We start from the raw sequence: 56484 nt of genomic DNA on the forward strand, positions 1-56484 counted from the left end.
TTGCACCGATAAATAAACTCGCCGTAATGAAGATAATGACAGTTCCGTCCAATTCAAATTTTGAAGCATTCTGTGCTACAGAAAGGTAGTCTAAAGCGTTGGTCTGAGAAGCGATCATGAAGATACCGATCAGTAACGCAAGGTCACCGATTCTGTTCATGATGAAAGCTTTTCTTGCCGCTTTACCATATTCTTCGTTGGTATACCAGAATCCGATCAGTAAATAAGAACAAAGTCCTACACCTTCCCATCCGATGAACAGGATAAGGTAATTGCTTCCCATTACCAAAAGTAACATGGAGAAGATAAATAGATTCAGATAAGTAAAAAACTTATAGAAACCTTTATCGTGGCTCATATATCCGATAGAGTACAGGTGGATCAAAGAACCGATCCCTGTAATGATCATAATCATCATTAATGAAAGCTGATCGATCTGGAATCCGAAATTGATCTGAACCCCGTTTACTCTGAACCATTCAAAAGCTTTTACGATTACCGGCTGGCTTTCTGAATCGAAATCCATGAAAAGGCTGACAGAGATACAGAAAGAAGCAAAAACAACTAATGTTCCTAAAACCCCAACTACTATTTTTGGAAGACTTTTCCCGAATAAACCGTTAATAAGAAACCCTAAAAGTGGTAAAAGTATTATTGCATACACTAAATTTTCCATTCCTTATCCTCTTAATTTATTAAATATACTTACATCTACAGAACGGGTATTTCTATATAGCATAGCAATAATTGCCAGACCAACGGCTACCTCCGCAGCAGCTACCACCATAATGAAGAAAACCAAAAGTTGTCCGTCACCATTTCCTTTATACGCTGAAAAAGCAGCCAATAAAAGGTTTACGGAATTAAGCATAAGCTCTACACAACCTAAAATCACAATAGCATTTTTTCTCAACAATACTCCCAATACTCCCAGACAGAATAATACTGACGAAAGAATAATGAAATATTCCAAAGGGATGCTTTGTATGAATGTATTTACTTCTCCCATAATTTATAAATCTTTTTTACCGATTAATACCGCACCTACAATACCTGCCAAAATAAGGATGGATGCAAGTTCAAACGGTAAAACATATTCATTAAACAAAAGTCTTCCCAGATTTTTAGTAAGACCCACTCCTCTGTCTACATTATCCAGAACAACATGCTTGTCTTTCACTCCTCTGAAAACACCTAAAACACCTGTTAATAAAAGACCGGCTGTAAAAACTCCAACAAATTTTAAAGTATTGTTCTTCTTACTTTCGTCTTCTTTATTAAGGTTAAGCATCATCAAGATGTAAAGGAATAATACCATGATAGCTCCGGCGTAAACGATAATCTGAATGATTGCCAAAAACTGGGCATTCAAAAGAATGTACATGCCTGCAATAGAGAACATGGTAACAATTAATGACAAAATAGCATATAAAGGATTTCTTGCAAATACGAAGTATACTGCACTTGCCACTGCTAAAAACGCCACCAAGAAAAATAAAAACTGATCCATTATTTTACCGCATTTCTTTGTTTCTCGGATTGTCTTGTCGTGATGTCAATCCTTTCATTTATTTTTTCAACTAATTTATCTTTCCCATAGATAAAAGAACCTCTGTTGGTTTCCACATCCACCAATCTGTCTGTTAAATAGATAGCAGATTTTGGACAGGCTTCCTCACACATACCGCAGAAAATACATCTTAACATATTGATTTCATATACGGATGCGTATTTTTCTTCTCTGTAAAGGTGTTTTTCTTCCTTGGTTCTTTCCGCAGCAGTCATTGTAATAGCTTCTGCCGGACATGCAACAGCACAAAGTCCGCAAGCTGTACATCTTTCTCTGCCTTCCTCATCTCTTTTCAAAACGTGTTGGCCTCTCCAGATAGTCGTTCTCGGCTTTTGTACTTCCGGATACGAATATACCGCAGGAGCACCTTTTATCACGGTTCTTACAGCATGCTTTAAAGTAATCCCCATTCCTTTGAAGATCGCAGGTAAGTAGATTTTTTCAGCAAGGGTCATTTCTTTATTGGAAACAACTTTTGATCTGTTGGTAAGTTTCATTTTTTATTATATTAAATGTTAGAAGATGGAAACCGGGAGATGGAAATCATCAGGACCATGTCACATCAACTCATTTTTCAAATTTCAATTATTTTAATTTCCGAATGCTAAAATTACAGCTCCGGTAATAATCAGGTTTACTAATGCCATTGGAATCAATGTTTTCCATCCCAAGTGCATCAACTGATCATATCTGAATCTCGGAAGCGTCCATCTGATCCACATAAAGATCAGAATTCCGATAACGGTTTTAGTTAAAAATGCCACGATACTTAAGATTCCCGCAGTATTTTCTCCCCAGTTCTGAGTTACCCATTCAATTCCCGGATAATTGTACCCTCCGAAGAAAAGAACCACCATGAAAGCGTTGGAAATAAACATGTTCACATATTCCCCGAACATATATAATCCTAATTTCATAGATGAATATTCTGTAGAATATCCTGTTACCAATTCAGATTCACACTCAGGTAAATCGAAAGGGTGTCTATTGGTTTCAGCCAAAGCAGCAACGAAGAAAACAAGGAATGCAATTGGCTGGTATAAAATATTCCAGTTCATCCCGTCAAGAGCAAAAAGCCCCCATATTTTTCCTGTTGTCTGGCTAGCCGTAATTTCTTTTAAATCTAAACTTCCTGTCATCATGATGATAGAAAGCAAAGCTAATCCCATAGCCAATTCATAGGAGATCATCTGAGAAGAGGCACGGATAGCACCTAATAAAGAATATTTATTGTTCGATGCCCAACCTCCGATCATAATTCCGTAAACTCCAATAGAAGCCATTCCAATGATGAAAAGAACTCCTACATCAATGTTGGCAACCTGAAGATCAAAAGAAGTACCTGCAATATTTAAACTTTTACCCCAAGGGATAACAGCTCCTGTGATCAATGAAATAAACATAACCAGGGCTGGTCCTAATACGAAAAGAAATTTTTCTGCATTGGCAGGTGTAAAATCTTCTTTAAAGAAAAACTTTCCACCATCTGCAAGAGGTTGCAGTAATCCGAAAGGGCCTGCTCTGTTGGGACCAATTCTATCCTGCATGATAGATGCCACTTTTCTTTCCGCCCAGGTAGAGTAGGCTGCTATCGTTAATGATAACAGGAAAAGTGCCAGTACAAGTATAAGTTTAAATGTTAGTAAATCCATTCTGAATTTTAGATTTTAGATTTTAGATTATAGATTCAAGTCATTTAAAATCTATAATTTAAAATTTATAATTTGTTACAATTGTTCGTCTTTTTCGCTAATTTCTTTGGCCATCGGATTATCCAATACCCTTAGTTCATCTTTAGGCTTTTCGTAATGGTTCAAGGAAATTACCGAATGCCTGTCGATATGTCTAGGACCTTCAATATTCCAGAATTTTAATTCTTTTCTGTGGAAGCGGCATGTATCACAGATAAATTCTTCCACTTCTCCCCATTGGTCTTTTCTTGCCGTAACTCTTACAATTTCATCACCTTTCATCCAAAGAACAGCTTTTCCGGAACACTTATCACATTTGCATGTTGCATTCATAGGGTTGGTGAACCAAACTCTGCTTGCAAAACGGGCTGTTCTGTCCGTTAATGCTCCTACCGGGCAAACATCAATAATGTTCCCGATGAAGTCATTATCCAAAGCTTTGTTCAAATACGTTGAAATTTCAGCATGGTCTCCTCTGAAAAGAATTCCGTGCTCTCTGGTGTCTGTTAGCTGATTTGCCGTAAGAACGCATCTTGCACACAGAATACAACGGTTCATATTCAATTTGATGTTCGGCCCCAGGTCATCGGCATCGTATGTATTTCTTTCGAACTCAGTTCTTGTATTTTCAACACCATGCTCATATCCTAGATCCTGAAGATGACATTCACCGGCCTGATCACAGATAGGGCAGTCTAACGGGTGGTTAACCAATAAAAACTCGGTAACGGCTTTTCTTCCTTCCTGAGCTTTTTCAGAAGTAAGGTTTTTTACTTCCATACCATCCATTACATTGGTTCTGCAGCTTGCAACCAATTTCGGCATAGGACGGGGATCTGCTTCAGACCCTTTAGAAACTTCCACAAGGCAAGTTCTGCATCTCCCTCCACTGGTTTCCAATTTGCTGTAGTAGCACATTGCAGGAGGTACAGATTTCCCACCGATTTGTCTTGCGGCTTCCAAAATAGAAGTACCCGGCAAAACTTCAGTAGTCTGTCCGTCTATAGTTATTTTGAATTTTTTAACCTCTTCGCTCATATTCTATGCTTTTCGCTTATGTTTATCAGACACTAAGCTCTATTTTAATTATGCTTTTTCGTATTAAATGTATATCCAATCCCAAATACCAGTTCACAAAAGGCAAAATCCTGAGTTGCTTTATCAACTTTTACATTTTCCAGGGTTGTTCTCACACTTGGTAAATTGATATACCCGTATTTTAAATCAGCCTTTGCAACAAAATGGTTCCATAATACCACGTTGATGCCAGTTCTTGCATCCAGGCCAAATCCCGCCAAATGGAAATGATCACTTTCTTCTTTTCCCATTAATGTGGCATCGGTTTTAGGTATTAAAACCCCTGCTCCCAATCCATAGGTCCAAAATACATCAAATTTATTTTTATTAAGAATCTGTTTGTATTTCTGAACACCAAGATTAAGATAATTTAAACCGTTGGTATGCTCATATTTCAAAAATTTTGCATCTGAAAGATCAACTTTTCCATTATTTACCATGGCTGCATATTTCGGATCATTGATATACCCTTCAAATTCAACAGTCTGGTCCTGATCCATTACATATTTCATGTGATCCAACCCCAAAGTAATTCCTACATTATCTTTTACAAAATAGGTAATATGATAATTTACCTGCGGAATAAAAATTTCTGTAGGATCGATATAATGGCTGAAATTTTTTATAGAGGACGGCCTGTCATGTGCAGACACATTTTTCAGGGTAAAGTTATAATCCTGACCATAAAAATGGATGTCAGAATCAGAGAACCAACCCCTGTTCCATCCCCAAAATATCATTACTGAACCTTTTTTGAACGCTTCTCTTTGAGCTTTCACGCTCATAGTCACTGTTAGCAATAACAGCAACAATAATCTATTTTTCAATTGTTTTTTCTTTGTATTTAGGAATTAAACTGAAGGTGCCGGAATAGGATCTGCATAATGGGCCAGTCCATAGTTTTGTGTTAAACACAATTCCGGATTTTTCACATGCCATTCAAATTCATCCCTAAAATGACGGATTGCTGCTGCTACAGGCCAAGCTGCGGCATCACCTAATGGGCAAATGGTATTTCCTTCGATTTTTCTCTGGATATCCCAAAGAAGATCGATATCTTCCATTTTTCCCTGTCCGTTCTCTATCTTCTTTAAAATCTTGTACATCCACCCTGTCCCTTCACGACAAGGAGTACATTGCCCACAACTTTCATGATTATAAAATCTGGCTAAAGTCATAGTATGCTCTACGATACATTGATCCTCATCTAAAACAATGAATCCTCCCGAACCCATCATCGTTCCGGTAGCAAATCCACCATCCGCCAATGATTCATAATTCATGTATCTAGGTTCTCCGTTTACGGTTTTTAACAATAGATTAGCAGGAACAATCGGTACTGAGCTTCCTCCAGGAATACAAGCCTTTAGCTTCTTTCCATTCGGAATACCTCCACAATATTCATCAGAATAAATGAATTCTTCAACGGTAATCGTCATATCGATTTCATATACTCCGGGTTTATTAATGTTTCCGCATGCGGAAATCAATTTTGTTCCTGTAGATCTTCCTACTCCGATTTTAGCATATTCAGCTCCCGTAATATCAATAATGGGAACTACTGCCGCAATAGATTCAACGTTATTTACTACTGTTGGTCTTTCCCAAAGTCCTTTTACAGCCGGGAATGGTGGTTTTAATCTTGGATTTCCTCTTTTTCCTTCAAGGGATTCAAGCAATGCGGTTTCTTCCCCACAGATATAAGCTCCACCTCCTCTCTGAACATAGATTTCGCAATCAAAACCGGTTCCTAAAATATTTTTACCTAAGAATCCTGCTGCTTTTGCTTCTTCAATAGCTTCTTCCAAAATATCAGGAATCCACGAATACTCTCCACGGATATAGATATAAGAAACGTTTGATCCTAAACAATAAGAAGAGATCAACATTCCTTCGATCAATAAATGAGGAAGGAATTCCATTAAATATCTGTCTTTGAAAGTTCCCGGTTCAGATTCGTCAGCATTCACCACCAAGTGTCTTGGAACACCCTCTGGTTTTGCCAGGAAGCTCCATTTCATCCCTGTCGGGAATCCTGCTCCACCACGTCCCCGAAGTCCTGAAGCTTTTACTTCTTCAAGAATTTCGTCAGGAGTCATCTTCAAGGCTTTTTCTGCAGCTGTGTAACCTCCCTGTTTACGGTATGTTTCAAAATAGCGGATGCCTTCTATATGTGCGTCTTTAAGTAAAAGTTTTTTACTCATTGTATATTTTAATTAATCCAAAGCAATTTGCCCCTGTCTGCAAAGATCAAGGATTTCATCTACTTTTTCTATCGTTAAATTTTCGTGATAAAATTTCCCCAACTGCATCATCGGAGCATACCCACATGCGCCAAGACATTCAGCAGGTTTTAAGGTAAACATGCCATCTTCGGTAGTTTCTCCGTCCTTAATGTTCAGTTTGGTTCTGATGTGGTTTAAGATTTTCTCACTTCCACATACCATACAAGGTCCTGTTCTACATACCTCTAAAACATATTTCCCAACAGGTTTCATATTGAACATCGTATAGAAAGTGGCTACTTCATATACTTCAATGGGTTGTATGCTTAACAATTCAGCAACATAATCCATCACAGGAACATCTAACCAGCCTCCAAATTCTTTCTGTGCCAAATGCAGTACAGGAAGTAATGCCGATTTTTGTCTCCCTTCAGGATATCTTGCGATAATTTTATGTACCTGTTCTAAACTTTCCGGTTTAAAAGCTATTGTTTCGCTCATTTTTGAAATTTTAGATTTTAGATTTTAGATTTTAGATGAATCTTGCAGTCTAAAAATCAATTTATAATTTATAATTCAAAATTTATAATCCAAATTATGCGTCTAATTCTCCCGCAATTACATTCAGGCTACACATCGTTACGATCGCATCTGAAATTACAGAACCTGTAATCATTTCCGGATACGCCTGATAATAGATAAAGCATGGTCTTCTAAAGTGAAGTCTGTACGGGCTTCTTCCTCCGTCACTTACCAAATAGAAACCTAATTCTCCGTTTCCTCCTTCCACAGCATGGTAAACTTCTCCTTTCGGTACATCTGTTTCTCCCATTACGATTTTGAAATGGTAAATTAATGCTTCCATTTTCTGATAGACATCTGCCTTTTCAGGAAGGTAAAAATCAGGAACATCTGCGTGGAAGTCCCCTTCAGGAAGGTTTTCGTATGCTTGTTTAATGATTTTGATTGATTCCCAGATTTCCTGCTGACGAACCATGAAACGGTCGTAAGTATCTCCTGAAGTTCCTACAGGAATAATGAAGTCGAAATCCTGGTATGAAGAATAAGGTTCTGCAACTCTTACATCATAATCTACCCCTGTTGCACGTAAGTTCGGACCTGTGAAACCATAGCTTAAAGCTCTTTCCGCGGAAATAGTTCCGGCCCCTATGGTTCTGTCCATGAAAATTCTGTTTCTTTCTAACAGGTTACAGAATTCCTGGAATCTTGGTGGGAAAGTTTTTAAGAAATCTTTGATCAGTTCGTGGAACTTGGGAGTAAAGTCTCTTTCAAATCCACCGATTCTTCCCATATTGGTTGTCATTCTGGCTCCGCAGATCTGCTCATACATGTCATAAATACGCTCTCTTTCGATGAACATATAGGTAAGACCTGTAATTGCTCCGGAATCCATTCCTGTTACACCGTTACAAATTAAGTGATCCCCAATCCTTGCTAATTCCATCAGGATGACACGCATATAATCTACACGCTTAGGAACTTCCACTCCAATCAGCTTTTCTACAGTCATATGCCAACCTAAATTATTGATTGGCGCAGAACAATAGTTCATACGGTCGGTAAGAGTGGTAATCTGGGTGTAATTTCTTCTTTCAGAAATTTTTTCAAATGCCCTGTGGATATATCCTACGGTTTGCTCGGCGTGAAGAATTCTCTCTCCGTCCATCGTTAAGACATTCTGGAAAATCCCGTGAGTAGCAGGGTGAGTAGGTCCTAAATTGAGGGTGTATAATTGCCCGTCAATTTGTTCTTTACTTTCGTATTGGTTAAGTATATTAGATAATGAGTTATCTTTCATAATTTAAATGCTTTAGGCTCTAGGCTTTAGGCTTTAAGCGTATTGCTTATAACTTTAAGCTTATTGCATTATTTTTATCTTCCGAACATACTATCGTCCTTATCGGTTCTGGTACCGTCTTCCAGGCGATATTCCTTCAACATTGGGTGATATCCAAGATCTTCCATATTTAAAATAGGTCTCAGATCCGGATGTCCCTTGAATTTAATTCCGTAGAAATCATAGGTCTCTCTTTCCATCCAGTTAGCGCCTGCATATAGATCGACAAGAGAATCTATTTCCGTATTTTCTCTGGTCATAAAAGCTTTCAGACGGATTCTGAAGTTAGTCATCATATTATGTAAATGATAAATAACACCTATTTCTTTCTCCGGGTATTCAGGATAATGGATTCCACAAACATCTGTAAGGAAATTGATTTCCAAAGACGAATCTTTCAGATAATGAATTACTTTTTTGATATCATCTTTTTTAATTTCCACGGTTAACATCCCATAAGGTTCTGAACTGGAAATTACAGATTCCGGAAATTCTCTTGTGATTGCTTCTAATACAAATTCGTTTGTCATTTCCGTTAGTTGCTTATATTGTAAGAATCTAATAATTTTTGATATTCAGGCATGTCTCTTCTTCTGATGCTTTCACTTTCGGCAAGAGCCTGAACCTGCATTACTCCTTCAATGATCTGCTCCGGTCTTGGAGGACATCCGGGAACGTATACGTCAACCGGAATAATTTTATCAATTCCCTGTAATACAGAATATGAATCAAAAATACCACCGCTGGAAGCACAAGCTCCTACTGCAACCACCCATTTCGGCTCAGCCATCTGGGTGTACACTTCTTTTAGGACAGGTCCTAATTTCTTTGATATAGTTCCGCAAACCATCAACATATCGGCTTGTCTTGGTGAGAAAGAGTTTCTTTCCATCCCAAATCTTGAAGCATCATATGTCGGGTTCAGGGTAGCCATAAACTCGATACCACAACAAGAGGTTGCGAATGGCAACGGCCAAAGAGAAAATTTTCTGGCCATTCCGATTACACTGCTCAGTTTCGTTGCGAAAAATCCTTCTCCTTCATATCCTTCGGGAGCAGGTGCATCTGTTCTTATTACTGGTTTTTTATCTGACATCTTGTTTTATAAAATTTAAAGATTGAAGTATTTAAAAATTTAAAATCATACTAATTTTTTAATCATTAAATCTTTAATCTTTTAATGTTAAGGTTTATTTATCCCAATCCAATGCGCCACGTTTCCAAACGTAAAAGAATGCCACAAAGAAAATGGCTACGAATGTAAGCACCGCAAGGAATCCTTCAAATCCGAATTCTCTGAAGTTTACCGCATATGGATAAAAAAATACGATTTCAATATCGAATAGTACAAACAATACAGCCGTTAGGAAATATTTAATGGAAAACGGCGTTCTTGCATTTCCTTCCACAGCAACTCCACATTCCCAGCTCTGGTTTTTTACAGAATTTCCTTTTTTCTGGCGTGGACCTAAAAAATGTGCTCCAAGCAATGAAACGGCTACAAAAGCAACAGCAACACCTGCTTGTATAAGAATTGGAATATAACTTTCAGGTAAATTCATTTTTGCATTATTATCTCAATTTGCAAATTTAGCGAATAAACAAGAAAGCATAAAATTTATCAGCTTAAAAGTAGGATCAAAATAAGAAAAACAGGTAATTTAGAATTAATAAAAATTAGCTATTGATAATTATCTTTTTGGTGTAGGTTTTTCCTGTTTTTGTGCTTAATGTTAATACATAGATTCCTTTTGATATTCCTGAAACATCTAATCTTTCCATTTGATTCTGATTGGAAAAATCTTTTATCAGCCTGCCTGAATTATCAAACAGCCGTATAGAGATGATTTCACGTCTATCTATATTGGTATGACAGATAATAGTATTTTTTACGGGATTAATTACATTAAAATAGATACCGGATGTATCGGTTTCCCGAACAGCTAAAGGAGTTGGTGTGCATGCAGCTTCAGTGGAAGTGAGGTCATATATTGCTGCGGCACCATTAATTTTGTGGGCATATGTGTTAATGGCAGGTCCTATTTGTTTATTGATCATATCCAGCTCAGATAACTCGGAAGTTGCAAATAAAGTACGTATAACATACACTTTGGAATGAGTCCCATAATTGATGGAGAATGCGGCGTAGATATTTGAAGATCCCAAAGTCATAAACGGACAGCTTTGTGAAGGATTCGCCATATTGATTTCAAGGATCCCCGTTAGCGTACATATAAAAAGTCTTCCTTCGTAAAAAAAGAGATCACCGGCGCTAACTTGACCCGAAGGGAGATTGCCCATGTCTGTAAAAATGCCGGAGCTGATATCATACCTGTATAATTTGTTTGGAGATCCTGTTCCATACAAGTATTTCCCGGAATCAGAAATTAGTGAGGTGATTGAAGCGTTTGTTACCGTGAAATCTCCAAGAAAATCACAAGTGGAATTGGAACTGTTTTTTCTGTATAGCCTTCCTGTACTGGTTACGTAATAAATATTGTTTGAACCGTCAATGGCAATATCTGTGTATGTTTCAGGGTAAGTACCCATTGTAGGCGGACAGAATGGTTCGTCTATCTGGCTGGGGTTTGAAACATCAAGTTTGTATACTTTATTTGTATTATTATCAATAATAGAGTTTACATAAAATTGCTGTGAACATAATTTTATTGAAATAAGAAAAACTCCGAAAAAAATATTCTTTAATAGTAGGTTCATGGCGAAAAAATATTAATTTATTATAAAAATAGGGAATAAATTAATAACTCTTCGTAATCCTTTGCTATTTTCTCATTTTTTTAAGTAAAGAATAGGCCATAAAAGAAATGTACGCAAAAAGTATACTTGTATACATAATGTTAATCACAGTATTGGTTCTGTCATCTTTTATTTGAAAAAAAAGGTTGTAAACAATAAATCCTGCGATTAAAATACCGAAAATGATCAGTTGTGATTTCATGAGGTAAACTTACGAATATGTCTCTGAACTTTTGGTGAGAAAAATCATTTACACGTCTAAAGAATAAGTTCTTCTTCTTTTGTGATTTACAGGATTATAGTCCTGCCACAACAGCTGAATATTTTTGTTTTCTTCCAGCTCAGGATTGGTTTCTAAATATTTCACGCCTTTCTTCCTGAAAATTTTCCAGATTTCTTTAAAAATAATGGAAGTAACCCCCCTTCTCTGATATTCGGGGTGAATGCCGATTAAATAGAAATTGGCGCGGTCGTTTTTCTTTCCGGCCTGTAAAAAATGCCACCAACCGAAAGGAAGCAGTTTTCCTTTTGATTTTTGCAATGCTTTGGAATAAGAAGGCATTGTGATAGCAAACGAGATCAGATTGTTATTGGCATCGGCTATGCAAACGATAAAATCTTTATCAATAAGTTTAAAATACTTTTCCTTGTATGTTTTACGCTGTTCCTCTGAAATAGGAGTGTAGGTTGAAAGGTGTTTATACGTTTCATCCAGTAAATCAAACATAGGATCTACATACTGTATGATTTCTTCTTTTGAATTGAATTTTAGAACCTTAAGTTGGTACTTTTGGGAGATCAGCTCATTGAATTTATGGATTTTTTCCGGTAAAACCTCAGGAAACATCAATTCAAATTCCACCCATTCTTTTTCCTTGATAAGTCCTAAATTTTCAAGGTGTCTTGGGTAATATTCGTGATTATAGATCCCGATCATGGTTGCCAATTTGTCAAAACCTAATGTCAGCATTCCGGCTTTATCCAGATTGGTAAAGCCCATGGGGCCTTCGATTTTATGAATATCTTTCTCCTTGGCGTAATCTATGGCTTTTTGAATCAGGGCTTGCGAAACTTCAGGGTCATCAATAAAGTCGATCCATCCGAACCGTACTTTTCGGATACCTAATTCTTTTTCTTCCTTATGGTTGATAATGACAGCAATTCTTCCTACCAGTTTTTGATCTTTAAAAGCGAGATATTGTTTTGATTCAGAGTATTGTAATGCGGGGTTTTCACTGGGACTCCATATGTTGATTTCATCATTGATAAAGGATGGAACATAATAAGGATTCCCTTTATAAAGATCCATTGGAAACTTCACAAATTGTTTTAATTCGTCACGTGTTTTTACTTCAACTACTGAAACTTTCGACATAGCTTTCTAAGAGGTAATTAGAGAACAAATATAAATAATAATATGTAATACTTTGGCACAGTTTTTACATCTTAAAAGATTAAAAGTATTTAAATAAAAAATGACAGGCTATTATATTATTATTGGGATTTCGATGCTGGTGAGCTGGTTTGTTTCGTCCAGATTGAAATCTAAATTTGAACATTATTCTAAGGTACATCTCCGAAACGGGCTTTCAGGAAAGGAAGTAGCGGAAAAAATGTTGAGAGATAATGGAATCACAGACGTTCAGGTGATTTCTGTTCCGGGGCAATTGACAGACCACTATAACCCTGTAGATAAGACCGTAAACCTTTCGGAAGGTGTTTATATGCAGAGGAATGCCGCGGCTGCAGCTGTAGCTGCCCACGAATGTGGACATGCCGTACAACATGCTGTAGGATACTCTATGCTTCAATTGCGTTCAAAACTGGTTCCGATTGTTAATATAAGTTCTAATCTGATGCAGTTTATTCTTATCGCAGGGATCGGTATTATGGCCGCTACGAGAACTATTGATGATCCAAACGGAAATACAACGGTTCTGGCTATTGGAGTGGCTATGTTTGCATTCACTACCATTTTTGCTTTTGTAACACTCCCTGTAGAATATGACGCAAGCAACAGGGCGATGAAATGGCTGAAAGATACAGGAACCGTAACTTCAGAAGAATTTGTAGGAGTTCAGGATAGCCTGAAATGGGCTGCAAGGACGTATGTTGTAGCTGCTATAGGATCTTTGGCACAACTTCTTTACTGGGCATCTTTATTGATGGGAGGAAGAAGAGATTAATATTCACATTCAAAAAAAAATATAGCATCTCAGACAATTGGTCTGAGATGCTTTTTTATTGTGCTATTATTTAATTTGATATTTTTGATAAATATTATCCCAAGATTTTAATGTACAAGAGAAACATATTGGCTTCAGAAAAACAACAAGTGACCTATTTAATTAAAGCAGTTGCTTTTTTTTGGTTGATCACTAAAATATGGAGTTATAAAACCTGGATTACGGACAGGATGTACCCGGTCATTCCGCCATTAGAGTTTTTACAATATATTCCCGGTTTTTTACACGAATTCTTATTTGGGTTTTCTCTTTTGGCTTTACTGATGGTCTTGTTTCTTAAAACCAGTCGGTGGCTTCTTATTTCTCTGTTTTTATCAGAATTAGTAAGCTGTTCACTAGATACTGTAAGGTGGCAACCTTGGGAATATATGTATATGTGTATTCTTTTAGTCACCATCATCAATTTTCATAAACCTAAAAGCATTGTATTGTTGATGCACATGTTTTTGGTATCGGTCTATCTTTTCAGTGGTTTGCATAAGCTCAATCGTAGTTTTCTTTCTTTGGCGTGGATGAATATGATCCTTATCGATTTTTTAGGACTGTCAATGGACATTATCCTGAAGTATAAACTCTTTTTCGTTGGATTGATAATTCCTATAGTTGAGTTGTTTTTAGCTATTTTACTTTTACTGTCAAAATCAAAAAAGAAAATAAGCTATCTATTAATAATTACCCATCTGGTTATTTTAATTGTCATTGGTCCTTTTGGATTGCAGCATAATTCTGTAGTTTGGTTCTGGAATTTAACTATGATATTTATTTTGCTAATCATTTATGCTAAACCTATTGAACCTGTTACTAAAAACTTTTGTGCTTTAAATTTCTACTGGCTTATACTTTGGTTTGTACTGCCAATTTTGAGTTTTTTTGGAAGCTGGTATCAATATTTTTCCTTCAATCTGTATTCTGGGAAAGGAGATCAAATGTATATCTGTTTTTCTGAAAAAGAAGAGGAATTAAAGCCTTATTTTGAACCTGAAACCAATATAGTTTGTAAAGGAGGGAAATGTATCAATTTACAAAACTGGGCTTTAAGTGAAATTAAATCTGTACCCTTGCCTGAAAATGAAATATATACAAAGATTGCCGCTTACATGAAACAAAAATATGCCCATACTAAATTGAAAATAATACTGTATAATCCACAGACACAGAAAAGAGTGGGGTTGTAGCAGATTGTTAATCTAAAAATTTACATTCCACAAATTGTAATTGCGTTAAAGATTCCAGAATATCATCTTTATGTTTTGTTTTTACTTTGGCCACAATAACAGCTCTTTCCTGTGAATCGAAGGTGACTATTTTAGCATCAAATTTCGAAAGCAGGGTAAAGATGGTATTCTGCTGATTAAAGTTGAATTGAATTTCCATCTCAACTTCCAATTCTCTGGCGATGATATGGGCTACTTCCAAAGTCATTTTTGCAGATTCTTTGTAAGCTTTTACCAATCCTGAAACCCCCAGTTTCGTTCCTCCATAATATCGAACTACAATGACGATGACATTGGTGATATCATGGGCTAAAAGTTGATTGTAAATGGGTAAACCAGCGCTCCCGGAGGGTTCTCCATCATCATTGGCACGGTAATTTTCACCATTTAAACCGATTCTGAAAGCGTAGCAATGATGGGTTGCTTTCGGATGTTCTGTTCGTATTTTTTCTAAAGCATTTTTCAGTTCTTCTTCATTGCTTACAGGATAGGCAAATCCTATGAATTTGCTGCCTTTTTCTTTTAATAAGATATTTTCTATAGGCTTTTCTATGGTTTTGTATTCGAACATCATTGATTTCATGCTTTAACTCTGTAAAAGTAATTAAATATACTTTTATAAAAAAAATCCTCAAGATTGAGGATTAACAGGTTTAATTTTGAATTAGTCAGGGCAACCATTAATTAAAAGTGGATTAGGGTCATAGCAGCAATTTAATGACACGCAAACTACCCATCCTGAAGGGCATTCCTGTGATGAATTCCAAGGTGGTGTATTCTGGCTTGACCATGAGCATAAAATTTTAGCATTTCGGTCACCCCCATTGATTTTTGATTGCTCTTTTCTTGAAAGTTTTTTTAGATTTTTCATAGTAATAGGATTTAAATAGTAATCATTATTCGAACCTAAATTACTTATTTTATTTAAATCAAACAATAGAGAATTTGTTTATTGATAATTTTTATTTGAAAAATAGTTAATGAACGTATTTTTTAATGGTATTATCTCTTAAAGTCAAGATCTCATTGGGAATATGACTGAATTCAGGGGCTTTTGTTCCGCGTTCCAGTTTCAAATTTTCATTTTTAATAACGATGGCTTCATCCCAAAGATTGGCGTTGATGAATTGTTGCAGGGTAAAACGGCCTCCTTCAATAATAACAGACTGTATCTGTTCTTTATATAATGCATCCATTAAATCGGGTAAGAAGTTTTCTTTTCCAATTTTTACAAACCGGATGTTGTCTGCAGTTTCTTCTTTATGGGTATTGAAAACGATAGTACGGGATTCCTTATTATAGATTTTGAAATCTTGTGGAACCTTTAAATCAAAATCAATTAAAATTCTCACAGGGTTTATTCCTTCCACATTTCTCACCGTTAAGCTTGGGTTATCATTGAGAGCAGTTTGTGTTCCAACCAATATAGCATGTTCATCGGCTCTTAATTGATGCACGAATTGATTAACAAGGGTATTTGAAACCGGAGTTGGCTTAAAATCTTTGTCCAAAAATCCGTCACCGGATTCTGCCCATTTCAAAATAACGTAGGGTCTTTTCTTTTCGTGGTACGTAAAAAATCTTTTATTCAGTTCAATGCATTCTTTTTCCAAAACTCCGGAAATGACTTCAATTCCGGCATCCTGAATGATCTTTTTCCCTTTTCCGTTTACTTTATCATGGGAATCCATTGCTCCGATAACTACCTTTTTAAAGCCAAGTTCCTTGATTTTTAATGCACAAGGAGGTGTTTTCCCATAATGGGCACAAGGTTCTAAAGAAACATAGATGGTGGAGTCGGGAAGAAGTTCTTTATTCTCAACAGAATTTATGGCATTGATTTCAGCGTGGTTCTCTCCTGCCTTATGGTGATAGCCTTCTCCGATTATTCTATTCCCATGAACAATCACACTTCCCACCAAAGGGTTGGGGTAGGTTCTGCCCAATGCTTTTCGGGCCAGCTCAATACATCTTTTTATATATAGTTCGTCCTGCATCATATGAAAAAAGCGAAGACAAATTGCTTTGCTTCGCCTTTTTGTATTTTAAGTTTACCTTTAAATTATTTTGTTTTTTCTTTAATGGTTTTTAGCTCTTCTTTGAGGCTTTTATTTTCTTCCTTCAGCAGATTGATGTAATCCTGCAGATTTTCCAATATAGAATTTGGAATGTTGTAAGAATTACTATAGAGAAGGCTATAATGGCTTGAATTTTCGCCTGTAGAATGATTCTCATTATTAATAACAATTTTGCTGTCTTCTTCTTCATAGATATCTTCCAGTGAAACATCTAAGAATTTGGCTATTTTTTCCCATTCTTCTCTTATAATCTTCACATCGCCACTCTCTTTTCTGCTATAGTTAGACACATCTGTTGCGATGATATCTGCAATCTGTTGTTGAGTATACCCCTTCTTTTTTCTTATGGCGCGAAGTTTTTCTTTTTGCATATTGGTTTTTTTTACAAAAATGTGAATTTAGTTTTTAACTGTCTCCTGAAATAATATTGTGGAGATTTTGTTTTAAGGTTTCCAAATGGGCCTTCTTGTCATCAATAGTATTGAAAGTATCCATTAAAAGAGGATTTTCTCTTGACGGATTGTTGAAGAACGATAAATTGTTTTCCAGCTTTACGATTTCAGCTTCTAGATCAGAAATCTGGCTTTTGATTTTTCTGGCTTTATCGGTAAGCTGGTTTTCAGATAGCCCTTCTTCTTTAAGCTCAAGCTCATTGATCTTGTTTAATTTCAGCTTTTCTCTCAACGTTTTGTTGAACTCTGAATTGATAGAGATTTTATCCCTCGGAACTTTTCCTATATTGTTCCATGCTGTTTTTATCGCTTCAATTCTTTCAATGCTTCCTTCTTCATTGGTCACTGTTTTCAGTTCATCAAGAAGCTCTTTTTTATGCTTGTAATTTTCTTTCCAGTTATCCGTAGAAGCATTGCTTTTTTCTCTGTAGTTATTGAAAAATGCGTTACAGGCATCACGGAACTCATCCCAGATCTTATTGGTCATGCTTTTAGGAACGTGACCGATTTTTTTCCAGTCGTCCTGAAGCTTTTTGAATAAAGGAACTGCGATGTCCCAATCTTCATTGTTCACATTGTCTTTGGCGGTCTGGATCAATTTTAATTTTTCCTCCAGATTAGCTTGCTGAGAACCTTTTAAAGATTTGTAGTAGCTGTTTTTATTGGTATTGAAACCTCTTAAGGTTGTTTTGAAATCATTCCAGTTTTGGTTCGATAATTTTCTTGGAACACTTCCGGTTTTTAAAAACTCGGAGCGAAGGTCTTCCACTTTTTTGATAGCGTTTTGCCAATAATTATGGTTAGGAGTTTCAGAAGGTTCAGAGAGTTTTTTGATCTCCTCAATAATCTGGTTTTTCTTTTCAAGATTATTATTTTGTTCCGATTCAATAGCTGCAGAAAGCTCTGATTTCCTTTCATGGATTTTATTGGAGATTTCTTTGAATTCTTCCCAGGTCTTTTCACGGAATTCTTCAGCTACAGGCTCTGCTTCTTCTTTCCAAAGTTTATGAAGATATTGTAATTCGTTTAATGCTTTTTGAATTACAGGCTCGTTTTCCAATTCTTTAGCACGGGCGATGATGTGCTGTCTTTTTTCAAGATTATGACTGTATTCCTGCTCTAAAAATTCTTTATTCAGATCCAGCATCTGATAAAACTGGTTCAGGTGATGGAAGTAATTGTTATTAAGGATCTTGAATTCCGATTTGGCTACCTGTCCGGCATTAGCCCAGTCTTCTTTGATCTCACGGATCGATTTGAACAGGTTGGTACCCGGTTCTGAATTGGTATAAAGGTTTTTAAGCCTTTCAATGATACTTTGGCGGTGATCCAGGTTTTTCTTTTGTTCTTCTTCCTGCTTCTTTTGAAAATTGTCCTGCTTTTCTCTGAAGATATTTACCAGCGCTGAAAACCTTGCTTGTAAAGGATGTTCATAACTGAAATTTTCAGGAGCGTTTCCTGCTTCTTCAAACTCATGTTTTTTATCTTCCACTTCATCATGGATGTAATGACTTGCTTTTTCTTTTAAAAGATTGAATGTTTTGAAATTTTCACCAGCATTGGGAGCGTTGATGATTTTTTCCATTTCTTTTAAAGCATCAGATAAAGAAATGTCCGTATGCACTTGCTCTTCCATATGTTCTGCATCATCTTCATGCAGATTTTCATCATGAGAAGCGGTGTTTTCCGATGTTTCTTCTTGCGGTACTTCGTTAGAATTCTTCTTTTCTTCGTTTTCAGAAAGATTGTTTTCTGTAATCATAGCAAATCTTTTATGAGTGGGCGTGTTATCTTGCAGCTAAAAGCCAATTAATGCACTAATTTATGTTATTTTTTTTGAAAATTCCAAATTTCCCAAGCTTTTTCTGCTTGCTGTTCAAGCATATAGTAACCGTTCACAGTTTTTGCTCCTTTTCCGGATGCATTAATGATGAATTGCGTATAGCTGGGGTTGTAGATTAAATCTATTACCAAGTGTTTGTCAGACAGCCCTTCAAAAGGGAATTTCAGGCAATCATCCACATTAGGAAAAGTACCTACAGGCGTACATTGTACAATAATAGGATGCTTTTGTACTGTTGCGGCATCCAAGTTTTCAAAATTAATTTCTGAATTTCTTGCAACCGTTTGGGAAGGAATTCCGTTTTTATCCATAATATATTGTACTGCTTTTGCAGCCCCGCCGTTTCCAAGGATTAAAGCGGATGTATGGTGGTTTTTTTTATGGAGCAGCAATGTCTTTTCAAATCCGAAGGCATCCGTATTGTATCCGGTTTTTTTGCCTTCCTGGATAACGACACAGTTTACGGCACCTATCTTTTCCGCTTCATCGCTTAACTCATCCAGATAATCAATTATTTTTTCTTTATAGGGAATGGTGACATTAAATCCTAACAGTTGCGGATCAGAAAAGAGACCTTCCACTTCATTGATCTCTTTTAAATCAAAAATATCATAGGAAATATCTTTCAGCATAAGCTTCTGAAATTTGTCCCGGAAAAATTTTTTAGAAAAAGAATAAGAAATGTTTCTTCCTATTAAGCCTAGTTTTTTATTGGAATCCATAGATCAAAAATAAAAAAAAGACCGAAGAAATCGGTCTTTAGATTGATGTTTTTTCTATTATTCTACTATAAATTTTGTAGCGGTTTTATCTGTTTTAAGAATGTAATTTCCTTTTGTGATATTTCTGAGGATAATTTTGTTGGAATTCTTGAAAGGATTTACCATCACCTGAATTAATGCTCCTGACAGGTCATAAATTTCTGCTCGGGATATTGTACTAATATCCTTTCCTTTTACAAACAATTCATTATTTGTTACAGGGTTTGGATAAATACTGAATTGAGGAGCTTTTTCAGTTTCATGAGTGCCTAATACAGAATTTGGATTGATGATTCCTAAATTATCACACGTATTTTGAGGGAAAGAATTCCATTGAGAAAGAGAAAACGTTGTAGAAGGATTACTTACGTTTCTTCTTAAAGTAACATCGGCTGCAAAATTAGCTGTTCCTCCGTTAAACGTACCTACAATATCAATAAGAACTCCATTTTTAAATAAACCGACAGGATCATTACCGTTAAAGTCTAGCGGAGATCCTCCTAAGCTTAAATTACTGGTGAATGTACAAGTAAAAGCAGCTCCAGAATTGGTGATTACAAAAGCGGCTCCGGGTTGAAGAGTTCCGGATAATACTGTTTCATTTAGCCATGCCCCGCTTCCGTTAGCCTGCTTTTTAATGGAATAATTACTAAGGTCTATAAGGTCTGGGGTAGCATTGGATAATTCAATAGCTTTATTATTTGACGAACCTTCTACATATTCGGAAATATATAATTCATTGGAAGAACCCGTTGATGGAGTGTTATTGGTAGTGAAGCTAAGCGGAGCAGAGGTAGGGGACACATTTCCTGCAGCATCTGTAGCTACCACGGTAACCTGATAAGTTGTATTTGGATTTAAGCCAATGATATTGATGGAATTAGTTCCGGAACTTCCGTAAAGAACCCCATTGATATAAACGTTGTATCCTGTAACGGCTATGTTATCCGTAGAGGCAGTCCATGTTATGGTAGCAGAACCTCCTGTGATATTGGACGCTGCCAGATTAAGCGGAGTAGTGGGTGGAGTGGTATCCGGAGTTGTGTTTACATATCCCCACACATCATGCACCCATTCCGGATGATCAATATATGGGTTTCTGTTCCCTTGGAATGCATAAGCGTTATTATTTCTGTCAATTTCTCTTTGAGAAACAGGATCTGCATCATGCCAGGCTAAAAGAATTTCCAATTCCCATTGTGTTAAACTTCTTGTTGTTGTTCCGTCCAGCATGTTACCGCTCGTAAAGCCGGGAACCTGGTTTTGATATCTGGTTACGAAATAAAAAATCATTCTGGCAATATCACCTTTGAACGCGTTGATCGGCTCAAAGGCCGTCCCGGAATAACCAGGTGTTGTATTAGGGCCTAATTTAGAGCCGTTTTGAGAAGTCCATGTAGGGTTGGTGACAACTCCGTAAGGATAATCACTTCGCATTCCATTCACTTTTCCATCGGTAGGTGGAATGAAATGAATATCGTTTTTCATCGGACTTGCCGAATTAAAGAGACTTTGCGGAACAGTATGCTCTCTGTTGTAGCAAGCTCCTTCTGCAGAATAATTACCGCATTGGTCTGAGATAATAGTATATTCATAAGGATCGGCTCCGGCAGGATTTTCAGAGTACATATCCAATACTTTCCCATTATTTTCATAATAATAGTCACGGTCTGTGGTCTGATATCCAATCCAGAGCCCGTTATATCCCTGGTCACTATGACCGGCCGTAATAATCTCGTTAAGCTTTGTTTTTAATGCGTAACCCGTTAATCCTGTAGTGCCGTTATAATAACCTGCAGGGATTTGTGCATGGGTATTAATGCATACGAAGCATATCAAAAAAGAAAATAAAATTCGTTTCATTTGTAAAAATTGGGCGGTAAAGGTACAAAAAAATGAATACTTAATGTATTAATTTTTAGTAATATACTCTTTACTGATCTTTGAAAAGAACCAGGAAATGGTAAACCCAAATGTGGCAGCGGTTAGTGCGACGATAAGATAATTTTGACCCACTATTTTTACAGGGAAAGGCAGCGTTTCATTGGCTCTGAAGAATTCTGTATAAAGTTGGAAATAGCATAATGCCGTTCCTAAAATTAAGCCGGTAATAATTCCTGAAACAACAATCAGAATGCCGGTGTAGAAATAGGTTTTTCTCAGATGGCTAAGCGGGAAGCCTAATGAAATCAGGGATCTTGCCTGCTCTTTTTTATCAAGCTGCAAAATGATGATTGCCCCTGCCAAATTGAAGGTGGTAATAAAAATTACCAAAGCAAAGATCAGATAGATAAAAAGCTTTTCTGTATTGATCATTTTCCAGAAAGCTGCATTTTCTTCCTCCTTGGTTTTAATCTCGATATTTTTGCCGAAAGAGGAAAGTAATTTTGCTTTTACAATATCTGTATTTTCAGCATTTTTTAACTTGATGACAATCTGATAGGCTGATTTTTTAGGCAGATCCAAAAGCTCTTCAGCCAGTTCAATGGGAGAAATGATATAATTGTTTAATTGGTCTTTCCCGGGAAAAACTCCCGTTACAAGTATATCTTTTTTGTTATAGATGTCTTCTTCTTTGCTGATAATGCCGGTTCCGGGCTTAGGCATGAAAACAGTTGCATAGTTCCCTGAAGAAGCAACGGGTAAAGACAGTCTGTTGTCCAGCGAATTCTCCATTAAGACTTCGTTCGAATATTCAAAGCTGGGATATGTTCCGTAGAAAACATCCTTGTGGATGGGATTTACTTTTATATAAGCCGAATCTACACCCCTCAGATAAGCAATGTCACCTTTTCCGTTATAGCTGATGTATATTTTTTCTTCAATGACACGGGAAAAACTGCTGACTTCAGGATTGCTTTTTAAGGCCTCGCTTATTTTGTCAAGGTTTTTGATGGTTTTACCGGTGCTGCTTTTTATCGTAAGATCAGCATGAAGATTGGAAATAAGTTCTTTGTTGAGCTCTTCCAGCCCGGAAAAAACAGAAATGATTACGAACATAGCAGCCACAGCCACAGTCATAGCCCCTACGGCCAGCCACGTAATAAACGTAACCGCAGTGCTGCCTTTTTTTGCCAAAAGGTATCGTGATGCTATGTAAAATGCAATGTTCTTCAAAATTATAACACAGGATTGTCGCCTTCGCCTCTTAATTCTTTTTCAAGTTTTTCAACGTCATCAAGAGAAGTATCCAGGTAAAAGTTAAGCTGAGGAATTACACGTACCTGTTTCGCCATTTTCTGACCGATAAAATTTCTGTATTGAGGTTTGTTCTCCTCAATTTCTTTCATAATGGCAGAACGGAATTCCTGCGGGAATATGCTTAAATAAATTTTAGCAATACCCAGATCTGCAGTTACTTTTACGTCTGAAACTGTTACTAAAATGCCTTGTTTGCTGTCTGCAGCCTGTTTTCGGAAAAGTTCTGCGAAATCTTCCTGTATAATTTGTGCTACTTTTCTTTGTCTGTTGCTCTCCATAAGTTATGCAAATTTAGTACTTTTGTTTGAATTGATGCGTTGAAGTTTCGTTCTCCGTATGAAATTTATGATTTAATTATATTATACTATGAAGTTAGAGCATATTGGTATTGCCGTAAAATCTTTAGGCGTTTCTGATGAACTTTTTGAAAAATTACTGGGAAAAAAATCGTACAAAAAAGAAAGTGTGGAAAGAGAAGGAGTAGTAACCTCTTTCTACGAAACCGGAGAAAGTAAAGTGGAACTTTTGGAGGCCAGTAATCCTGAAAGCCCGATCTCAAAATTTATTGATAAGAAGGGAGAAGGCATCCATCATTTGGCCTTTGGCGTTGAAAATATAACGAAAGAGGTTGAAAGGCTTAAAAAAGAAGGATTTCAGTTTATTTCCGAAGAGCCTAAAGAAGGTGCTGATAATAAATTAGTTGTCTTCCTGCATCCGAAATTCACCAACGGTGTACTGGTAGAACTTTGTCAAGAAAAGGGATAAAAAATTTTGTAGTGAAAGAAATTTTGCTATTTTTGCAGTCACAAAATTTACCCAATTTTGAGGCCCTATAACTCAGTTGGTTAGAGTAGCTGACTCATAATCAGCAAGTCCTTGGTTCGAGCCCAAGTGGGGCCACAATAAAAAACCGTAATACTTTATATTAAAGTTTTACGGTTTTTTTTATTGCTGGTAAATAAAAGTTGTCCGATTATGATAATACTGTTTAATTAAATGAGCTTATCCTTAAAAGCTCTATTTTTGAGTATGAGTAAGACAAATTTATTTGAAAACTACATTCCTTTATTTTCTGAGAAATGGAAAGATAAATACAGCTCAGTGTTAGCTGAAGAACACCTTCAAAATATCGAAAAAAATATTCTGAAATTCAAAAATGGAACTTTAGATTGGGATCTTCCATATTTTAATGAAGAAATACCAGTAAACAGAGAGGATGGTTTTACTACTTTTATCAAGATTCTTGAAAGCTCTGATCCTAATGAAAGAATAGTTCAACAACTTGAAAATATTTCTTTTGAACATTGGCTGAATATCATGGGACAAAGAATAACCCCGGCCAGCGTCCGTGATGAAACGGCAATTCCGCCTCTGAAAAATACTTTAATTGAAAGTTGTACAAAACTTTTCAATGATGAAATGACCATCGCCCAGAGAGCTTGGGAAAAGCATGTGGGAAGAATGGATGATCCTTTTTGGGGTGAAGTAAAAGGTAACAACCGGCAGAAGCAGGAAAAGGTAATGGAAAGAATCAACTATATTATTGATCATAAAACCTGGTGGAATGTTTTCTTTCATTATAAGCACGAACTGGTCTTTGAGATAAGAGAGAAAGAAGGTCATGGAATCCGCTGGAGCCATGGTGGCACACAACTTATAGGTTTTCTTGAGACCTTTATCAATGAATAAATCTCTTCTGCGTAAATAGATTACGTATAGAGTTATAAACTTTGCCAATTAAATTTAAAAAAATGAATAACTACATTGATATTGGCATTAATCTGACCAATAAGCAGTTCTACAATGAACAAGACGAAATTATCAACAGAGCTCTGGATAACGGAGTAGAGCAAATGATCCTCACCGGAACGAGTGTAAGAGGAAGTAAAGAATCAGCCGAAATAGCTGAAGATTACCCTGGAATTCTATTTTCAACCGCAGGAATTCATCCTCATGATGCAAAATCTTTCAACGATCAAAGGATCAACGAGCTCAGAAAACTCTTAAAATACTCCCATGTAGTTTCCATAGGAGAGTGCGGGTTGGATTTTGACCGGGATTTTTCACCAAGGCCTGTTCAGGAAAAATGTTACCGTGCCCACCTTGAGTTGGCAATTGAAGTCAATAAACCTCTCTTCCTTCATGAAAGAGCTGCGTTTACAAGATTTAATGAAATCACAGATGAATATCTTCCCTCACTTCCTGAAGCAGTCGTTCATTGCTTCACAGGGACTTTAGAAGAAGCGAAAATTTACCTTGACAAAGGATTCTACTTGGGATTTACGGGAGCCATCAGTGATGAAAAGAGATTTAAGCATTTAGAAGACGTCATCAAATATGTTCCTCTTGGCAGGATGATGATTGAAACCGATGCTCCTTTTATGTTACCTAAAAATATGCCCCGGATTCAAAACAGGCGCAATGAACCTTCATTTTTACCGTATGTGGCCCAAACCATCGCTCACTTAAAGAAAATCAGCATTTCTGAAGTAGCAGATGAAACAACACGGGTCGCCGGAAAATTTTTCAGATTATAAAAAAGAGCTCTACTGATTTAGTAAAGCTCTTTTTTTATAGTTACATAAAAGGGATATTGCTTAAATGCTCTTCCATGCCGATTCCAAAGCCAGCTCGATCATAGGTTTCAAAGCCTTTTCCCTGTCGTCAGCAGAAATGTTCTCATGGGTAGGAATAATATCAGATACGGTAAGAATTGTCGCTGCATTTTTTCCTAAATGTTTTGCGTTGGCAAACAAACCAAAAGCCTCCATCTCTACGGCTAAACAATTATACTTTGTTGCAATAGCCGGGATATTCGGGTCTTTTCTGTAAAAAATATCACTACTGTGAATATTGGTTGCCTTGGCTTGTAAAGACATTTCCTTGGCAGTTTCATTGATGATATTGAAAATATTTCCTTGCGGTGCAATGATCTCCTCCTCAATTCCCCAGGCATATTTTGCATACGTGCTTTCACTCGCTGCATTTTCTACGATCAATACATCAAAAAGATTTAAATCCGTAGTATAAGCACCACAGGTCCCAATTCTGATGATCGTCTCTACATCATATTCCGTAAATAACTCATACGAATAGATACCGATACTCGGAAAGCCCATTCCACTGGCTCCAACAGTAATTTCTTTACCCTTATACATACCGGTATAATAAAACATTCCCCTGGTTTTGCTTACCAATTTTGCATTTTCTAAAAAATTCTCGGCAATGTATTGTGCACGAAGCGGATCTCCCGGCTGCAACACAACTTTAGCAATTTCTCCTTTTTTTGCACTGATGTGAATACTCATAATCATTTTTTAACATCACAAATATATCAACTTTAAAGGAAAAAATAAGTTGGGAATAGAGCATCATAAGCACTGAAAAATAAAAAAGATTATCTTTGCGACATAAAATTTATGAAACTACAAAGAGCACATATCAATGTAAATCTATGCAAAAGCCCTTCAATAGAAGGATTGTTTGGATATGATGAGATGATATGGAACGAGGCGAAATGTGCTTACTTTGAAAAATTATTTACTGTAAACCTGTAAAAATTAATCAAAATATAACAAAAAACGCCTCGATTTTCGGGGCGTTTTTTGTGTTTTAGGGAAGAAATTATTTAGAATGAAAAAAAATAACCATAAAAGTGAAAATTTTTTAATTAGCAATGAAACTTTAATACGATAAAATAGAGTGATAAGCAACCCGATGAGAGACAGTCATTTAGGTAAAAACAATATCTGCAAAACATTGCGGACAGGAATTTCTTATTTTAAAAATTGACAACAACTGCTTGATTTTCAGTGTTTTGCAATTTAAATTTATTTGTGAGTTTAAAAAATTCATATTTACTTTGCAACCGAAAATTAAAAGGAACAACATTTTCACTCATCAAAAAATAACTTGATTAAAAACAAGAAAAATAAAATGAAACAATTACACAACATATTCAATCCTTATTCAAGATTACACGGGCAGGAACCGATGGAGCTTGTATGTATTCTTGATAGTGAATTTGTGGATAAAAGGTGCTTATATACGTAGGTTTCTCATGACCTGATACGTTAAAATAGTATAGCACCTCCTGAAAAGAGGTGCTTTTTTTATGGTTTCTCTAGCTTATTTGGTAAAGCGTCGGTTTGTGGCACCGAAGAACAGGGTTCGATTCCCGGAGATACCCCAATTATAAAATCCCATAGCTCAATTGGTTGGAGCGTCGACCTGATACGTCGAAGGTTGAAGGTTCGAATCCTTCTGGGATTACCAATAAAAGTGAATGATCAATGGTTGATTTTTAAAAAATTGACAAGTAAAGCGGATTGACAGTTGACCATTTACATTTTAAAAACAATCTCATAGCTCAAATGGTTAGAGCACCGGTCTTTTAAACCGGGGAGTAGAGGTTCGAATCCTCTCGGGATCACAAAAAGGAGAGCAGGCAAATATTGGTTTGTTGCGGCTTACTGCTAATGAGTTCTACAACAGTAGTGAAGGTTCGATTCCTTTGCTCTCCGCAAAAAGGTCTATTGAGGTAATGGCAACCTGCCCGATTGTCTCTCGGGCACCGCGAGTTCGATTCTCGCATAGACCGCAAAGGTTCACGGAAAATTTCGGCTCCGACTGTCTCTCGGAAAAGAAATTGGAACTGAACCTCAAAAACTGGAAAGATAACGGTGGTTGTTTACCCGCCTTGGACGCGGGAGGTCATAGGTTCGAATCCTATTTTCCAGACAAAATTTGCTCCATTCGTCTAATGGTTCAGGACGCCTGCCTTTCGAGCAGTAAATGAGGGTTCGATTCCCTTATGGAGTACAAAAGATTTCGTAGCTCAAATGGCTAGAGTATCGGTTTCATACGCCGCAGGTTGAAGGTTCGAATCCTTCCGAAATTACAATGATTTTGTAGCTCAATGGCAGAGCAACGGCCTGTTAAGCCGAAGGTTGAAAGTTCGAATCTTTCCGAAATCGCAAATAACTGAATAGTAATTGTTTCAAAGGAGAAAGTGAAAGTTTGTCAAGCGCAGAAGCTCTTTACATCAAAAATACAAACAGACAAGCTTTTCTTGCTCCAAAATGATGGTTCGCCGAAGTGGAAGAGTCGGGACGGTCTGCAAAACCGTTGCAAAGCTGAGTGGGTTTTGAAATGTGAAACATTCGCGAATTCAAATAAAAAACAATGGTTATGAGCAATCCCATAACCATCTCTAGTAACAAAATGAGATAAGTTCAGAAGAAAAATTAAAGTTTGTCGGGCGCAGAAGTTCTTATATCAAACAAAAAATACAGACAGGCTTTAAATTTTCTTCAAAGTAAATCAGAGAATTACTTATTACTTATTATTCATTTAAAAAGGAAGTGCGCCGGAGCTGGAGAGCCGGGGCAGACTGTAAATCTGCTGCTTTATTGCTGAGTAGGTTCGAATCCTACCACTTCCACCATGCAACTGATAATGTAATGGCAGCATGCAGGAAATATACTCTTGTTGTTCAGGTTCGACTCCTGGTCAGTTGATTTTTTAATAACACAAGTCAAAATAAAATAAAAAGGAGAAGGGATGGTTTGTCAAGCGCAGAAGATCTTTACAAATATTACTAACAGGCATATTTTTATAAACAGGCTTTCTCTAACCTTATCATGAATAATGAGTAATAGGCAATACGCAAGTATTTCAATTTTAATATTACTAATCTATTACTCATTACTCAAAAAAATGCAGGAATGGCGGAACTGGCAGACGCACTTGATTTAGGCTCAAGGTATTGGGGGTTCAAATCCCTCTTCCTGTACAAAACACCTCTCTATTCCAACTGGCAGAGAAAACGGTCTTAAACTCCGTATAGTCCCGGTTCGAATCCGGGGAGAGGTACAAAAAGGATCAGTGGTGTACAAGGTGTGCATGTTTGTCTGAAAAACAAAAGGGAGCCGTTCGATTCGTTTCTGATCCACAAAAAATAATGATTCGTAGTGTAATGGGTCAGCACACAAGACTTTGACTCTTGTAGTTTAGGTTCGAGTCCTAATGAATCAACAAAAATACTCTGATAGTATAAAGGTAGCACGTCAGTCTCCAAAACTGATGGTATAGGTTCGAATCCTGTTCGGAGTGCAAAAAGAGAAATAACAATTTACTATTCAATTATCAGCGATCATTTATCAATTATAAAAAATATGTAGAATTTAAAATGTAAAACAATGGAAACGCAACAAGAAACATGGCAAAACTTACATGGAAAATTATTCCATCAACCTATCACACAGCTGGTAGAAGAAGCCATCATCCGCGAACAAGCCAATGGACACCGACTGAAAGTTTGTGTGGGTTCAGACTCACACGTATATGGTGATGCTATTAATTACGCTACTGCAGTAGTATTTATTCGTGAGGGAAAAGGAGCGTTTACCTTTATCAGAAAAGAAAGAGAGATACAAAGTATCAGTATCAAAGAACGAATGCTGAATGAAGTCAACAAATCTGTAGAAATTGCTTATGCCATCTGTTCTATTCTTGACATGTATGGCGTGGAAATGGAGGTGCACGCAGACATCAATACCGATCCGGAATTCAAATCAAACTCAGCATTGAAAGATGCCATGGGATATATTCTGGGAATGGGATATGTGTTCAAGGCTAAACCTTATGCTTTCGCAAGTTCCAATTGTGCAGATATGGTGGTTTAATCCTTTTAAATAAATAACAATCTTAAAATAAAAAATTATGAGACGAGAAGTATTACAAAGATTCCTTACGAATACCGATGAAACCGGAAGATTCATTGTAAAATCTTCCGTCACAGGAATTACCTATTTCGTAGAACCTCTATACAAAGGAAAAACTGCATCTTGGGGAGACATTAATCCCGCCACAAAGCAGTTGGAAGGAAATTACGGAAGTAAAAACACCGGAGCTGTCAAAGAAAGAGAATCCCTGTTAACAGAAGAAAACGGATTTATGAATGTCGGTTACTTCAAAGGAAGTCCTTTCGGGGAAATTGACAGACGTGATAAGGAGCATGAAGAAAGAATGAACTTGAATTAAATAATAAACAATGGAAATGACAAAAAGATTATTGTTTTTAGATGATGTAAGATATCCTATTGAGGTATATCATTACACAAAACAGGATATTTTTCTCAGAAAAGACTGGCATATTGTTCGGAATTATGATCAATTCGTTAACAGGATCTTAGAAAAAGGGATTCCTGAAATAATTTCTTTTGATCATGACCTTGCAGATGAACATTATCTGAAACAGGATTCTAATGAGTATATTGAAAAAACGGGCTACGATTGTGCGAAATGGCTGGTAGAATATTGTTTGGATCATCAAACAGAATTACCGCAATTCTATTGTCATTCCATGAATCCTATAGGAAAAGAGAACATTCTTCATCTTCTAAAAAATTTTAAAAAATTGTAATCAATAGGAAACAATTAAAATATCAAAACAATGAAACCCAATATATTTTTTACGGCGGACCATCATTTTGGCCACGCCAATATTATAAAATTTTCAGAGAGGCCCTTCGAGTCTCCGGAACACATGAATGAAGAGCTCATTAAAAGATGGAATGAGAAAATAAAGGAAAATGATATCGTTTATCACTTGGGAGATGTCAGTTTAGGGAAACCGGATTTTACCAAAGAAGTCCTGGATCAGCTGAACGGCAAAATCCACCTGATAAAAGGCAATCATGAATATTCCGCCCTTCGTGTTCCGGGTCGGTTCGAATGGATAAAAGATTACGATGAAATATACATCGAAGACGAAGAGGCAAAAACCGGAAAACAGAAGATTACACTTTTGCATTACTCCATGCGCACCTGGAACGGTTCACATCGTGGAACATGGCAATTATATGGCCATTCACACGGAACTTTACCTGATGATGAGATGAGCTTAAGTCTTGATGTAGGAGTAGATTGTCATAATTTCTATCCCATCTCTTACGAAGAAGTGAAGGAATTAATGAAGAAAAAGAGATGGGAGCCGCCTTTTGCTCCCAGAAATTAAATTTTTTACGATGAAAAGCTCCCTTGATGGGAGTTTTTTATTTGTTTTTGCTAATCATGGGTGTCAAAATTGAGACTGGTCCTTAAAACTTTTATCTAGTTCTTTGTTTTAAGAACCCATTCTTCATAAGATATTACACCGAGCTCAGGCTTTCCTTCACCCTCCAGAATTGAAATGAATTCCAGTTGATTCCCGTCCGGATCTTTAAAGTAAATGGCTAAAGCAGGCATCCAGGCAAAAACCATCGGCTTTTCAATACCGTCTTTCAGAAAATTATAAGGTTTTAAATTCCGGTTTTTCAGAAAATCTACAGAGTATTGCAGAATATCATTTTCATCTGCGGAAAAAGCAAAATGTCTTGGCTGCAGATTCTCTTTCTGTTCCCATAATCCAAGCATAGCTTGCTTTTCTTTTCCGATCCATAAAAAAGCAATCGGGCGTGTCTCGTCCCTGTGGGCGAGCTTCAATCCTAATATTTCTGTATAAAATGCAATAGCACTTTCCAAATCGCTTACCTGAATATGAGTTTCATATAATCCTGTGATCATGATCTTACTTTTAATACAAAGCTAGAAAACGGATTATCAAAAATGAAAAAACTCCCATTTCTTTAATGAAAATAAAAGATAGACACTTTATATCTCATCTTAACTCCCTTTTTAACAGGAAATTACTAAAAAATTATTTTTTTTTTAATTAAAATTTTACTACGCAAATACACTGCGTAATTCTATTTTTACTTTGCATCAGAAATCAGAGAGGAGGTGATGATCTTCCGTTTGTTTAACATTAAAAACAGTAACTCATGAAATTTAATTTTTTAAGAAAAGAGAAAAATGTAGTGGCGAACTACGAAGGTGCAAAAGCGTTTACAATGACGCCTGCTGAAGAATTGTATAGTGCTGTTGTTACAACAGGATTATCAAACACAACTTATGAAAAAGGAAATGACAGACTGCAAAGAATCCAGTCTCTGATTAAGAAAAATGATCCTGAATTCGTAGCCAAGCTGGCTGTATACGCAAGAAACGATATGTATCTGCGTTCCATTCCTTTGGTTTTGGCAACCGAATTGGCAAAACAAACTTCAGGTACCGACCTGGTAAGCAAAACTATTGATGGTGTTGTTAAAAGAGCCGATGAAATTACGGAATTATTAGCTTACTATCAATTGGCGAACGAAAGAACGGAAACCAAAAAGTTGAATAAGCTTTCAAAGCAGATTCAGAAAGGTCTGGTAAAGTCATTCAATAAGTTTGATGAATACCAGTTTGCCAAATACAACAGAAAAGCTGAAGTTACGCTGAAAGACGCTTTGTTTCTGGTACACCCGAAAGCAAAAGATGAAGATCAGCAAGCTATTTTCAATAAGATCGTAAATGATACGTTGGATACCCCTTATACATGGGAAGTTGAACTTTCAGTTCTGGGTCAGACAAAATTTGCTGATGAAGCAGAAAGAAAATCAGCTTTCAAAAACAAATGGGAAGAACTGATTTTTAGTAATAAGCTTGGTTATATGGCTACTTTACGTAACCTTAGAAATATTCTGGAAGCGGAAGTTTCTTCTGAAGCCATGGAAAAAGTATGCAGATACTTATCGGATGAAAAAGCGGTTAAAAGCTCAAAACAATTGCCATTCAGATTTTTGGCTGCGTATAGAGAATTGAAAACAATCCATTCAAAATACCTGTCATCAGTATTAGAAGCATTGGAAAATGCGGTAATGGTGAGTGCTCAGAACATTAAAGGTTTCGGTTTCGATACTTCGGTGGTAATTGCAGCTGACGTATCCGGTTCTATGCAACAGCCGGTTTCTGCGAAAAGTAAAGTTTTACTATACGATATCGGTTTGTTGATGTCGATGATCTTGCAGTCACAATGTAAAAATGTGGTTACAGGTATCTTTGGTGACACCTGGAAGAGAGTTCCGATGCCTAAAAATGGTATTTTAAGAAACGTCAATGAATTCTATAAGCGTGAAGGTGAAGTAGGGTATTCCACCAACGGTTATCTGGTAATCGAAGATCTGATCAGAAAAAGAGAAAAAGCTGATAAAATTATGATCTTCACCGATACCCAACTGTGGAACAGCAGCGGAACCCGTAATTCTTTTGAAGATTCATGGAACCGTTACAAAGCCATTGCGCCCAACGCGAAATTGTATATTTTTGATTTGGCAGGTTATGGCAGACAACCTTTAGATATCAAACAAAATGATGTATATCTGATTGCTGGCTGGTCCGACAAAATCTTCGATGTACTGAATGCTTTGGAAGACAGAAAATCTGCCGTAGCAATGATTAAAAAAGTAGTGCTGTAAAAGGCACTGCTTTTAAATAAAAACTAATAACCATTAACTATAAACTGGCATAACCGATGCCGTAAGAAAAGAAATCCTTCGACTTCGAATTGAAAATGAGTCTTTTCGCTGTATCGCTCGGTTTATATAACCAATGTCGTAAATAAGAGTTCCATCGTCAAACTTTCACTTTGAAAAAACTCTTATTGACTGTTACTTGGTTTTTTTTAATATTACTACGTAAAAACAGTGCGTAGTTACAATATAAATTTGTAATCAGAAAAACACTAACCATTATATATAAATATCAAGTGTCGTTTTAGAATCATACTTCGATTGGTTAATCATTGGGTCGCAGGTTCGATTCCTGCCTTTTCCCTCGAAAAGGAGAAGTAGCTCAGCAGGTAGAGCAAATGGAAAGATAAGATTCTATGATTATTACCTTGATTTAAAAAATAAAGAGTGCCGTAGAGAAGGCTTACTTCGATAGGAAATTAGATGTAAATCTAAAAAATGTGTATTTTCCCGAATAACAGTAAGGAATGGATACATGTCTGTCTTTTCGCCTTTTGCCTCTTTTCAAAGAAACTATCAATACAATCAGGTGCCGTAGTACAGAAATACTTCGTTCCAGACCGGCAATACAGGTTCGATTCCTGTTTGTTGAAAAACAATCGTCTAAATGGAAGGACTCCGGAGAAAAGGTTCTGTGTGAAAATTGCCCTGATGTTGATAAAAGAGTGCCGTAGAGAAAACTTACTTCGGTTCATTTGGTTCGACTCCAGAAATAAACCTGAAAAGGTTTGTACAATTAGTTTTCTCGTTTTTTGCCTCTTTAATTTTAAAAGCTTTAGCAAATAAGTGTCGTAGAGAAAAGTTCCTTCGTACTAACGGTCCTAAGGTAGCGTAATTCGGGCGACCGAACGAGTGAAGTTGGGTTGAAAGCCAACCGGGTAAAAGTTTTCATAAGAAAATGCAAGTCTCTTGAAGATGTAGAATTACCGGTTCACTGCCCATTATCGGTAAGAACGACGCTTTTGAAAAAAAAGCAAACTTTTTTCGCCTGTTTCCTTATTTGCATTAAAAAATAAACAAGTGCCGTAGAATAGTGTTACTTCGCTCATCACGACGGGGTCGCGGGTTCGAGTCCCGCCTCTTCCACACTAAAACAGGAAGAGTAGCTCAGATGGTTAGAGCACGACATTACGCTTTTTGATAATTGCCTTGTTTAAAAAATTAAAAGTGTCGTAAAGAAAAGTTTCATCGTTCGTCACTATTGGGGAGGAATAACGAAGTCGGTAACGCCGGCAAGGTTAACCGGTTCGATTCCGGCGTTGACAGCGCCCCGCTTAAAGATCTTTTCTTGCCTATTACCTTTTTTAAAACTCTGATAAAATTATTTTATCAGAGTTTTTTTATCTGGAAATAAAAAACCGGTAAATTATTTACCGGCTATGCTATATACTTTGAATTTCTTCTTCAAACATTCTCCTCCATTTGGTGATGGTAGTTCTGCTTATCTTGTATTTTTTAGACATATAACTTGTGGAAAAACCATGTTTGTCCTGGTAATGTAAAAGCTTAAGTATGGTTTGTTTATCATAGGTTCTGAGCTTCTGATTGTTTTGCTGCTTTTCTTTAGACTGCTTGAAAATTTTTTCATTAAGCTTCAGCACATCTTCAGTCGTATTAAGTTTGCTAAGCAATCTTTTGATACTTGGATCTTTTAATTTCTCAGGATGTTCTTTTTTAAGAATATCATGAAAAATTTTTTTATAATTAGGACGCATTAGATGTTTGTGTGTTATTTATTGTTATTCCTTATTTTCTGTAACCAGCGGTGCAAAGTACTTTTAGGAATAGAATATTCCTGTATGATTTCATTGTGGGTCATCTCGCCGGAAAGGATTTTACCGATGATAAAGTCCTTAATCTCCTGAGTATAGATATTTTTTCTGAAATAAGGAATCTTATCAGATTTTGGAGTGTCGTTTTTATTTACCGCTGCCGGAGGAGCATATAAGATAAGATGTGAGCTGTACAGCCTGAAAAAATCATATTCCAGTAACTTGCTCCATCTTAATAGTAAATCGGTATCTATTGATTTGCTGTGGTAAACCTTTTCAATAAACTCTTCATCCCTGTTAAGAAAATTACAGATTCTCTCCATTGTAATTTCCTTTTCCTCCACTCTTTCTTTAATAAAGTGACCTATATGTATATCTTTATATAACATTTAACGATTAAATATTTTTGATTAACAGTGAAAAAATAAATAGGGATTATAATTACTCAGACTAGGTGAAAATGTGCCATATCATACCCATGTGTTATACATTATTTAGCTATAATCATCATACACATACTTCTTATTGTATTCTCTCAACTTCATTCCAATTTTCATCCTATAGAGAGGAATAACACCCCTATTAAAGCTTTTTCATGCACATCCTTTTTAATTATTGATTATTATGGAAATTTTCTTAATTGTCTTGTAATTCTAGAAAATAATCAATGTGTTGTGTTCAAATATAAAAAAAATAGAAATTAAATAAAAAAAATAATTAAAAAAATAATGTTAAAAACTTCAATAATAAATCCATAAAAGGTGATATAATGAGGGTGTTTTCTATTATTCAGGGGAAAAAATTAAACGAATACGATGTTAAAGTATTCTTAATAAAAAGAACAAAAAATTAAAAACTTAATAGCAATCAAGTTATATATAAATGATGTAAAAGCGACAATTCCCTCCAACAAATAAATGGAATAATAGTAATTGCAGAAGTAATTTGAAGTGAATACCTTTGCCACTCTATGAATACCTATTTATTTGATTTTTCAAAAAAAATAAATTATAAAAACGAATTACTGGCAGGGTTTACAGTAGCCATGACCATGATTCCGGAGTCCCTGTCTTTTGCTATTCTGGCTGGTCTTTCACCACTGACAGGTTTGTATGCTGCTTTTATGATGGGACTGGTTACCGCAATATTGGGTGGGCGTCCCGGCATGGTTTCCGGCGGAGCCGGAGCTACCATCGTAGTTTTGATAGCATTGATACAGTCTCATGGCGTGCAATATCTTTTGGCAACGGTAATTCTTGCCGGGGTTTTCCAAATGACAGTTGGGGTATGTAAACTCGGAAAATTTGTAAGATTAATTCCTCAACCGGTAATGTATGGTTTCCTCAACGGATTGGCGGTGATTATTTTCATGGCCCAGATTGAACAATTTAAAATAACGGATAATGGCGCTTCCCGATGGATCCAAGGAACTAATTTATATATAATGGGAGGTTTAACTGCTCTCACCATTGCCATTGTTTACTTTTTTCCAAAGATCACGAAGGCCGTTCCTGCGTCATTAGTAGCTATTGTATTGGTCTTTGCTGTTGTTTTCGGATTTAATATACATACTAAAACGGTAGCGGATATAGCACATATCAGTGGAAAGCTTCCGGCTTTTCAGATTCCTCAGATTCCCTTCTCTTTGGAAACACTAAAGATTATTTTTCCCTATGCTCTGGTAATGGCCGGCGTAGGCTTAATAGAATCTCTGCTTACTTTATCCATGGTAGATGAAATTACAGGGACTAAGGGAAGTGCTAATAAAGAATCAGTTGCGCAGGGAATTGCCAATGTTACCAATGGTTTTTTCGGAGGAATGGGCGGGTGTGCAATGGTAGCCCAGACGCTGGTCAATCTTAATGCAGGCTCGAGGGCAAGGCTTTCAGGAATTATTGCTTCCATCACTATTTTGATTATTATTCTGGTAGGAGCCCCACTTATTGAAAAAATTCCGATGGCGGCTTTGGTAGGGGTGATGATGATGGTGGCAATCAGCACATTTCAATGGGTTTCCATCCGGATTGTCAATAAAATGCCTAAATCGGACATATTCGTTGGAGTTACCGTAGCGCTCATAACAATCGTTTTGCATAATCTTGCATTGGCTGTTTTGATTGGGGTCATCATTTCAGCACTGGTTTTTGCATGGGATAATGCCAAAAGGATCAGAGCCAGAAAATACATGGATGAAAAAGGAATAAAGCATTACGAAATTTTCGGACCTTTATTTTTTGGTTCTGTAACAGCATTTGCTGATAAGTTTGATCCCGTGAATGATCCGGATGAGGTAATTATAGACTTTAAAGAGAGCCGGATTGTGGATATGAGTGCTATTGATGCTTTAGATAAGCTGTCGAAGCGCTATGCTCAACAGAATAAAACGGCTCGTCTACGTCATTTAAGTGAAGACTGTAGGAAAATGCTTAAAAATGCCGAAGCAGTCATTGAAGTAAATATTGAAGAAGATCCTACTTATAAAGTAATGCCCGAGAAATAAAGAAAAAATTTTAAAGAAATGATAATAACCAACAAGGACTGTAATTATTTTTACAGCCCTTGTTTTTTAGGTTACTAATGCATTGATAACGAAATCAGGCACTAAGGCATAATGCGATAATTTCATGCTGATGGAAGCCCTGCCGCTTGTTAATGTTCTCAAATCGGAAATATATCCGAAAGTGGAAGCTAGAGGAACTTCTGCGGTGAAAATTTTTCTCCCTGATCTTTCATCAATGGAAGTGATGATTCCTCTTCTCTTATTGATGTCAGCGGTTATCACGCCAGTATATTCCTCGATACTTTGAATTTCGACCTGCATGATCGGTTCTAAAAATTTCGGCTTACATTCTTTGGCTGCTGCTCTGAAACCGTCTCTTGCCGCCATTTCAAAATCATAAGCTGAAGAATCCTGAACATGAGTAGATCCGTCAAAAAGGGTGATCTTCATGCTCTCTAACGGATAGCCCTTCAATGGACCATTTTCCATGGCTTCCCTGAACCCTTTTTCAATATAAGGAATAAATTCACCCGGAATCACACCTCCTTTAATCCGGTTAATGAATTCAAGCCCTGCATCATTATTTTCTTTCGGTCCTATTTCAAAAGTGATGTCGGCAAAATGTCCGCTTCCTCCACCTTGCTTTACCAGCTTTTCACGATGAATTCTGGTCTCCGTTAAAATTTCCTTATAAGAAACTTTAGGTTCTCCCTGATTAACTTCAATTCCATAATTCAGACGTATTTTTTCCAAAGTTACTTCGAGATGCAATTCACCTAAACCGCTCAATAAAGTTTCCCCGGTTTGAGAATCTCTTTCAACAACTAATGAAGGATCTTCTTCCTGAATTTTAGACAAAACCAAACCGAAAGATTTCTCATCCTGATTGGTTTTGGGTTCAATGGAAACCCTGATAACCGGCGCAGGAATTGTGATGGATTCCAATAGCACAGGTTTTTCCACTGGACATAATGAATCTCCTGTTTTAGCATCTTTTATCCCCGTTAAAGCCACGATATCTCCGGCTTTTCCTTCATCAACGGATAAGGTCTTGTCAGACTGCATCTTCAGAATCCTCGAAACCCTGAAGCTTTCACAGGTTCTTACATTCAGAATGGTATCTCCGGATTGTATTCTTCCGGAATAGATTCTCAACATGGCCAGTTTACCCATATGCTTATCGATCATTACCTTGAAAACCAGTCCTGAAAAAATCTCTTCTGCATTTCTTGCTATTTCAATATCTTCTTCAGTAACGGTATTCTTTCCTTGTATTAAAGGCAACTGATCCGGTGAAGGCAGATAAGTGACAATAGCATCAAGCAAAGGCTGAACTCCTTTATTTTTAAAGGCAGATCCGCATAAAACAGGAACAACAGCCCTTGAGCGGCAATTTCTTTGGATGCTTTCAATAATCATTTCTTCTGAAATCTCATTTTGAGAATCGAGGAAAATGTCCAGGAAAATCTCATCAGATTCTGCAAGAGTTTCCATTAATTTTACTCTGTATTGCTCAGCTTCCATTTTATAATTTTCCGGAATTTCTTTTTCAGCAATGGTTTCACCGGTTTCATCTGTCCAGTATAAAGCTTTTTGTCTGATCAGATCAATCACTCCTTCAAAGTTATCTTCGGCCCCTATTGGGATTTGTAAAGCCAAAGGAACGGCATTCAATTTTGTCTGAATTTCCTTAACAACTGCAAAGAAATCTGCTCCGATCCTGTCCATTTTATTGATGAAGCAGATTTTTGAAATTCCGTGTTTCTCAGCTTGGAACCATACATTTTCTGTCTGTGGCTGTACTCCCGAAGAAGCACAAAATACTGCAACAACGCTGTCCAAAACCCTTAATGAACGTTCAACTTCTACCGCAAAATCAATGTGTCCGGGAGTATCAATAATATTGATATTACAGACATTCTGATCCTTTTTCCATTGAGTGGAGATAGCTGCGGAAGAAATGGTGATTCCACGGTTTTTTTCCTGGATATCTTTATCCATAGTGGTATTTCCTTCGTCTACATTTCCGATCTTATGAATTAATCCGGTGTAGTAAAGCAATCTTTCCGTTAAAGTTGTTTTTCCTGCATCTACGTGTGCTATAATCCCTATATTTCGTGTGTTGTATTTCATGTTTTTGTATTTAAATATTGATAATTTGGACTTCTGTATGAAGCCCTGATGTTAAAACCTGGAAATAGGGTAGCAAAAAAGACCTATCTGAACAGATAGGTCTTCCATATATTTTGTAAATAAAGATCTATGTTATTCAGATAAATAATTAGTGCTACCAAAGTACACCGCTCTGATAGGATTGCTTACTGTAATAATATTTATCATTTTTGTTGACATTGTTGATTTTTAGTCGGTGCGAAATTAGAGATTTTTTTTTATTGTCAAAAATTTTTGGAATATTTCTGTGAATTTATATTTTTCAGAATTTAAATCAACGAATTGAGATGAATCATAAAATATCTTAAAACTGAGTATGATATTCATGCATTAATTTTAAAAATTCTATCTTTGGAATCTATTGAATGATTCAATTAAAAACTAATGATAAAAAAATAAATCTTTTTCAAGAAAGAGCTAAATAAAACTTTTAACTTGTAACATTTTGAAAACAGATATCGACATTCACAACCACTGTCATTTTTCTTTTGACCTGTGGCTTACCTTAATCAAATCTCATCCTGAATTTAAAGCAAAAAGAGTTGAGCTGTTCACCTCATTTTTCAACATTGATAAACCAACTGAAGAAATTACGAAGGTTGTAAAATATTATGATGATTTGTGTAATACAATCAATGAAGTAATTGGCGGGAATATTGATACTTTTGAAATTTATTTATTGATTTTAAGTGCACTGAACATTAATGTAAAAGAGGTAAATAAAGAAAAATTAAACGAATTTTATCAGAAAAGCGAAGATCTTTTTCTGGAATACAGACCTATTGTGATTTTTGAAAATTTACATCAGTTTTTTGACGAAATCAAAAATCAGGGAAAAACAATTAATATCTTAAGCAATACAGGATTTATCAAAGGCAAAACAATGAGGAAATTTCTGATGGGAGAAAATCTGGATCAATATATTGATTTCCATATTTATTCGGATGAGATGAATTGCTCAAAACCCAATCCCCTTATTTTTCAGGAGGTTAAAAATAACATCAAAGAAAATCTTGCCATGAGCCAGGTTTTACATATCGGGGATAATCTGATTGCTGATTATCATGGCGCAAAGAACTTTGGTTTCAACGCACACTTACTTAAACACTAAATCAACATGAATAGGAGATACAGCTTACACCACATTCATTCGGCGGATGAATTCACTTTTTCGCCTGCGGAATACAGCTATTTCAAATATGGCGATAAGTCGTATGCGGAAAAATTTGCAAAAGAACTGTTTGACGGATTTATTTCTGAAAATGAAGACCTTTTACATACAAATAAAGAAATTGTAGTGTTGCCAAGTCCTTATATGGCGATTCCTACAGCTTCCAATTTTTTATGTTTCTATTTTAAAAAACAACTGGATTTCTATTTATTCCAAAAAGGAAAAAAAACCAGTATCTTATCAAAAATCAATCGTAATCATACTTATATTACAGATTATGGGAATCTTAATTTTGAGGATCGTAAAAATCTGATTGCCAATGACACCTATTATATTGATAAGGATTTTTTAAGAGGAAAACTTTGTATTTTTATAGACGATATCAAAATTACAGGCAGCCATGAATTTACCGTTCATAAAATTCTTAACGAATATGATGTAAAAGCAGATTTTGTGTTTCTGTATTATGCTGAGCTTATGAATTTTGATATTGATCCTAAAATTGAGAATTTTTTCAATTACTATGCAGTGAAAAATATTGATCATATTGCTGAAGTAATGGTAAGACCCAGTTTTCAGTTTAATACAAGGATCGTAAAATATATTTTAGGGTTAGAATCAAGTAAATTTGAATATCTTTCGTCTAAAGTAAAAAAGGAGCAGATGGATCATTTATTGGAATTGGCGATCAGTAATAATTATCATTTAATAAAAGAATACGAAAATAATATAAATACATTAACACAAACAGAACTATACTATGGCTATTAATTTACAGAAAGGACAAAGAGAAAATATAAATGCACCTAAATTTATAGTAGGTTTAGGATGGGATATCAATAATACTTCTACTGGAACTGCGTTCGATTTGGATGCATCCCTGTTTTTATTGGGGGAAAATAAAAAGTTGGTTTCGGATAGTCATTTTGTTTTTTATAATAATCTTGAGTCGCCGGATAAGGCTGTGATTCATTCAGGAGATAACTTAACAGGTGACGGAGCAGGAGATGACGAGCAAATTAAGATTGATCTTACTAAAATTGATTCTGCAATAAAGGAAATCACCATTGTGGTGACAATTCATGATGCGGATGCCAGAAAACAAAATTTCGGACAGGTAAGAAACTCTTTCATCAGGATTTTTAATCCGGATACCAATGAAGAACTTTTAAAATATGAATTGGATGAGGATTTCTCTATCGAAACAGCTGTAGAATTTGGAAGAATCTACAACAGAAACGGGGAATGGAAATTTGAAGCTGTAGGAAGCGGACAAAGAGAAGGACTAGAGAAATTTGTAGAAATCTATCAATAATTAATCATGGATAATCAACCCAATCAACCCATTGATCCACTTGGATCAATTGAACCTCTTAAAACATTTGAACCCGCTCAGCCAAGCCAGCCTGCTCAAGGTGCTGTTCCGGTTCTTGTAGACAGAGACGGAAATGTAAACCTTACCCAGATCCAGGAAGAAGAGCGTCAGCGATATGAGGCTCTTGCTAATTCTATTGATGAAACCAATCCGGGATCCATTGTGAATTTTGGTTCGGATCTGCAGAAAACACTGGCTAACCAGAGCGACAGCTTCTTAGGAAATGTAAGACGATCAAACTCGGGAGAAGTTGGAGAACTGATCAATAATTTATTGGTAGAGCTCAACTATGTTGATGTTGATGAATTGAATAACACCAATAAAGTAAAGGGATTTCTGAGCAGATTGCCATTCATGAAAAAAGTAATGACACAGGTGGAAAATCTTTTTGCGAAATATGATAAGATCGTAAATAATATTGATCAGATTTCACATAAAGTAAACGCCGGGATTATTACTTCTTCTAAAGATAATGCAGTTTTACAGACGATTTTCGACAGCAATATCAATTCCATCAAACAAATAGAAGATCTTGTGATTGCAGGAAATCTAAGAATGGAAAAAGCCGGGCAGGAACTTGCCGAAATGGAAGCCAATGCACAGAATTATGCCGATTATCAGATTGCTGATAAAAGGGATTTCATAGCAAGATTAGACAGAAGAATGGCAGATCTTAAAGTAGTTCGTCTGATCATGATGCAGTCTCTTCCGCAAATCAGGCTGGTGCAAAATAATAATGTTTCCATTGCTGAAAAAGCCCAAACGATTCTTACCACAACATTACCGGTTTGGAAAAATCAGCTTTCATTGGCAGTAGCCATGTACAGGCAACAGCAGAATATTGAAATTCAACAGAAAGTATCTTCCACAACAGAAGAGATTTTAAGAAAGAATGCGGAACGTCTGGGACAGAACTCAAGAAATGTGGCAAAAGCTAATGAACAAACCATTGTATCTGCCGAAACATTGAGAGAAACAACCACTATGCTGATCAATACGTTGAATGAAGTGAAACAAATCCAGAAACAAGGTGCAGAAAATAGAAGAAAACTGGATCAGGACCTGCAAACACTGGAACACGAATTAAAAGCAAATATCAGAGGTTAATACAGTATACAAGTGAATGAAGAAGCTGTAAGCATAATGTCTCAAAGCAAAAGAAGATTAACGAAGCTTAAACTTCTTTCGAATTTCTTTGAAAATGTTGATATAATATCGATTTATATTAAAACGGATATTATACATAAGTTATTTGAAGAAAACAAGACATTGGATTATAATAAGCTGGAGCTTTTTCATCTGCAATATACAGACAGCCTTATAGAGTTGCTGAATAAGATTAAGAAGAAAAAAGAAACGGATCTATTGGCTGTCATCAATGAAATTAATGTCAATAACCAGTATATTTCCGCCTTTGAAGAAAAGAAAGTAGATAGTTTTGAAATTGACAGGAAAATGTATAGTGGTACATTTTCCCAGCATTTGAAGGCATTATATAAAGACCTTACGGAGGATAAATTTACCCTGAACTGGAATGATGTTCTATATTTTCAAAAAAAATATGCGGCAGAGTTTTACAGAACAGAAGCGGATGAAACAAAACTGAAATCTCACCCGGTTCCTTCTTATCAGTATCAGGATTATTCCATAGAAAGAAAGTTATTGGGTAAGCTCAATATACAGAATTTCAAAGTCCGTTTTGTATGTGGTTTCCGGATCGACAGGAATGAATATGAATTATTCAGAATATTTCAGTCTGACGAACATTTTATATTCAACGTTGAAGAGAAAAAACTGTATCTGATTGACGATGAATTGTCTTATCTCAATACTTCGGAAAATGAATCCAATCAGATCTCAATCATCAATCAGCTGAAGAGAAAAAACGAAGAGCTGGAGGAAACTATCCACGAAAGGAAACGTACACTGCCCGATAAGGTTGATTCCGTTTTGAAGGACTATTTACGGAATCTGGAGAATATTGATATCATGAACCAAATATTTGATGTGAATGAAGAAACAAATATTTTGCGTGCCATGCTTAATCTGAATATAAATAATTAATGAAAAGCAAAACAAATTTTGCCTAAGAAAATAATAATAAAAACATAAAAAAAATGGCTATTAATTTACAAAAAGGTCAAAGAATTAACCTGACAAAAGAAAACGGGACGGCTCTTACGCAGGCTTGTGTAGGAATAAACTGGGGGGCTATTGAAAAAAAGGGACTCTTTGGAACAAAAAGAGAAGCAGTGGATCTGGATGGAAGCTGTATTTTATATGATTCAAACAAAAATGCTACTGAAATAATTTATTTTGGAAACCTGAAATCTAAAAACGGATCTGTAAAACATAGCGGAGATGACTTAACAGGAGATGTGAACGGGGATGACGGATTGGATAATGAAGTAATCACGGTAGACTTTAGCCAGCTTGAACCTAATGTAGAGCATGTGGCAATGGTTCTGAACAGCTATAAAGGACAGGATTTCGGAACAATCCCTTTTGCTTCCATCCGTATTTATGAAGGTTCTCCAACCAATGTAAGGGAAGTTTTTGCAAAATATGATATAGCGAATGATGCTTCTTTCAAAGGTCATGTTGCTATGGTAATGGGAGTGTTTTATAAGAGAAACGGAGAATGGAAATTCAACGCTATTGGAGATCCTACTACGGATAAAAAATTGCAGGAAACCATTCAGACGGTTCAGCAAAAATATTTGTAAGAATTTATACAATCTAAAATAATGTAAAGTGGCAATATCTGTTATTACAGCTATTGCTTTTGTAATATAAATAATAACTATTAAAGTGGAACAAAGTCAAAGTATCTTGGATCTGCATCCCGGTTTGGTGTGGGGATTTGCTATAACGGTCGTCATTATGTTGCTCCTGGATTTAGGGGTTTTCAATAAAAAAAGTCATGAAGTATCTTCTAAAGAAGCCACGATCTGGTCTGTAGTATGGATTTCATTGTCCATGGTATTTTCAGGAGTTGTTTATTGGGTGTTTAATCAGGCTGAAGGCCATGAGCTTGCCGTGGAGAAATTCACGCAGTATCAGGCTGCCTATTGGATAGAAAAAGCCCTTTCGGTAGATAATTTATTTGTATTTATTCTGGTTTTCGGGTTCTTTAAAGTTCCCAAACATCTTCACCATAAGGTTTTATTCTGGGGAATCATCGGGGCACTGATATTCAGGGCTATCTTTATTTTTGCAGGAATCGGCTTGATTAATCTGACCTATCTGCCTGAGATGAATGTGTTTGGAGAGCCGGTAAAGATCAATATCGTAATGACCCTTTTCGGATTGTTTTTAGTGTATGCTGGAATCAAATCGTGGGGAGAAGGCCAGGATGATGATAATGAAGACTTTGGAGATACGCCGGGAGCTAAACTGATCAAAAGCTTCTGGAAAGTTTCCGATAATTATGATGGGGATAAATTTTTCACGGTCCAGAATGGGATCAAAATGGCAACCCCTCTTTTGGTAGTCGTAGGAGTTATCGAATTTACGGACGTTCTTTTTGCGGTAGATTCCATTCCGGCGATTTTTGCCATTTCAAATGATCCTTTCATCCTTTATACCTCAAATATTTTTGCTATTCTGGGGCTTAGATCTCTATATTTCTTGCTGGCTAACTTTATTCATATGTTTAGCAAGTTGCCGTATGGTCTGGCTATTATCCTGGCTTTTATCGGGGTTAAAATGTTAATCGCCCCGTGGATTCATATTTCATCGCCAGTTTCGTTAGGAATCGTAGGTGGAGTATTGCTGATATCGGTTCTTTTATCGATCATGTTCCCTGAAAAAGTGACAGGAGATAAAGAGTAACGGAAAATAAAATACAAATAAAAAGGCTTTACATTTTTGTAAAGCCTTTTTATTTGTATTTCAAGAGTTTATTGATCTTTAACCTTGTTTGCATGGAGACTTTATAAGCTTCATCGCGGAGCTTCTGTATTTTGCCGACAGGTTGGAATAAAGATTTGCTTTCAAAAGGATTAAATGATAGCATTTCATTTTCACAGGCATTGGGATTGAGTAAGGAATTCTTTTCGATCTTGATTTCTCCGACTTTAATGAAAGGCGAGTTTTTCCATTCAACATTCAGCCGGTTGATCGGCTGATCTTGTATGTTATAGCAAACCTGAATAAAAACTTCTGCAGTATAATTATGGGAGGCGAAATATCCGGTCATCGATTCTTTTATGCTCGTTCCTTTTCCAAAATCTTTATCTATGCCTACCGGTTTCAGCTTTATTTTAATCATATTTTCTCCTAATCGATAAGCACCGACAGAGAAATAGCCAAAGGATAAAATAAAATCTTTCCTCTTACGGATGAATTGCAAAGTATTCTTCATAAAAGACAAGGTAAAGAAAGATGGGAGAGTTTTCAAACTCTGTATGATCAACGGCAACAGACTGCTCAGTTTTTTAGTCATCAATCTGTTGACGGATGTAAATATTTTCAAAAAAGTACTTACTGAATTTATTGGAAATAATGGGAAATTAACCAACGGATAATTGGCAAGCGTGCCTCCGGTTTCATCTTTAATTTTTACAGAAAAACCATATGCGGGAATATCTCTTTTATTCCTCTGAATTTTCAGGTGGGCATTAGAAAACCGTATGATAAGATCAAACTTTTCTTTGTCGAAGAAAGATATTAATTCATCAGGGATATCTTTATTTACAATGAATTGTCCTTCAGCAACTGCATATGTTTTGGCGTGCGCATTTCTGGTGGCATAATGTACGTCGCTTAAAGAAGATGATTGTTCAACAAAATCCGCGATACTTTTTTTATTAATTTCAAGAAGCTTTCTCTCTTCATCTGTTAACTCATCAAAGGCTCTATTATATTTTAAAGCATGATCTGTCATATATTTTTCAATTCAATTATAAAGCCAAATATAACTTTTGAATATTAATAGACAGTTAACTGTAGTTTATCGAAATTGTTAACATAACGTGGTTCTAATGAATACTTTTGAATAATGAAATCTTATTATTTATGGAGAATACAATTTTACTAAGGTTTTCATTGGCTTTCATATTGATTATGCATAGTGTACCCTCTATCATAAGTGGTGATATCAACAGTTTTGGAAAAGATTACCTGGATGGTATAGGATTTTCTCCATGGGGGATTTATTTGGCCTGGACAATCAAATTAATCCATCTTTTTTCAGTGATTCCTTTATTGGCAAATAGATTCTTAAAAGTTACGGCAATTGCCAATATCATGATTTTCATAGTCGGTATTATATTGATACATGGTAAGGAGGGCTGGTTTGTAGTTGGCGGAGGCAGAAATGGTGTTGAGTTCAGTTTCCTTCTTATCATGTGTTTCCTGAGTATTGCATTCCCGAAAGGGCCTCTTCATTTCAGAAAAAAGAATGTTTTGTAGATGATAACAGACTGTTAGTAGATTTTTAGGATATAACATTCTATGAATGAAGAATTTTGCTCCATCATAATTGGAGCAATTTTTTTAGCTTTATCCAATGAATACCCATCAATTAAAACATCATATCTATTTTTGGATATTTTATTTCCTGTTAGAGATCCACGCAGAGTTTGCCTACCTTTTGGAAGCACTTAAGCAATTGTCTCTCTCAAAACCGGTGATATTTTATTACTCGGTATTATCTGAGTTTTGTTTTTTGTTCTCGGAGATCCCATGTTTTTATCTTTTTCTGGCTATTGCCGATGGGAAATTCTCCATATTTAATTCGGTATGGAAAAAAATTGCGGCAACAATACTCGTTATTATTGTAGGAATCATATTATTCAGGCTGATTTGTCACGATTTTGTTTATCCTGTTATTTATGGAATTGAAGAAGATATTTCCAGATTTTCCCAATTCGGAATTTTCAATGCGGTGATGAATATTATTTTTGCCATTGCTCTTGGATTTGGTTTTGAGAAATCCAGACAGCAAATAGAGCTTCAAAAACACCTTAATGATATTAAAACTGAAAAATACCATAATGAAATTAAATTTCTAAAAGCCCAGATCAACCCGCATTTTCTTTTCAATACACTTAATAATATTTATGGGCTTTCCTTGAAAAAAGCAGATGAAACACCGGATATTATTCTGAAACTCTCTAAAATGATGCGGTTTAATATCTATGAATCCACTCATAATATCCCCATATCAAAGGATATTGATAATATGAAAGATTTTCTGGATATTCAAAAATTGAGATATAGAAATCTTGATCTGAGATGTACAGAAGAAATTGACAATCCTTCTCAGGAAATTTCCCCTCTTATTTTATTACAGTTTATAGAAAATGCTTTTAAACATGGTGCATCAGAAAGCTTACAAGGAGCATATATTTATATTGATATAAAGCTTAAAAACGGAACCTTGCTATTTACCGTTGAAAACTCCAAAGAAACCCATATAAAAGAAACCACCAAAATAGGAATGACCAATATAAAAAGGCAATTGGAGATTTTATATCCGGATCATTCATTGATCATTGATAACCGGAATGAAAAATATTCAGTCGTTTTGAAAATACACTTTACTCATGGAACTACAGAAAAAATATAATTGTCTTATTGTAGAAGACGAGCCCATTGCAGCAGAAATTATTGAGAATTATATCCTACGGAATGATGATTTCAGGATCATAGGAAAATGTTCGGATGCAGTTCATGCTGCCAATTTATTATCATTCAATAAACCTGATCTTCTGTTTTTGGATATGAATCTTCCCGTGATAAAAGGTTTTGACTTTTTAAAAAAATTAAATGATCCACCATTTACCATTGTCACTACAGCCTATCAGGAATATGCATTGGAAGGTTATGATTTTGATATTGTGGATTATTTGATGAAACCCGTTTCTTATGAACGCTTCCAGACAGCACTTAATAAATTCAGACACTTGGCGAAAGCTGAAGAAGCATTGTTGGAAGCAACTCACAGTGACTATATTTTTCTTACCATCAGAAAAAAACAGTTTAAAATTTACCTTGAGGATATATATTATATTGAAAGCTTTCGGGAATATATTACTGTACACACAAAGAAAGAATCCATCACGGTAAAAATGCCGATCAGCAAAATGGAAAATATGTTGAGTCCCTCCGGATTTATACGCATTCATAAATCCTATATTGTTTCCTTAAAAAAAATTGAAGGCTTTTCTGCGGCGGAAATAATAATCAATAATAAAAAACTGCCAATAGGAAGAACCTATAAAAACATCATAAAGGAAATTAAAATCTAAATGTATTTTTAAGCTTATCTTTGTAAAAATATTTAACAATGGGAGTATCAGATTTGTTAGCCAAACGTAAAAAAGAACAGGCCGAAAAAAACCTTAATGAAGGAAAAGCCTATATGGAAGAATATGGCAAAAGAGAAAGCGTGGTACAGCTGCCAAGCGGTTTGCAATATGAAATAATTACTGAAGGAGACGGTCCAAAACCCGGTCCAAAATCCACTGTAAAATGCCACTATCACGGAACAACCATTGCCGGAAAAATTTTCGATAGCTCTGTAAAAAAAGGCACACCTGCATCTTTTCCTTTAAACAGAGTGATCGAAGGATGGACGGAAGCTCTTCAACTTATGCCTGTTGGAAGTAAGTGGAGACTTATTATTCCTCCGCATTTAGCCTATGGAGATCAGCAAATCAGCAAAGAAATCGGGCCCAACAGTACTCTGGTTTTTGAAGTGGAATTATTAGATATAAAATAAGAATTGCCTTAAATATAGCTTAAAAACTGGCCTGAACTCAGGCCAGTTTTTTTATTTGTACTATATTAGTATAATGAATTGACAAAGCTTTTGCTTTTATGATGATTTATGATCATCCATGTAAACAAAATCAGATTGAATGAAAAAGTTATTTTACTTTGTTGCTATCTTAAGTCTGCTTACTTCATGTGTTTCCAAAAAGAATCAGACCATCAGACAGAATATTCTTACCCTGAAAGACAGTTATTGCAAAGCTCCGTTTAAATATAATTACACCAATAAAATACCTTCATATAATTCAGATTCCATCCTGGCTGCCAACACAGAGCTTAGAGGGTTGTTCTCAGATCAAAGTATTCTGATCTTGAATGCACTGGATACCCTTGATGAAGTTCATAAAATCATCGAGCTTAAAAAAGACTCTTCCATTGCCTCCCAGGTAAAAGTCTTACAGCTTAAAGGTAAAATCAACAGCAAAATTACCATTGCCCTAACGGAACTGGATGCCGTAGCCGCTGAATTTGACTGTGAAGGGGAGAGGGTAGCGCAAATTGGGAATTATGTGGATAATCTTAATGACTCCAGGAATAATAAACTGATCTTATATTCCATTGTTGCCGGAGCTGCGGCTTCCATTGCCGGGGGAATAGTAAAAGATGAGGGCTGGAGCAGTGCCATAGACATCAGTGGTGGAGCTTTGGGAGCCGGCTTTGGATTAGCGACTTTGAATCCTAAAGGTAAAAAAGTAGAATTTATTCATCAAAGAAACCTTTTAAGAGATATCTGGCGCGAAAAACTCGAATCTCCTAACTTCCCGCCTTTTATATGGTATATGTACACCGAAAAGAAATTCTCCAACAAAGAATCACATTCTATCATTCAAAATATGAGAGAAAGATGGCTTCATTATCAGTTTGATGATAATAAGCTAAAAGCAGATCAGTCTGTTATTTTCAGTGATGGAGGCTTTTACAGGGCTGATGATCTCCATAACCGTGCTGCCATGCTCAACCAGATGCAGTCTGCTACAAGAACTATTAATCAGAATATCAATTATTTACTATTGGATTTGGACAGATTGATATTATAATAAAAAATTAATTGTAATAAAATTTGTTACATTTAAAAATTTGTTGTACCTTGTCCGGTAATTACAATGAACAATACAAGATTTGCCACGGCAATACATATTATGACACTATTGGAAAAAAGCCCTCAGGAATGGTTAACTTCTGAGTGGATTGCAGGTAGTATCAATATAAATCCGGCGATTGTACGTAAAGAGATGAGTGTTTTGAGGGAAGCGGGCCTGATTATAAGCAGACAGGGAAAAGAAGGCGGGAGTATGCTTGCAAAAAATCCGGAATCCATCAGTATTTCAGACATTTATTCGGCTGTAAAGAATACTGAGGTTTTAGGAAAAAAAAATCAGAACCCGAATCCGGCTTGTAGTGTTGGGAAAGAAATCAATGACCATTTAAATACTTTATTTGACGAAACCGATAAATTGGTTGTCAGTTTTTTAGGGAATAAGTCATTGAAGGAATTCAGCGATCAGTTTGAGTAAATTTTTTTAACCATAAATGTAACAAAAATTATTACAATTAAAAAATAAAAGAATATGAAAAAAGTAGCAGTAATTGGTGCGACAGGATTTGTAGGTTCGCATGTTGTAAAAGAATTAGAAAACAGAGGCTATGAAGTGCAGGCTATTGTAAGAGATGCATCCAAAGTTCAACAGAACGAAAAAGTAACCGCGAAAAGCATAGATATTAATAATGTAGAGGAGCTTGCGGAAGGCCTAAAAGGAAATGATGCTGTGATCAGTACCTTTAATGCAGGATGGACGAATCCGAATCTTTACCAGGATTTTCTTACAGGATCTGAAAATATTGAAAAAGCAGTAGAGAAGTCAGGAGTAAAAAGATTGATCGTAGTAGGTGGTGCAGGAAGTCTTTATACACCGGATCATATCCAGATTGTAGACACGCCGGATTTCCCTGAAGCATACAAACCGGGAGCAACAGCAGCAAGGGATTATTTAAACAAAATCAAAGAAAACCAGACATTAGACTGGACGTTTTTCAGCCCGGCCATAGAAATGAATCAGGCCAACGTAGGAACAAGAACAGGAAATTACAGAACTTCTCTGGAGACTCCGGTACTTGATGAAAACGGAAGAAGCATTCTTTCTGTAGAAGATGTTGCCGTTGTTTTAGTAGATGAATTGGAACAGAATAACCACATCCGCGAACGTTTTACCGCAGCTTATTAATAAAACATTAAATCAGAATAACTTAATGATGCTTAAAAAGAAATTATTCTCACTTTTATGGTTGCTCGGTTTTACAAGCGCTTTGTTGGCAGGCAACTTAAAAATCAAAGTTTATAATCCGGGAACAAAAGCCATTTTCCCTATTACTTCAACAATTATTTATGGTGATAAAGATGCCATATTAATTGATGCTCAATTCCAGAAACAATATGCAGAAGAGTTGGTTAAAGAAATAAAAGCAACCGGAAAGAATCTAACGACTGTTTTTATTTCTCACAGCGACCCGGATTTCTATTTTGGGCTTGGCGTAATCAAAAAAGCATTTCCAAAAGCAAAAATTATTTCGACAGCTCAGACTGCTTATTTGATCTCAGCATCAAAAGATCATAAACTGGCTGTTTGGAAGCCCCGGCTGAAAGAAGATGCCCCTTCGGAAATCATCATTCCTGAAGCAGTGAACACCATTCCTGATCTGGAAGGAAATGCAATAGAAATCAAACAGAACCCTGAAGATCCTGCTCATAGTTTCCTTTGGATTCCTTCCATTAAAACAATCGTAGGTGGTATTTCTGTTTCCACAGATTCTCATCTTTGGATGGCAGATACACAAAATGAAAGAGCTATAGGTCAATGGATCGGTCAGATCAATGATATGAAAGCATTACAGCCTAAGCAGGTAGTTCCTTCACACTTTGTAAAGCCGTCAATTTCCCCAAGCTCTTTAGATTTTGTTAAAGATTATCTGGAAAACTATAAAAAGGCAGTGACAGAAAATAAATCATCAGAGGATGCCATAAAGTTCATGGTGAGCAAATATCCAAATCTTCCCGGGAAAGACGAATTGGGAATGGGCATAAAAGTGTTTTTTGGGGAAATGAAATGGGATTTGAAATCTCCTTATCCTGCGATTGGACGAAAAGTGGAGGCTGATTTAGGAGGAATGAAGTTTATCATTGATTTTAAAGATAATAAAACAATGACTTTTGTAGGCACAGAAGGAGCTTTAAAAGGAGCTACAGACACTGTTGAATACACTGCTGTAGAAGTAGCCAAAAATGTATTTATGGTCTATTGGCACGAATCCAAAAGAGGAGATAATGTTACTCATGTTCAGGATTATAACACTCATGTAGTCTACTCCAATATTGCCGGAACCGACGGTTCATTCCTTCACTTTAAGGGAACATTGAATTTTATAAAATAACAGGAGTAATCAAAAATTTCGGCGGCTGTCAAAGACAGCCGCCGAAATTTTTATTTTATAGATTCATAAACAACTTCGGATTCACCGGAGTATTGTTTTTATGTACTTCATAATGAAGATGAGGTCCTGTAGAACGTCCGGAATTTCCGGATTTGGCAATTACCTGACCCACTTTTACCTTATCATTGGCTTTTACAACAAGTTGGGATAAATGTCCGTAAAGAGTGGCAAGACCATTTCCATGAGAAACGATCACACAGTTTCCGTAACCACCTTTCTGCCCGGAGAAAATGACAGTTCCTGCAGCAGCAGCTCTTACATCGGAGCCAAAGGCAACTGCAATATCCAACCCTTTGTGAAACTGCATCTGGTCAGCTTCAGCAGGAGGATTATTCCCTTCAACAGGAGCTTTGGAACCTGTAGCAGTAGCAACAGATTTCGTAGAACCGGAAGTAGGAGCAGGAGCAGTATTACTTGCTTTTAGAGTTACCATTACTTTTACTTCTCTTTTATTTCCATAGCTGTCTGTAAGTTCAATCGTTTTTTCAACCGGCTCGGCTTTTACTTCAGGTTTTGATACCGAAGCAACAGCAGGAGCAGCCTTTGATCCAGATGAAGGAGTTTTTACAGAAGCAAAAACTCTTTTAAACGGGATAGGATTTTTTCTGATACCGAAATTAGAGGAAATATACCCGTCAGTAGGCATTCCCAAAGGAACCTGCATCAGTTTATTTTGTAAGTCCATTAAATATTGGCTGTATCGGTTGGCTTGTTTCGCCAGGTAAACAGAATTTGAAATACTGTCTTTACTTAGTACCATCAGCTTTTCATTAGAGATGCTTTTTGATTTCAGGAACGAATTCAGCTGTGCTACGGTCTGATCTACCAATGTGAGATCCGTTTTCATTTTTAAGTAATCTACACTGTCTCTTTCAGTGTTTATTTTTACAAGGTTCACTTCATACATTTTGTCATCTCTTTCAGAAAACAGTTTAGCAATGAAAATACCTTGCGCAAAAACTACTAGTAAAAGACCTCCCAGAAGGATATTTACGTTCTTTTTGCTGCCTAGAAATTTCTTCATATTTCTTCTCTTAGTATTAAAATAACAGTTTTTTAAGCTTGCAAATTTAATTAAAAATAGGTTTTGAGGGTTATTTTTAATAAAAATTTAGTTATTTCTGTATTTAACGCTTAATTAAATATTTAATTGTGTTGAAGTGTTAATTTTTCCAAAAATTGGATTTTATCATCCTTGTAAAAGCCTTCCTAAATCTTTGTTTTAATATATTTGCAGTTCACATTTCAATTATGGCGAAAAAGAAAACAATTTCAGAACCTTCAGGCACGAAAAAAAATAAAAAAGAACTTTCCGTTGGGGTAGTGGGAAGCGGAAGCTTTGCGACTGCTATCGTGAAAATGCTTGTTGAAAACTGTAAAATAGTGCATTGGTGTGTAAGAAGTGAATTTGTGAAAGGAGCCATTGAACTTCGTGGTCATAATCCTACTTATCTTACGGCAGCCACTTTCAATCCTAAAATGTTGAAACTGACAACGGACATCAATGAACTTGTTTCTGCGTGTGATATTGTAGTTCTGGCAACTCCGTCTATTTACCTGTCGGATACTCTGGATAAAATGAATTGTGAATACAAGGACAAGATTTTTGTTTCTGCCATTAAAGGGATTATTCCCAAGGTAAATGATGTTGTAGCCCATTATCTTAGAGATGAATTTCAGATCGGTTTTAGGAATCAGGCTGTAATTGCAGGCCCATGCCATGCCGAAGAAGTCGCAATGGAAAGACTCTCTTACCTTACCATTGCAACCGTGGAAGATGAAACTTCCGAGAAACTGGAAAGTATTTTCAACTCGGATTTTATTAAAGTACATTCCAGCAAAGATATTTTGGGGAATGAATACAGTGCGATTCTTAAAAACATATTTGCCATCGGAGCAGGGATTGCCAGTGGGTTAGGATATGGAGATAATTTTACTGCGGTTTTCGTTTCCAATGCCATCCGTGAGATGGAAACATTCCTGGAAGCTATTTACGAGGCACCAAGAGATGTGAATGAAAGCGCTTATTTGGGAGACCTTTTGGTAACCGCCTATTCATTATTCTCAAGAAACAGAAACTTAGGAAATCTCATCGGAAAAGGATATACGGTAAAATCCGCAATCCAGTCGATGAACATGGTGGCAGAAGGATATTATGCTGCAGATTCCATCTATAAGACAGCCAGACAAAAAGGTCTTAAACTGCCAATCGTAGAGACCATTTACGGAATTCTTTATGAGGGGAAAAATGCTGAAAAACAGTTTAAAAAGCTGACCACAAAACTGAATTAAATAATATAATAAAAATAAAAAAACACCAGTGGATTTCACTGGTGTTTTTTTATTGCTTTTTGGAAAAAATTAACGTGTTAAAAACGTTAAACCCATCTCCGGGTTTAAAAACTTTTCCCGAAATTCGTAATAAAATTAAGTTTATGCCACATTCACTTATAAGCAGAACACCGAAACCTGCATATGATGTCGTACTGATAGGAGGCGGAATTATGAGCGCCACTTTAGCCACCTTACTCCATGAATTAGATCCCAGTCTTGAGATTGCCATTTTCGAACGGTTGGGAAGGTTTGCCAAAGAAAGTACAGCCGCATGGAATAATGCAGGAACCGGGCATTCCGCTTTTTGTGAGCTTAATTATACCCCGGAAAAACCGGACGGAACCATTGATATTTCCAAAGCCGAAAGTATTGCAGAACAGTTTGAAATCTCCAAACAGTTCTGGGCGTATTTAGTGACCAAAGGTTATGTGCAGGATCCCAAAGACTTTATTAATTCCTGTCCGCATATGAGTCTGGTATTTGGTGAAAGAGATGCAGAGTATCTGAGAAAACGCCATGAAA

General features: G+C 36.2%; 61 protein-coding genes and 15 tRNA genes (2 of these 76 running past the window's edge). 44 read left to right on the forward strand and 32 right to left on the reverse strand.

Annotated features, from left to right (window positions below):
- The 15 genes from nuoL to BCF58_RS16780 all read right to left on the reverse strand — a co-directional run.
- Positions 1-676, reverse strand: the 5' end (the start) of a protein-coding gene (nuoL, locus tag BCF58_RS16715) for an NADH-quinone oxidoreductase subunit L (protein WP_121462982.1). 1238 nt of this gene lie to the left of the window's left edge; the window shows 676 of its 1914 coding nt (coding positions 1-676); the start codon lies at positions 674-676; the stop codon falls past the left edge of the window.
- A gap of 3 nt (positions 677-679) precedes the next feature.
- Complete coding sequence (gene nuoK, locus BCF58_RS17540; protein ID WP_184191816.1) at positions 680-1009, reverse strand: NADH-quinone oxidoreductase subunit NuoK; 330 nt, start codon at positions 1007-1009, stop codon at positions 680-682.
- Positions 1010-1012: 3 nt separating this feature from the next.
- Complete coding sequence (locus BCF58_RS17545) at positions 1013-1510, reverse strand: NADH-quinone oxidoreductase subunit J family protein (RefSeq protein ID WP_185144855.1); 498 nt, start codon at positions 1508-1510, stop codon at positions 1013-1015.
- Positions 1510-2067 carry a NuoI/complex I 23 kDa subunit family protein gene (locus BCF58_RS16725; protein WP_121462983.1) on the reverse strand — a complete coding sequence of 186 codons (558 nt, stop codon included), beginning with the start codon at positions 2065-2067 and terminating at the stop codon, positions 1510-1512. The genes BCF58_RS17545 and BCF58_RS16725 overlap by 1 nt, the downstream gene beginning before the upstream one ends.
- A gap of 93 nt (positions 2068-2160) precedes the next feature.
- Entirely contained in the window at positions 2161-3222 is a 1062-nt protein-coding gene (gene nuoH / locus BCF58_RS16730; RefSeq protein ID WP_121462984.1) for an NADH-quinone oxidoreductase subunit NuoH, read from the reverse strand.
- Between the two features lie 75 nt (positions 3223-3297).
- Entirely contained in the window at positions 3298-4299 is a 1002-nt protein-coding gene (locus BCF58_RS16735) for a 2Fe-2S iron-sulfur cluster-binding protein (protein WP_121462985.1), read from the reverse strand.
- Between the two features lie 44 nt (positions 4300-4343).
- Positions 4344-5123 carry a hypothetical protein gene (locus BCF58_RS16740; protein WP_121462986.1) on the reverse strand — a complete coding sequence of 260 codons (780 nt, stop codon included), beginning with the start codon at positions 5121-5123 and terminating at the stop codon, positions 4344-4346.
- A gap of 66 nt (positions 5124-5189) precedes the next feature.
- On the reverse strand, positions 5190-6542 hold the full coding sequence (gene nuoF / locus BCF58_RS16745; protein WP_121462987.1) for an NADH-quinone oxidoreductase subunit NuoF: 1353 nt from the start codon (positions 6540-6542) through the stop codon (positions 5190-5192).
- Positions 6543-6554: 12 nt separating this feature from the next.
- Positions 6555-7064, reverse strand: a complete 510-nt coding sequence (locus BCF58_RS16750) for an NADH-quinone oxidoreductase subunit NuoE family protein (protein ID WP_121462988.1) — start codon at positions 7062-7064, stop codon at positions 6555-6557.
- 94 nt (positions 7065-7158) lie between these two features.
- Positions 7159-8382: an NADH dehydrogenase (quinone) subunit D gene (nuoD, locus tag BCF58_RS16755; RefSeq protein ID WP_121462989.1), complete on the reverse strand. Its 1224-nt coding sequence runs from the start codon at positions 8380-8382 to the stop codon at positions 7159-7161.
- A 74-nt stretch (positions 8383-8456) separates the two neighbouring features.
- A complete protein-coding gene (locus BCF58_RS16760) occupies positions 8457-8951 on the reverse strand; it encodes an NADH-quinone oxidoreductase subunit C (RefSeq protein ID WP_121462990.1) in 495 nt (164 codons plus the stop codon).
- A 5-nt stretch (positions 8952-8956) separates the two neighbouring features.
- Positions 8957-9517: an NADH-quinone oxidoreductase subunit B gene (locus BCF58_RS16765; RefSeq protein WP_047377761.1), complete on the reverse strand. Its 561-nt coding sequence runs from the start codon at positions 9515-9517 to the stop codon at positions 8957-8959.
- 94 nt (positions 9518-9611) lie between these two features.
- Positions 9612-9983 carry an NADH-quinone oxidoreductase subunit A gene (locus BCF58_RS16770; protein ID WP_121462991.1) on the reverse strand — a complete coding sequence of 124 codons (372 nt, stop codon included), beginning with the start codon at positions 9981-9983 and terminating at the stop codon, positions 9612-9614.
- Between the two features lie 115 nt (positions 9984-10098).
- Positions 10099-11139 carry a T9SS type A sorting domain-containing protein gene (locus tag BCF58_RS16775; RefSeq protein WP_121462992.1) on the reverse strand — a complete coding sequence of 347 codons (1041 nt, stop codon included), beginning with the start codon at positions 11137-11139 and terminating at the stop codon, positions 10099-10101.
- Between the two features lie 289 nt (positions 11140-11428).
- Positions 11429-12553 carry a GNAT family N-acetyltransferase gene (locus BCF58_RS16780; protein WP_121462993.1) on the reverse strand — a complete coding sequence of 375 codons (1125 nt, stop codon included), beginning with the start codon at positions 12551-12553 and terminating at the stop codon, positions 11429-11431.
- A gap of 100 nt (positions 12554-12653) precedes the next feature.
- Between BCF58_RS16780 and BCF58_RS16785 the strand changes: the two genes are divergently transcribed.
- Together BCF58_RS16785 and BCF58_RS16790 are read left to right on the forward strand one after the other, a co-directional pair.
- A complete protein-coding gene (locus BCF58_RS16785) occupies positions 12654-13364 on the forward strand; it encodes a zinc metallopeptidase (RefSeq protein WP_121462994.1) in 711 nt (236 codons plus the stop codon).
- Between the two features lie 110 nt (positions 13365-13474).
- Entirely contained in the window at positions 13475-14599 is a 1125-nt protein-coding gene (locus BCF58_RS16790) for a hypothetical protein (RefSeq protein ID WP_121462995.1), read from the forward strand.
- Between the two features lie 7 nt (positions 14600-14606).
- Here the strand turns inward: BCF58_RS16790 and BCF58_RS16795 are convergent, their stop codons facing one another.
- The 9 genes from BCF58_RS16795 to rbfA all read right to left on the reverse strand — a co-directional run bounded on the left by BCF58_RS16795 (position 14607) and on the right by rbfA (position 23251).
- Positions 14607-15221 carry an IMPACT family protein gene (locus BCF58_RS16795; RefSeq protein WP_121462996.1) on the reverse strand — a complete coding sequence of 205 codons (615 nt, stop codon included), beginning with the start codon at positions 15219-15221 and terminating at the stop codon, positions 14607-14609.
- An 81-nt stretch (positions 15222-15302) separates the two neighbouring features.
- Positions 15303-15509 (reverse strand): bacteriocin-like protein, encoded by a 207-nt coding sequence (locus tag BCF58_RS17295; protein WP_147462075.1) that lies wholly within the window; start codon positions 15507-15509, stop codon positions 15303-15305.
- A 106-nt stretch (positions 15510-15615) separates the two neighbouring features.
- The gene (gene ribD / locus BCF58_RS16800; protein WP_121462997.1) at positions 15616-16635 is read right to left on the reverse strand and encodes a bifunctional diaminohydroxyphosphoribosylaminopyrimidine deaminase/5-amino-6-(5-phosphoribosylamino)uracil reductase RibD; all 1020 of its coding nucleotides are present in this window, start codon (positions 16633-16635) and stop codon (positions 15616-15618) included.
- A 65-nt stretch (positions 16636-16700) separates the two neighbouring features.
- Entirely contained in the window at positions 16701-17087 is a 387-nt protein-coding gene (locus BCF58_RS16805) for a helix-turn-helix domain-containing protein (protein WP_121462998.1), read from the reverse strand.
- Between the two features lie 34 nt (positions 17088-17121).
- A complete protein-coding gene (locus BCF58_RS16810) occupies positions 17122-18930 on the reverse strand; it encodes a DUF349 domain-containing protein (protein WP_121462999.1) in 1809 nt (602 codons plus the stop codon).
- Positions 18931-18995: 65 nt separating this feature from the next.
- Positions 18996-19733 (reverse strand): shikimate dehydrogenase family protein, encoded by a 738-nt coding sequence (locus BCF58_RS16815; protein ID WP_121463000.1) that lies wholly within the window; start codon positions 19731-19733, stop codon positions 18996-18998.
- 57 nt (positions 19734-19790) lie between these two features.
- Complete coding sequence (locus BCF58_RS16820; protein WP_121463001.1) at positions 19791-21635, reverse strand: endonuclease; 1845 nt, start codon at positions 21633-21635, stop codon at positions 19791-19793.
- Between the two features lie 48 nt (positions 21636-21683).
- A complete protein-coding gene (locus tag BCF58_RS16825) occupies positions 21684-22889 on the reverse strand; it encodes an ABC transporter permease (RefSeq protein ID WP_121463002.1) in 1206 nt (401 codons plus the stop codon).
- 2 nt (positions 22890-22891) lie between these two features.
- Positions 22892-23251 (reverse strand): 30S ribosome-binding factor RbfA, encoded by a 360-nt coding sequence (gene rbfA / locus BCF58_RS16830; RefSeq protein WP_121463003.1) that lies wholly within the window; start codon positions 23249-23251, stop codon positions 22892-22894.
- Between the two features lie 88 nt (positions 23252-23339).
- On the opposite strand from rbfA, the gene mce reads away from it, so the two are divergent.
- The 4 genes from mce to BCF58_RS16850 all read left to right on the forward strand — a co-directional run bounded on the left by mce (position 23340) and on the right by BCF58_RS16850 (position 25510).
- Entirely contained in the window at positions 23340-23738 is a 399-nt protein-coding gene (gene mce, locus BCF58_RS16835; RefSeq protein WP_121463004.1) for a methylmalonyl-CoA epimerase, read from the forward strand.
- A gap of 61 nt (positions 23739-23799) precedes the next feature.
- Positions 23800-23873 (forward strand) — tRNA-Ile (locus tag BCF58_RS16840).
- 129 nt (positions 23874-24002) lie between these two features.
- The gene (locus BCF58_RS16845; RefSeq protein WP_121463005.1) at positions 24003-24662 is read left to right on the forward strand and encodes a hypothetical protein; all 660 of its coding nucleotides are present in this window, start codon (positions 24003-24005) and stop codon (positions 24660-24662) included.
- Between the two features lie 62 nt (positions 24663-24724).
- A complete protein-coding gene (locus tag BCF58_RS16850) occupies positions 24725-25510 on the forward strand; it encodes a TatD family hydrolase (RefSeq protein WP_121463006.1) in 786 nt (261 codons plus the stop codon).
- 60 nt (positions 25511-25570) lie between these two features.
- On the opposite strand, the gene deoD is transcribed toward BCF58_RS16850, so the two are convergent.
- Entirely contained in the window at positions 25571-26281 is a 711-nt protein-coding gene (gene deoD / locus BCF58_RS16855) for a purine-nucleoside phosphorylase (protein WP_121463007.1), read from the reverse strand.
- A 111-nt stretch (positions 26282-26392) separates the two neighbouring features.
- Here deoD and BCF58_RS16860 point away from each other — a divergent pair, with 111 nt between their 5' ends.
- The 9 genes from BCF58_RS16860 (at position 26393) to BCF58_RS16890 (ending at position 27949) form a co-directional block, all read left to right on the forward strand.
- Complete coding sequence (locus BCF58_RS16860) at positions 26393-26530, forward strand: penicillin-binding protein (protein ID WP_121463008.1); 138 nt, start codon at positions 26393-26395, stop codon at positions 26528-26530.
- A gap of 560 nt (positions 26531-27090) precedes the next feature.
- A tRNA-His gene (locus tag BCF58_RS16865) sits at positions 27091-27164 on the forward strand.
- A 7-nt stretch (positions 27165-27171) separates the two neighbouring features.
- Positions 27172-27248, forward strand: a tRNA-Ile gene (locus tag BCF58_RS16870).
- Between the two features lie 83 nt (positions 27249-27331).
- Positions 27332-27402: transfer RNA gene (locus BCF58_RS16875), tRNA-Lys, on the forward strand.
- A gap of 100 nt (positions 27403-27502) precedes the next feature.
- A tRNA-Asp gene (locus BCF58_RS17505) sits at positions 27503-27573 on the forward strand.
- A gap of 68 nt (positions 27574-27641) precedes the next feature.
- Positions 27642-27713: transfer RNA gene (locus BCF58_RS17510), tRNA-Pro, on the forward strand.
- A gap of 8 nt (positions 27714-27721) precedes the next feature.
- Positions 27722-27794, forward strand: a tRNA-Glu gene (locus BCF58_RS16880).
- A 5-nt stretch (positions 27795-27799) separates the two neighbouring features.
- A tRNA-Met gene (locus BCF58_RS16885) sits at positions 27800-27873 on the forward strand.
- Between the two features lie 4 nt (positions 27874-27877).
- A tRNA-Asn gene (locus tag BCF58_RS16890) sits at positions 27878-27949 on the forward strand.
- A 63-nt stretch (positions 27950-28012) separates the two neighbouring features.
- Here the strand turns inward: BCF58_RS16890 and BCF58_RS17670 are convergent.
- Complete coding sequence (locus BCF58_RS17670; RefSeq protein ID WP_262697010.1) at positions 28013-28135, reverse strand: hypothetical protein; 123 nt, start codon at positions 28133-28135, stop codon at positions 28013-28015.
- 197 nt (positions 28136-28332) lie between these two features.
- Between BCF58_RS17670 and BCF58_RS16895 the strand changes: the two genes are divergently transcribed.
- From BCF58_RS16895 to BCF58_RS16930, 10 genes are all read left to right on the forward strand, one after another.
- A tRNA-Tyr gene (locus BCF58_RS16895) sits at positions 28333-28419 on the forward strand.
- A gap of 274 nt (positions 28420-28693) precedes the next feature.
- Positions 28694-28767: transfer RNA gene (locus BCF58_RS16900), tRNA-Leu, on the forward strand.
- A gap of 6 nt (positions 28768-28773) precedes the next feature.
- A tRNA-Leu gene (locus BCF58_RS17515) sits at positions 28774-28847 on the forward strand.
- 6 nt (positions 28848-28853) lie between these two features.
- A tRNA-Phe gene (locus BCF58_RS17520) sits at positions 28854-28926 on the forward strand.
- 10 nt (positions 28927-28936) lie between these two features.
- Positions 28937-29009: transfer RNA gene (locus BCF58_RS16905), tRNA-Gln, on the forward strand.
- A 7-nt stretch (positions 29010-29016) separates the two neighbouring features.
- Positions 29017-29087: transfer RNA gene (locus BCF58_RS16910), tRNA-Trp, on the forward strand.
- An 86-nt stretch (positions 29088-29173) separates the two neighbouring features.
- Positions 29174-29659 carry a ribonuclease H-like YkuK family protein gene (locus BCF58_RS16915; protein ID WP_121463009.1) on the forward strand — a complete coding sequence of 162 codons (486 nt, stop codon included), beginning with the start codon at positions 29174-29176 and terminating at the stop codon, positions 29657-29659.
- A 37-nt stretch (positions 29660-29696) separates the two neighbouring features.
- A complete protein-coding gene (locus BCF58_RS16920; RefSeq protein ID WP_121463010.1) occupies positions 29697-30017 on the forward strand; it encodes a hypothetical protein in 321 nt (106 codons plus the stop codon).
- A gap of 10 nt (positions 30018-30027) precedes the next feature.
- A complete protein-coding gene (locus tag BCF58_RS16925) occupies positions 30028-30399 on the forward strand; it encodes a cyclic-phosphate processing receiver domain-containing protein (RefSeq protein ID WP_121463011.1) in 372 nt (123 codons plus the stop codon).
- Positions 30400-30429: 30 nt separating this feature from the next.
- On the forward strand, positions 30430-30993 hold the full coding sequence (locus tag BCF58_RS16930; protein WP_121463012.1) for a metallophosphoesterase family protein: 564 nt from the start codon (positions 30430-30432) through the stop codon (positions 30991-30993).
- Positions 30994-31088: 95 nt separating this feature from the next.
- On the opposite strand, the gene BCF58_RS16935 is transcribed toward BCF58_RS16930, so the two are convergent.
- Entirely contained in the window at positions 31089-31541 is a 453-nt protein-coding gene (locus BCF58_RS16935; RefSeq protein WP_121463013.1) for a VOC family protein, read from the reverse strand.
- A gap of 257 nt (positions 31542-31798) precedes the next feature.
- Here BCF58_RS16935 and BCF58_RS16940 point away from each other — a divergent pair, with 257 nt between their 5' ends.
- Positions 31799-33316 carry a TROVE domain-containing protein gene (locus tag BCF58_RS16940; protein ID WP_121463014.1) on the forward strand — a complete coding sequence of 506 codons (1518 nt, stop codon included), beginning with the start codon at positions 31799-31801 and terminating at the stop codon, positions 33314-33316.
- A gap of 1436 nt (positions 33317-34752) precedes the next feature.
- Here the strand turns inward: BCF58_RS16940 and BCF58_RS16945 are convergent.
- Positions 34753-35085, reverse strand: a complete 333-nt coding sequence (locus BCF58_RS16945) for a helix-turn-helix domain-containing protein (RefSeq protein WP_121463015.1) — start codon at positions 35083-35085, stop codon at positions 34753-34755.
- A 14-nt stretch (positions 35086-35099) separates the two neighbouring features.
- The gene (locus BCF58_RS16950) at positions 35100-35531 is read right to left on the reverse strand and encodes a transposase (RefSeq protein ID WP_121463016.1); all 432 of its coding nucleotides are present in this window, start codon (positions 35529-35531) and stop codon (positions 35100-35102) included.
- Between the two features lie 581 nt (positions 35532-36112).
- On the opposite strand from BCF58_RS16950, the gene BCF58_RS16955 reads away from it, so the two are divergent.
- A complete protein-coding gene (locus tag BCF58_RS16955) occupies positions 36113-37642 on the forward strand; it encodes a SulP family inorganic anion transporter (RefSeq protein ID WP_121463017.1) in 1530 nt (509 codons plus the stop codon).
- A gap of 66 nt (positions 37643-37708) precedes the next feature.
- Here BCF58_RS16955 and fusA read toward each other — a convergent pair whose 3' ends face one another.
- Positions 37709-39775, reverse strand: a complete 2067-nt coding sequence (fusA, locus tag BCF58_RS16960) for an elongation factor G (RefSeq protein ID WP_121463018.1) — start codon at positions 39773-39775, stop codon at positions 37709-37711.
- A 484-nt stretch (positions 39776-40259) separates the two neighbouring features.
- On the opposite strand from fusA, the gene BCF58_RS16965 reads away from it, so the two are divergent.
- The 7 genes from BCF58_RS16965 (at position 40260) to BCF58_RS16995 (ending at position 46194) form a co-directional block, all read left to right on the forward strand.
- Positions 40260-40925, forward strand: coding sequence for an HAD family hydrolase (locus BCF58_RS16965; RefSeq protein ID WP_121463019.1), 666 nt, complete (start codon positions 40260-40262; stop codon positions 40923-40925).
- Positions 40926-40931: 6 nt separating this feature from the next.
- Positions 40932-41756 carry a phosphoribosyltransferase family protein gene (locus tag BCF58_RS16970; protein WP_121463020.1) on the forward strand — a complete coding sequence of 275 codons (825 nt, stop codon included), beginning with the start codon at positions 40932-40934 and terminating at the stop codon, positions 41754-41756.
- Positions 41746-42300, forward strand: a complete 555-nt coding sequence (locus tag BCF58_RS16975) for a TerD family protein (RefSeq protein WP_121463021.1) — start codon at positions 41746-41748, stop codon at positions 42298-42300. The genes BCF58_RS16970 and BCF58_RS16975 overlap by 11 nt, the downstream gene beginning before the upstream one ends.
- 6 nt (positions 42301-42306) lie before the next feature.
- On the forward strand, positions 42307-43467 hold the full coding sequence (locus tag BCF58_RS16980; RefSeq protein WP_185144856.1) for a toxic anion resistance protein: 1161 nt from the start codon (positions 42307-42309) through the stop codon (positions 43465-43467).
- A 12-nt stretch (positions 43468-43479) separates the two neighbouring features.
- Positions 43480-44424: a hypothetical protein gene (locus BCF58_RS16985; protein ID WP_147462076.1), complete on the forward strand. Its 945-nt coding sequence runs from the start codon at positions 43480-43482 to the stop codon at positions 44422-44424.
- Between the two features lie 53 nt (positions 44425-44477).
- Positions 44478-45086, forward strand: coding sequence for a TerD family protein (locus tag BCF58_RS16990; protein WP_121463023.1), 609 nt, complete (start codon positions 44478-44480; stop codon positions 45084-45086).
- 85 nt (positions 45087-45171) lie between these two features.
- Entirely contained in the window at positions 45172-46194 is a 1023-nt protein-coding gene (locus tag BCF58_RS16995; RefSeq protein ID WP_121463024.1) for a TerC family protein, read from the forward strand.
- Positions 46195-46243: 49 nt separating this feature from the next.
- Here the strand turns inward: BCF58_RS16995 and BCF58_RS17000 are convergent, their stop codons facing one another.
- Positions 46244-47248: a catalase family protein gene (locus tag BCF58_RS17000; RefSeq protein ID WP_121463025.1), complete on the reverse strand. Its 1005-nt coding sequence runs from the start codon at positions 47246-47248 to the stop codon at positions 46244-46246.
- Positions 47249-47379: 131 nt separating this feature from the next.
- Between BCF58_RS17000 and BCF58_RS17005 the strand changes: the two genes are divergently transcribed.
- From BCF58_RS17005 to BCF58_RS17040, 8 genes are all read left to right on the forward strand, one after another.
- Positions 47380-47775: a DoxX family protein gene (locus BCF58_RS17005; RefSeq protein WP_121463026.1), complete on the forward strand. Its 396-nt coding sequence runs from the start codon at positions 47380-47382 to the stop codon at positions 47773-47775.
- Positions 47776-47872: 97 nt separating this feature from the next.
- Complete coding sequence (locus BCF58_RS17010; protein ID WP_121463027.1) at positions 47873-48934, forward strand: sensor histidine kinase; 1062 nt, start codon at positions 47873-47875, stop codon at positions 48932-48934.
- Positions 48912-49616: a LytR/AlgR family response regulator transcription factor gene (locus BCF58_RS17015; protein ID WP_121463028.1), complete on the forward strand. Its 705-nt coding sequence runs from the start codon at positions 48912-48914 to the stop codon at positions 49614-49616. The genes BCF58_RS17010 and BCF58_RS17015 overlap by 23 nt, the downstream gene beginning before the upstream one ends.
- A 38-nt stretch (positions 49617-49654) precedes the next feature.
- Positions 49655-50089: an FKBP-type peptidyl-prolyl cis-trans isomerase gene (locus BCF58_RS17020; RefSeq protein ID WP_121463029.1), complete on the forward strand. Its 435-nt coding sequence runs from the start codon at positions 49655-49657 to the stop codon at positions 50087-50089.
- A 139-nt stretch (positions 50090-50228) separates the two neighbouring features.
- A complete protein-coding gene (locus tag BCF58_RS17025; protein ID WP_121463030.1) occupies positions 50229-51179 on the forward strand; it encodes a hypothetical protein in 951 nt (316 codons plus the stop codon).
- A 66-nt stretch (positions 51180-51245) separates the two neighbouring features.
- Positions 51246-51656, forward strand: a complete 411-nt coding sequence (locus BCF58_RS17030; RefSeq protein ID WP_121463031.1) for an Rrf2 family transcriptional regulator — start codon at positions 51246-51248, stop codon at positions 51654-51656.
- Positions 51657-51710: 54 nt separating this feature from the next.
- On the forward strand, positions 51711-52364 hold the full coding sequence (locus BCF58_RS17035; RefSeq protein WP_121463032.1) for an NAD(P)-dependent oxidoreductase: 654 nt from the start codon (positions 51711-51713) through the stop codon (positions 52362-52364).
- 25 nt (positions 52365-52389) lie between these two features.
- On the forward strand, positions 52390-53568 hold the full coding sequence (locus tag BCF58_RS17040; protein WP_228434827.1) for an MBL fold metallo-hydrolase: 1179 nt from the start codon (positions 52390-52392) through the stop codon (positions 53566-53568).
- A gap of 55 nt (positions 53569-53623) precedes the next feature.
- Here the strand turns inward: BCF58_RS17040 and BCF58_RS17045 are convergent, their stop codons facing one another.
- Positions 53624-54652 (reverse strand): M23 family metallopeptidase, encoded by a 1029-nt coding sequence (locus tag BCF58_RS17045; RefSeq protein ID WP_121463033.1) that lies wholly within the window; start codon positions 54650-54652, stop codon positions 53624-53626.
- A gap of 227 nt (positions 54653-54879) precedes the next feature.
- Between BCF58_RS17045 and BCF58_RS17050 the strand changes: the two genes are divergently transcribed.
- Together BCF58_RS17050 and mqo are read left to right on the forward strand one after the other, a co-directional pair.
- Positions 54880-55920: an NAD(P)H-dependent glycerol-3-phosphate dehydrogenase gene (locus tag BCF58_RS17050; RefSeq protein WP_121463034.1), complete on the forward strand. Its 1041-nt coding sequence runs from the start codon at positions 54880-54882 to the stop codon at positions 55918-55920.
- A gap of 143 nt (positions 55921-56063) precedes the next feature.
- Positions 56064-56484 carry the start of a malate dehydrogenase (quinone) gene (gene mqo / locus BCF58_RS17055; RefSeq protein WP_121463035.1) on the forward strand. It continues 1085 nt past the right edge of the window, so only the first 421 of its 1506 coding nucleotides appear in the window; it begins with the start codon at positions 56064-56066; the stop codon falls past the right edge of the window.

The organism is Chryseobacterium defluvii (genome assembly GCF_003634775.1).
GTDB classification, from domain to species: Bacteria; Bacteroidota; Bacteroidia; order Flavobacteriales; family Weeksellaceae; genus Chryseobacterium; species Chryseobacterium defluvii.

Excerpts from the sequence above, each read along its gene's own strand:
- nuoK (WP_184191816.1), bottom strand. The coding sequence starts at position 1,009 with ATGGGAGAAGTAAATACATTCATACAAAGCATCCCTTTGGAATATTTC.
- BCF58_RS17545 (WP_185144855.1), bottom strand. The coding sequence starts at position 1,510 with ATGGATCAGTTTTTATTTTTCTTGGTGGCGTTTTTAGCAGTGGCAAGT.
- BCF58_RS16725 (WP_121462983.1), bottom strand. The coding sequence starts at position 2,067 with ATGAAACTTACCAACAGATCAAAAGTTGTTTCCAATAAAGAAATGACC.
- nuoH (WP_121462984.1), bottom strand. The coding sequence starts at position 3,222 with ATGGATTTACTAACATTTAAACTTATACTTGTACTGGCACTTTTCCTG.
- BCF58_RS16735 (WP_121462985.1), bottom strand. The coding sequence starts at position 4,299 with ATGAGCGAAGAGGTTAAAAAATTCAAAATAACTATAGACGGACAGACT.
- BCF58_RS16740 (WP_121462986.1), bottom strand. The coding sequence starts at position 5,123 with ATGAGCGTGAAAGCTCAAAGAGAAGCGTTCAAAAAAGGTTCAGTAATG.
- nuoF (WP_121462987.1), bottom strand. The coding sequence starts at position 6,542 with ATGAGTAAAAAACTTTTACTTAAAGACGCACATATAGAAGGCATCCGC.
- BCF58_RS16750 (WP_121462988.1), bottom strand. The coding sequence starts at position 7,064 with ATGAGCGAAACAATAGCTTTTAAACCGGAAAGTTTAGAACAGGTACAT.
- nuoD (WP_121462989.1), bottom strand. The coding sequence starts at position 8,382 with ATGAAAGATAACTCATTATCTAATATACTTAACCAATACGAAAGTAAA.
- BCF58_RS16760 (WP_121462990.1), bottom strand. The coding sequence starts at position 8,951 with ATGACAAACGAATTTGTATTAGAAGCAATCACAAGAGAATTTCCGGAA.
- BCF58_RS16765 (WP_047377761.1), bottom strand. The coding sequence starts at position 9,517 with ATGTCAGATAAAAAACCAGTAATAAGAACAGATGCACCTGCTCCCGAA.
- BCF58_RS16770 (WP_121462991.1), bottom strand. The coding sequence starts at position 9,983 with ATGAATTTACCTGAAAGTTATATTCCAATTCTTATACAAGCAGGTGTT.
- BCF58_RS16775 (WP_121462992.1), bottom strand. The coding sequence starts at position 11,139 with ATGAACCTACTATTAAAGAATATTTTTTTCGGAGTTTTTCTTATTTCA.
- BCF58_RS16780 (WP_121462993.1), bottom strand. The coding sequence starts at position 12,553 with ATGTCGAAAGTTTCAGTAGTTGAAGTAAAAACACGTGACGAATTAAAA.
- BCF58_RS16785 (WP_121462994.1), top strand. The coding sequence starts at position 12,654 with ATGACAGGCTATTATATTATTATTGGGATTTCGATGCTGGTGAGCTGG.
- BCF58_RS16790 (WP_121462995.1), top strand. The coding sequence starts at position 13,475 with ATGTACAAGAGAAACATATTGGCTTCAGAAAAACAACAAGTGACCTAT.
- BCF58_RS16795 (WP_121462996.1), bottom strand. The coding sequence starts at position 15,221 with ATGAAATCAATGATGTTCGAATACAAAACCATAGAAAAGCCTATAGAA.
- BCF58_RS17295 (WP_147462075.1), bottom strand. The coding sequence starts at position 15,509 with ATGAAAAATCTAAAAAAACTTTCAAGAAAAGAGCAATCAAAAATCAAT.
- ribD (WP_121462997.1), bottom strand. The coding sequence starts at position 16,635 with ATGCAGGACGAACTATATATAAAAAGATGTATTGAGCTGGCCCGAAAA.
- BCF58_RS16805 (WP_121462998.1), bottom strand. The coding sequence starts at position 17,087 with ATGCAAAAAGAAAAACTTCGCGCCATAAGAAAAAAGAAGGGGTATACT.
- BCF58_RS16810 (WP_121462999.1), bottom strand. The coding sequence starts at position 18,930 with ATGATTACAGAAAACAATCTTTCTGAAAACGAAGAAAAGAAGAATTCT.
- BCF58_RS16815 (WP_121463000.1), bottom strand. The coding sequence starts at position 19,733 with ATGGATTCCAATAAAAAACTAGGCTTAATAGGAAGAAACATTTCTTAT.
- BCF58_RS16820 (WP_121463001.1), bottom strand. The coding sequence starts at position 21,635 with ATGAAACGAATTTTATTTTCTTTTTTGATATGCTTCGTATGCATTAAT.
- rbfA (WP_121463003.1), bottom strand. The coding sequence starts at position 23,251 with ATGGAGAGCAACAGACAAAGAAAAGTAGCACAAATTATACAGGAAGAT.
- mce (WP_121463004.1), top strand. The coding sequence starts at position 23,340 with ATGAAGTTAGAGCATATTGGTATTGCCGTAAAATCTTTAGGCGTTTCT.
- BCF58_RS16845 (WP_121463005.1), top strand. The coding sequence starts at position 24,003 with ATGAGTAAGACAAATTTATTTGAAAACTACATTCCTTTATTTTCTGAG.
- BCF58_RS16850 (WP_121463006.1), top strand. The coding sequence starts at position 24,725 with ATGAATAACTACATTGATATTGGCATTAATCTGACCAATAAGCAGTTC.
- deoD (WP_121463007.1), bottom strand. The coding sequence starts at position 26,281 with ATGAGTATTCACATCAGTGCAAAAAAAGGAGAAATTGCTAAAGTTGTG.
- BCF58_RS16860 (WP_121463008.1), top strand. The coding sequence starts at position 26,393 with ATGAAACTACAAAGAGCACATATCAATGTAAATCTATGCAAAAGCCCT.
- BCF58_RS17670 (WP_262697010.1), bottom strand. The coding sequence starts at position 28,135 with ATGTTTCACATTTCAAAACCCACTCAGCTTTGCAACGGTTTTGCAGAC.
- BCF58_RS16915 (WP_121463009.1), top strand. The coding sequence starts at position 29,174 with ATGGAAACGCAACAAGAAACATGGCAAAACTTACATGGAAAATTATTC.
- BCF58_RS16920 (WP_121463010.1), top strand. The coding sequence starts at position 29,697 with ATGAGACGAGAAGTATTACAAAGATTCCTTACGAATACCGATGAAACC.
- BCF58_RS16925 (WP_121463011.1), top strand. The coding sequence starts at position 30,028 with ATGGAAATGACAAAAAGATTATTGTTTTTAGATGATGTAAGATATCCT.
- BCF58_RS16930 (WP_121463012.1), top strand. The coding sequence starts at position 30,430 with ATGAAACCCAATATATTTTTTACGGCGGACCATCATTTTGGCCACGCC.
- BCF58_RS16935 (WP_121463013.1), bottom strand. The coding sequence starts at position 31,541 with ATGATCACAGGATTATATGAAACTCATATTCAGGTAAGCGATTTGGAA.
- BCF58_RS16940 (WP_121463014.1), top strand. The coding sequence starts at position 31,799 with ATGAAATTTAATTTTTTAAGAAAAGAGAAAAATGTAGTGGCGAACTAC.
- BCF58_RS16945 (WP_121463015.1), bottom strand. The coding sequence starts at position 35,085 with ATGCGTCCTAATTATAAAAAAATTTTTCATGATATTCTTAAAAAAGAA.
- BCF58_RS16950 (WP_121463016.1), bottom strand. The coding sequence starts at position 35,531 with ATGTTATATAAAGATATACATATAGGTCACTTTATTAAAGAAAGAGTG.
- BCF58_RS16955 (WP_121463017.1), top strand. The coding sequence starts at position 36,113 with ATGAATACCTATTTATTTGATTTTTCAAAAAAAATAAATTATAAAAAC.
- fusA (WP_121463018.1), bottom strand. The coding sequence starts at position 39,775 with ATGAAATACAACACACGAAATATAGGGATTATAGCACACGTAGATGCA.
- BCF58_RS16970 (WP_121463020.1), top strand. The coding sequence starts at position 40,932 with ATGAATAGGAGATACAGCTTACACCACATTCATTCGGCGGATGAATTC.
- BCF58_RS16975 (WP_121463021.1), top strand. The coding sequence starts at position 41,746 with ATGGCTATTAATTTACAGAAAGGACAAAGAGAAAATATAAATGCACCT.
- BCF58_RS16980 (WP_185144856.1), top strand. The coding sequence starts at position 42,307 with ATGGATAATCAACCCAATCAACCCATTGATCCACTTGGATCAATTGAA.
- BCF58_RS16990 (WP_121463023.1), top strand. The coding sequence starts at position 44,478 with ATGGCTATTAATTTACAAAAAGGTCAAAGAATTAACCTGACAAAAGAA.
- BCF58_RS17000 (WP_121463025.1), bottom strand. The coding sequence starts at position 47,248 with ATGACAGATCATGCTTTAAAATATAATAGAGCCTTTGATGAGTTAACA.
- BCF58_RS17005 (WP_121463026.1), top strand. The coding sequence starts at position 47,380 with ATGGAGAATACAATTTTACTAAGGTTTTCATTGGCTTTCATATTGATT.
- BCF58_RS17010 (WP_121463027.1), top strand. The coding sequence starts at position 47,873 with ATGAATACCCATCAATTAAAACATCATATCTATTTTTGGATATTTTAT.
- BCF58_RS17015 (WP_121463028.1), top strand. The coding sequence starts at position 48,912 with ATGGAACTACAGAAAAAATATAATTGTCTTATTGTAGAAGACGAGCCC.
- BCF58_RS17020 (WP_121463029.1), top strand. The coding sequence starts at position 49,655 with ATGGGAGTATCAGATTTGTTAGCCAAACGTAAAAAAGAACAGGCCGAA.
- BCF58_RS17025 (WP_121463030.1), top strand. The coding sequence starts at position 50,229 with ATGAAAAAGTTATTTTACTTTGTTGCTATCTTAAGTCTGCTTACTTCA.
- BCF58_RS17030 (WP_121463031.1), top strand. The coding sequence starts at position 51,246 with ATGAACAATACAAGATTTGCCACGGCAATACATATTATGACACTATTG.
- BCF58_RS17035 (WP_121463032.1), top strand. The coding sequence starts at position 51,711 with ATGAAAAAAGTAGCAGTAATTGGTGCGACAGGATTTGTAGGTTCGCAT.
- BCF58_RS17040 (WP_228434827.1), top strand. The coding sequence starts at position 52,390 with ATGATGCTTAAAAAGAAATTATTCTCACTTTTATGGTTGCTCGGTTTT.
- BCF58_RS17045 (WP_121463033.1), bottom strand. The coding sequence starts at position 54,652 with ATGAAGAAATTTCTAGGCAGCAAAAAGAACGTAAATATCCTTCTGGGA.
- BCF58_RS17050 (WP_121463034.1), top strand. The coding sequence starts at position 54,880 with ATGGCGAAAAAGAAAACAATTTCAGAACCTTCAGGCACGAAAAAAAAT.